This window comes from Stenotrophomonas sp. YJH_SMC_29, from assembly GCF_059371235.1.
This window is the reverse complement of sequence record NZ_JCAFUK010000021.1, coordinates 1-56,127: the sequence shown is the minus strand read 5'-3', so window position 1 is coordinate 56,127 and position 56,127 is coordinate 1. Positions and strand designations below refer to the sequence as shown.

The window sequence follows — 56,127 nt, the reverse complement described above, 5'->3', positions numbered from 1 at the left end:
TGGTGTCCTGCTTCACCCAGCCGCCCATCTTGGCGTCCTGCGAATCTTCCAGCAGGCGGTTGGCCACGGCCACCGGGAACTGCTTGGTCTTGGCACTGTAGGCCGGCGACCAGATCTCGCGGATGTTGTGGCTGCCGAAGTCTTCCACCGCCGAGCGCACGTAGACCATCTGGGTGCGGTCACCCTCGACGTCGAAGACCATGCGGTAGTCGCCATCCTCGTCGACCTCGTAGGTGTAACCCAGCTTGTCCAGGTGGCGGGCCACGGACTTGTCGGCCTGGGGTGCGGCGGTGGCAGCACCGGCAGCGGCCAGGGTGATCAGCAGGGCGGGCAGAAGGGTCCTTTTCATGAAGATCCTGTGAAGCAGTGTTGAAAGAAGCTGCAATTGTGACGTTGGGCGTGCGTGCCGTCCAATCCGCGGCGGGCCGACGCAGGCGCGGTGCAACCTCTATAATGGGTGGATGCCCCATGAGTCCTCCCCCGATTCCCATCACGAGCACGGCGTTGCCGTGGAGCCCGCGCGCCCGGAAGTGGCGCCGCCGCCGTTCTACCAGGTGATGCTGCTCAACGACGACTACACCCCGATGGATTTCGTGGTGGATGTACTGCAGCAGTTCTTCAGCATGGACCTGGACAAGGCCACGCAGGTGATGCTGCACGTCCATACCCGCGGCCGCGGCGTCTGCGGCGTGTTCACCCGCGAGGTCGCCGAGACCAAGGTTGCCCAGGTCAACGAGTATTCGCGGATGAACCAGCACCCGCTGCTGTGCACGATGGAAAAGGCCTGACCGGCTGCCGATTCTCGTCCGGGCACATCGATCCCGGATGGGTGTGCCCACCAAGGTGGGCACCTGCCAAGCGCGGGTCTCACCTCTCCGCCAGCGCCTCCAGTGCCATCCGCGCCACCGCCTCGTCGATGTCGGCGGGGTCGCCATCGTCCCGGAACCACACGGCCGACAGTGCCGCGCTGGCGGCGATCCAGCGCAGCAGGCGCGCCCGTTCCAGCCCAGCCAGCGCGCTGACCTGTTCCAGCCGGGCGGCAAACCGCTCCGGCCGCGTGGCCACGTGGATGCCCGGGCCGCACAGATCCGGATTGCTGAACAACGTCGTGTAGTCGAACGCGCGGTCACCCAGCAGCCGTTTCGGATCGATCGCCAGCCAGCCGCGCGCACCAAAATCCAGCACGTTGTCATGGTGCAGGTCGCCGTGCAGCGGCCGGATCTCCTGTTCTTCCTGCAACACCCTTCCTGCCAGTGATCTGCACTGTTCCAGCAGTGGCGGCAGCGCGGCCCTTGGCTGCAGCAGGTCGGCGAACCATCTACGCAGGCAGACCAGGTCTGCAGGCGGCGCGCTCCGTGGCCGGTGCAACCGCTGCAGGACCTGGCACAGGATCGTGGTACAGGCGTCATCGGCGCCATCGATCGAGCGTTGCCGCAGCGACTGACCGCTGGCGCGCTCGATCAGGATCGCCGGCCCCTCGTGGGCCAGCAGGCGGGCAGCGCCATCGCCGTCCCACCAGCGCAGCAGGCGATGGCTGTTCTGCTCCTCGGTTTCGCCGGCAATCTTCAGCATCGCCGGCTCGCCGGCGGCGGTCAGCACCGGCCAGAGCCGGGCGTGGGGCGTACGGATGGCCGGGCCGTCACGCCGCAATCGCCAGCGGCTCAGGTAGGGTTCGCTCATGCCGGTTGTACGATCCTGGAGTGAATGAAGATCAAGCGATCTGCAGTGCTAACGCCATCTGAACGCAGCAATCCGCTAGGGTGATGGAAATCGCGTAGTCAGGCCGCATATTGTTCCCATCTGCCGCCGGAGTAATCCATGTTCAGCAAAGACCTCGAACACACCATCGGCCAGTGCTACAAGCGCGCCCGTGAGGCCCGGCATGAGTTCATGACGGTCGAACACCTGCTGTTGGCACTGCTCGACAACCCGTCTGCCCAGGCCGTACTGAAGGCCTGTGGTGCCGACGCCGAACGCCTGCGCCAGGAGCTGGAGCAGGCCATCGAGGCCTCCGTGTCCCGCCTGGCCGAAGATGACGGCCGCGATACCCAGCCGACGCTGGGTTTCCAGCGGGTGCTGCAGCGGGCCGTTTACCACGTGCAGTCCTCGGGCAAGAAGGAGGTCACCGGCGCCAACGTGCTGGTCGCCATCTTCGGCGAAAAGGACTCCCATGCCGTCTATTACCTCAACCAGCAGGATGTGACCCGGCTGGATGTGGTCAATTACCTGTCCCACGGCATCGCCAAGCTGGGCGAGGAAGGCGAGCAGCCGTCCTCCTCCTCCGAGGGCGAGGGCCGCATGGAGGGCGGGGAGGGCGAGCCGAAGGGCGATGCACTGACCGAATTTGCCAGCAACCTCAACGAACAGGCGCGGTCCGGCCGCATCGATCCGCTGGTCGGCCGCGCCGACGAGATCGAGCGCACGATCCAGGTCCTGTGCCGCCGTCGCAAGAACAACCCGCTGTACGTGGGTGAGGCCGGCGTGGGCAAGACCGCCATCGCCGAGGGCCTGGCCCGCCGCATCGTCGAGGGCTCGGTACCTGAAGTGCTGGCCGACGCGGTGATCTACTCGCTCGATCTGGGCGCGCTGGTGGCCGGCACCAAGTACCGTGGCGACTTCGAGAAGCGCCTGAAGAGCGTGCTGACCGCACTGAAGAAGGTGCCCAACGCGGTGCTGTTCATCGACGAGATCCACACCATCATCGGTGCCGGCTCGGCCTCGGGCGGCACCATGGATGCGTCCAACCTGATCAAGCCGGCGCTGGCCTCCGGCGAGCTGCGCTGCATCGGCTCGACCACCTTCCAGGAATACCGCGGCATCTTCGAGAAAGACCGGGCGCTCGCCCGCCGCTTCCAGAAGATCGACATCGTCGAGCCGACCGTGGGCGAGACCTACGAGATCCTGCAGGGTCTGAAGTCCAAGTACGAGCTGCACCACGGCGTGACCTATTCGGACGAAGCGCTGCAGGCGGCGGTGGACCTGTCGGTGAAGCACATCGGCGACCGCCTGCTGCCGGACAAGGCCATCGACGTGATCGACGAGGCCGGTGCCCGCCAGCGCCTGCTGCCGGAAGGCCAGCGCAAGGAGCTGATCGACGTCGAGGAAGTGGAAGCGATCGTGGCCAAGATGGCGCGCATCCCGACCAAGCAGGTCAGTGCCACCGACAAGGACGTGCTGCAGCACCTGGAGCGCAACCTGAAGATGGTGATCTTCGGCCAGGACCCGGCCATCGAGACGCTGTCCTCGGCGATCAAGCTGGCCCGCTCGGGCCTGGGCAATCCGGAAAAGCCGATCGGCAACTTCCTGTTCGCCGGGCCGACCGGTGTCGGCAAGACCGAGGTGACCAAGCAGCTGGCGCTGCAGCTGGGCATCGAGCTGGTCCGCTTCGACATGTCCGAGTACATGGAGCCGCATTCGATCAGCCGCCTGATCGGTGCCCCTCCGGGCTATGTCGGCTTCGACCAGGGCGGCCTGCTGACCGAGAAGATCGTCAAGACGCCGCACTGCGTGCTGCTGCTGGACGAGATCGAGAAGGCGCATCCGGACATCTTCAACATCCTGTTGCAGGTGATGGACCGCGGCGTGTTGACCGATACCAACGGTCGCGAGGCCAACTTCAAGAACGTTGTACTGGTGATGACTACCAATGCTGGCGCGGCGCAGGCCTCGCGGCGTTCGATCGGCTTCACCAAGCAGGACCATGCCACCGACGCGATGGAGACCATCCGCCGCAGCTTCACCCCGGAGTTCCGCAACCGCCTCGATGCGGTGGTGCAGTTCCAGGCGCTGGGCTTCGAGCACATCCTGCGCGTGGTCGACAAGTTCCTGATCGAGCTGGAGATGCTGCTGCAGGACAAGCACGTCAGCCTGTCGGCCACGCCGACCGCGCGCGACTGGCTGGCCCACCACGGCTTCGACCCGCTGATGGGTGCCCGTCCGATGGCCCGCGTGATCCAGGACAAGATCAAGCGGCCGCTGGCCGACGAGCTGCTGTTCGGCAAGCTGGTCAATGGCGGCAAGGTGAGCATCGATGTGCGCGACGACGAACTGGTGGTCGAGACCCAGGCCGAACCGGAGCGCTTGCTGCCGGTCACGGTGGAATGAACTGACCTCCGTCCGGTTTCGACGGACCTGACATGACAAGGGCGGCTTCGGCCGCCCTTGTTGTGCTGGGCCTGTCGCCTGCGGCCTTGCTGGAAGGGTGCGAAGGCATCAATGCTGTTTCGTGAGCGCGATGGGGATTACTTCATTTGTATCGCGCAACGATACGGGATACAGTGATGATCATCGGCTTTCGCCACAAAGGCCTCGAGCGGCTCTACCGCTCCGGTATCAGCAGCGGGATCCGACACAGTCACACCAGCAGGGTATTGATGATCCTGTCGATCCTGGACGTGGCATCGGGTCCCGAGGATCTCGCCATGCCCGGATTGCGCCTGCACAAGCTGCGGGGCGACCGGAGGGGGCATTGGTCTGTGTGGGTCAATGGCAACTGGCGGATCACCTTTCGTTTCACCGGTGGCGATGTGGAGCTGCTGGACTACCTGGACTATCACTGAGGTTGCGCATGATTCATCACCACCCACATCCAGGGCAGACGATCAAGGCGATGGTCTTCGATCCGATGGATCTCTCTGTGACCGAAGCGGCCGAGCGCTTGGCCATGTCGCGGGTGGCATTGTCGCGGGTCTTGAACGGAAAGGCGGGCATCAGTCCTGATCTGGCCATCCGCCTGGAAATGGCCGGGGTCAGTACGGCGGCTTTCTGGATGGGGCTGCAATCCAATTACGACCTCTGGCTGGCGCGGCAGCACGAGCAGCCGCGGGTGCTGCCACTGGTTGCGCCTGTGCGGTGACAACCCTTCCTGACAAGGGCGGCTTCGGCCGCCCTTGTTGTACGCGACGTCAGCGGCTGCGCTGGCGGGCTTTCTTCTTGAAGGTGGCCTCGTCGATGGGTTCGACCTGCGCCACGGTGCAGCGGTTGGCGTCGGTGCGCAGCTGGCTGCGCCCGGCGGCGCACAGCAGGCCCTGCTGGCCATCGGTGAAGAAGCTCAGCTTGCGCGAATGGGCCGCAGCGGAGCAGTCGTCCTGGAAATGCACGACATAGTGGTCCTGGCCATTGCGCAGCAGGATGTTGCGCGAGGCGCCGGCGCGCACCAGCTGCTGGTCGCCGCCCAGTTGGATGCAGTCAGCGGCGTTCGCCGCAGCGGGGGTATCGGCGGCGCGCGCAGGCAGCGCGCTGGCGGACGCGACGAGGGCGATGAGCAGGGCGGTCAGCGAGGGCATGTTCATGGCGGGGCAGGGGATGGCGATCCGGACTGGATCGGTTCCTACGATGCCGCCGCGGATGCAGATGCGAATCTGCCGCAAGCAGGGCTGACCGACGTCACGGTGAGTTCGGTCACGATGACCTCCGGCAGGGCCGGATGGCAGGCATGACAAAAGGCCAGCAACCAGGGCTGGCCTTGTCGACGTGGCGCCAGGCGCCGACCGCTTACTTCATGCGGTAGGTGATACGGCCCTTGGTCAGGTCGTACGGGGTCATTTCAACCTTGACCCGGTCACCGGTGAGGATGCGGATGTAGTTCTTGCGCATGCGGCCGGAGATATGGGCAATGATCTCGTGCCCATTTTCCAGACGAACGCGGAAAGTGGTGTTCGGCAGCGTCTCGCTGACGGTGCCCTCGAACTCGATGGAATCGTCTTTCGACATGTAGTCCTGTGCGGTTCAGAAAACGGCCACGCTGGGCCTAAGGCGCAGTATTTTACGCGTGACCGGCCCAGCTTGCAAAGTTTGTGTTAACCCCCGGCCAAACGCCGAGCCGACAGGCGTCCCACCGCCTGCGTCCACGGGCCTTCACGGCCCTTGTCGCGCACCGCCAGGCGCACGTGATCCAGAAACGCCGCGCGCGGCAGATGCGTGGCGCCCATCCGCAGCAGGTGTGGATTCTCCACCTGGGCATCGATCAGCGGCCAGCCCCAGCCGCCAAGCGTGGCCGCCAACGCGGCCAGCGCGATCTTGGAGCCCCCGCTGGCACCGCTGAACATGCTCTCGCCGAAAAACACGGTACCGATCGCCACGCCGTAGATGCCGCCGACCAGCGTCTGCCGGTCCCAGACCTCGAACGAGTGGGCAAACCCGAGGTCGTGCAGCTGGCTGTAGGCCTCGATCATGGCCGGGCTGATCCAGGTGCCGTCCTGGCCGGGCCGCGGCGCGGCGGCGCAGGCGCGCATCACCTGGCCAAACGCGGTGTCGGCAGTGACCTCCCAGTCGCAGCCACGCAGCTGGCGGCGGAAGCGGCTGGACAGATGCACGCCATCGGTGCGGAACACCATGCGCGGGTCAGGCGACCACCACAGGATCGGTTCGCCCTCGCTGAACCACGGAAAGATGCCGCCCGCATACGCGTTGAGCAGGCGCGCCGGGTGCAGGTCGCCGCCCACGGCGAGCAGGCCGTCGGGCTGGCGCAGGGCGGTCTCGGCTGGGGGAAAGGGCGCGTCCGGCGCGTCGGCCAGGCGCCAGGGCAGCTGGCGGGTCATGCCGGCATTGTATTCGTCGCGGCCCCGCGCGAATGCCGCGGCAGATGCCCACCTTGGTTGGCAGGTCACCCGTCCGCGCGAAATGGGCTGTGCCCCAGCAGCTCCTGCCGGTACCGCCGCACATCCCGTCGCTCCTGCCGGCACCAGTCCTGCAGCGCTTCGGCAAAATCCGCGTCCGCCACCCAGTGCCGGCTGCGCACCAGGGTCGGCAGGAAGCCGCGCGCCAGCTTGTGCTCGCCCTGCGCGCCCGGCTCGAAACGGCTCAGGCCTTCGCGCAGGCAGTACTCGATGCCCTGGTAGTAACAGGCTTCGAAATGCAGGCCGGGCAGGGTGGCCCCGCCCCAGTAGCGGCCATACAGAGTGCTGCCGCCCCGCAGGCAAAGTGCGCCGGCAATCGGCTGGCCTTCCTGCTCGGCCAGGAACAGCACCAGCCCACGCCCGAGCGAGATCGCCAGATGGCGCAGGAAGGGCTCGGTCAGCGCCGGGGCATTGCCGTATTCCAGGAAGGTCTGCAGGTAGAAGCGGTACATCGCCTGCAGGTCGGCGCGGCTGGCCTCGTCGCCGTGCACCACGCGGAAAGTGATGCCCTGGCGGGTGACCTTGGCCCGTTCCTGGCGGATGTTCTTGCGGTGCTTGTGGTCCATCGCGGCGAGGAACTGCTCGAACGTTGCCCACTCGCCGGGGTTCTGCCACTGGAACTGCACATCCTCGCGCAGCAGCCAGTCCTCGCCGAACAGCGCTTCGTCCGCTGCGGTGTGGAAGTTGACATGGGCCGATGACACCTCCAGTGCCGACAGCGCATCACGCAACACCGACAGCAACGCGGCGCGATCTGAATCGTGACGGGCCAGCAGGCGCGGCCCGGTGACCGGCGAGTACGGTACCGCGCCCAGCCACTTCGGGTAGTAGTCGCGGCCATGCCGGGCATAGGCGTTGGCCCAGGCATGGTCGAACACGAATTCGCCGTGGGAGTTGGTCTTCAGGTAGCCCGGAATGGCGCCGATCAGGGTGTCGCCTTCCCAGAGCGTGAAGTGCCGGGGCTGCCAGCCCCAGTCCTCGCGGAGGCAGCCGTGCTGTTCCAGGCCTGAAAGGAAGGCATGGCTGACGAACGGGTTCTGGCCGTCGTGCAGGGCATCCCAATCGGTGGCGGGAATGGACTGAAGGGAGTGGAGGAAGCGGGTGGAGGGCATGGTTGGCAAGGATAGGCCAGGTGGATCGCGAACGGTGTTGGCGGAGCTGGGTTGGTTTGTTTCGGTTGGAGGTGAGGAGAATTTGAATTGTCCATCCGTGTGCGCTGGGTGCGGAATCGCCGGCGCACGGGTCGGCAGGGTGGCGGGGCGCTGCATGAGCGGCGCGCATCCCACCACATGGAGAAATCAACGATGAAGGGATTGAAGCTTGCAACTGCCGCGGTCGCGTGCGGCCTGATCTTTGCGCCGCCCGTGTTGGCTTCTGGAGATCAGCCGGCAAAAGTGCTTGAGGATCCAGGTGCCTACGCGGAGGTGGTTGCGCTGTTGGAGCGTGAAGCTGCGAACCAGCTGACGCGTCATTTGCAGGAGAGGGGTGAGCTGCGACAAATCAGCGTCAGCATCCGTCTGGATGTGAAGGCAAGATCGATGGTGATCAGCTTTGGGCCTGGATACCTTCCCGGCCCGGATCGCGGTTATGACGAGCTCTTCCTGATTCCGATGGCGTCTACGTTGAGGCACTACGCCGAGAAGTCGGGACTGGATGTGAATGATATTGACTTCCTGTTTGACGGAAAAACCCTTGAGGAATACTACCCCGAGGATCTGGCCGTTCCGCCGAAGACGAAAGAGAAGTCGACGCATACATCAGCTTTGGTGTCAGCAAGCCATGGCTACATCAGCTTGCATCCCAGCAGAGAATGGAAGTTCCAGCGCCCAGCGCCTCTCGGCATCCAGGAAGACACGCTGAGTCCACTGTTTGGTGACGAACTGCAAGGATTGATCGAACAACGTAGCGGTTTGACGGTGCACCGGGCACGCAGCCGCTCCACGGAACTCCATCCGGAGTCCGGGAAGCCATGGGAGCACATGTCATCCCGCTACCACCTCAAGGCGCTTTTCCCCGAACGCACCGACATGTGGAATGAGTTTCCGAACAGCCCAGAGTCTGCTCGCGAAAAGGAAGAGGACATACGGGCTCGTCCCAACTACGCAAACCATCTGGGTGTGGATGTGATGCTGAGCCTGCACACCAATGGCAGCGATTCAGCCAGCCTGCGTGGAACCGAGGTCTACTATCATCAGGACAAACCGCAGGACAAGGCGCTGGCGGATAGCATTCTCTGTGGGATGCGTGAAATCATCCGAGCGCAACCGGGCTATCGGGATTTCCCGATTCGCGAGAGTTCGACCTCGGCCAGGCACGGCGAGAACCGCATCGGGAAGATGCCCTCGGTGATCGTCGAAACCGCCTACCACTCCAATCCTGACGATGTGGCTGCCTTGCAGGATCCCGTCTTCCGCTCGGCGTCGATGAAAGGGGTGGAAAAGGGCTATCGCCTGTGGGCTACGGGAAAGACGTGCGAGCCCTTGGCGCTGCATCCGATTCCAGACACCGATGTGCCCGTTCAATCGGCCCGGGATGTCGAAGTCCGTTATGCCGGGAACCCCCAATATCCGTTGTCGGTGGAGCTCTCGCTGACGACCTGTTCCGAGGTGGGTGCGTGCTCCTCGTCGACGAGGACCTTTGATGATCCGATGCAACCGGTGGTGATCAATCTTGCCTGCAATGGCGTCGGCACGGGCGTCGCGCGCTGGAGTGCGCTCCTGAGGGACGCGGACGGGGTTGCGTCGGCACCTGTCGAGTTCTCGCAGGCGTGCGTGCGGACGTGAGGGTGGGCATGGCCTGGCACTCCTGAAAGCACGAAGGCCGGCGCTTTCGCGCCGGCCTTTGGTCTCGGTCGAGCATCGCTCAACGCAACAGAAGCAGGTTCGCTTCTCAGCTGGCCTTGCCCTGCGCGTCCAGATAGCGCTCGGCGTCCAGAGCGGCCATGCAGCCGAAGCCGGCCGAGGTGATCGCCTGGCGGTAGTGCTGGTCGGCCACGTCGCCGGCGGCGAACACGCCTTCCACCGAGGTCTGGGTGGCGTTGCCGCCCAGGCCCGAACGGATTTCCAGGTAGCCGTTGTTCATCGCCAGCTGGCCGTCGAACAAGGTGGTGTTCGGGTGGTGGCCGATGGCCACGAAGAAGCCGTGGGCGTCGATGTCGCGGGTGCTGCCGTCCAGGGTGGACTTCACGCGAACGCCGGTCACGCCGGCGTCGTTGCCCAGCACTTCCTCCACCTGGTGGTGCCAGACGGTCTCGATCTTGCCTTCGGCAACCTTCCTGAACAGCTTGTCCTGCATGATCTTCTCCGCCTTCAGGGTGTCGCGGCGGTGGACCAGGTAGACCTTGCGGGCGATGTTGGACAGGTACAGCGCCTCTTCCACGGCGGTGTTGCCGCCACCGACCACGACCACGTCCTGGTCGCGGTAGAAGAAGCCGTCACAGGTGGCGCAGGCGGAGACGCCGCGGCCCTTGAAGGTCTCTTCGGTCGGGATGCCCAGGTACTTGGCGGTGGCGCCGGTGGCGATGATCAGCGCGTCGCAGGTGTACTCATGGCTGTCGCCGATCAGCTTGAATGGGCGCTGCGACAGGTCGGCGGTGTGGATATGGTCGAAGATGACCTCGGTCTCGAAGCGCTCGGCGTGGGCCTGCATGCGCGCCATCAGGTCCGGGCCCATCAGGCCGTGGGCGTCACCCGGCCAGTTGTCGACCTCGGTGGTGGTCATCAGCTGGCCACCCTGCTGCAGGCCGGTGATGACGACCGGCTTCAGGTTGGCACGGGCCGCGTAGACGGCGGCGGTCCAGCCGGCCGGTCCGGAACCGAGGATGACGAGGCGCTGGTGGCGGGAGGGCAGGCTGGTGCTCATGTAAACTCGCGAAAAGGTAGATGGGACAAGGCGCTGGCGATGTTTGCGCAGCATCCTCGGCAGGTCATAGAGTGGCGGCTGGGGCAGGGCGATTCAAGCCGATGAACAGAACGCCGTCATCCAGCGGTGGTTTCGGCCCTGTCCGGACCCGGCCAGATGTCGCATAACTGAAAACTGACGCCGTCTCATTTATTATCAATCACTAACAGCGCATTCCAAAGGTATGGTCTAAGGTGGCGAAGCAGGTCCCTGAACGCTCCAAGTCGGACGACAGCAAGGCGTCACGTCGCACGGCCGCGGCGGCGACGACCGACAATCCACGCCGCCAGCGCCTCTGGCGCGACCTGGGCCTGATCGCCATCGCGCCGGCCCTGCTCTATCTGGCGGCCAGTCTTTTCACCTATTCAGCGACCGATCCGGGCTGGTCGCACACCGGCAGCGTGGTCGCGCCGGTGCACAACCTGGGCGGCCGTGCCGGCGCCTGGATCGCCGACGTGCTGCTGCAGCTGTTTGGCTACATCGCCTTCCTGCTGCCCATCGTGCTGGGCGCGCTGGCCTGGATCGCCATGTTCGGCCTCAAGCGCGAGAGCAAGGGCGAGAACGACCTGGATCCGGCACTGCGCCTGGTCGGTCTGGTCGGGTTCCTGATTGCCGGCACCGGCTTCCTGCATGTGCGCCTGTTCAGTGGCGATGTCGCCAGTGCCGGTGGCATCCTCGGCAAGCTGGTAGGCAATTCGCTGACGGTGGGCTTCGGCGCGCTGGGGGCCAACCTGTTCGTACTGGTGCTGCTGCTGGCCTCGATCACCCTGGCGACGGGGCTGTCATGGTTCACGGTGATGGAGAAGATCGGTCGCGGCGTGATGTCGCTGGCGCCGTTGCTGGAACGCAAGAAGGAAGAAGTCACCGAGTGGAAGCAGACCCGGGTGATGCGCGAGGAGCGCCAGGAAGTGCGCAAGGCCGACGCCGAGGTGCGCGCCAAGCGCGAGCCGGTGAAGATCGAGCCGCGTCCGGAGCCGGTGATCGAGAAGAGTGATCGGGCCAAGCGCGACACCCAGATTCCGATGTTCCGTGGCGTCAATGGCGATGGTTCCGACCTGCCGCCGCTGGCGCTGCTGGATGATCCCAAGCCGCAGCCGAAGGGCTATGACGAAGAAACGCTGGAAACGCTGTCGCGGCAGATCGAGTTCAAGCTGAAGGATTTCCGCATCGATGCGCAGGTGGTCGGCGCCAACCCTGGCCCGGTCATCACCCGTTTCGAGATCGAGCCGGCACCGGGCATCAAGGTCAGCCAGATCAGTTCGCTGGACAAGGACATCGCGCGTGGCCTGTCGGTGAAGTCGGTGCGCGTGGTCGATGTCATTCCGGGCAAGTCCGTGATCGGCCTGGAGATCCCCAACGTCACCCGCGAGATGATCTTCCTGTCCGAGCTGCTGCGCTCGAAGGAATATGACAAGTCGGCCAGCGTGCTGACCCTGGCGCTGGGCAAGGACATCGCCGGCCGCCCGACGGTGGCCGACCTGGCGCGCATGCCGCACCTGCTGGTGGCCGGTACTACCGGTTCGGGCAAGTCGGTGGCGGTCAACGCGATGGTGCTGAGCCTGCTGTTCAAGGCTTCGCCCAAGGACCTGCGGATGCTGATGATCGACCCGAAGATGCTCGAACTGAGCGTCTACCAGGGCATTCCGCACCTGCTGGCACCGGTGGTCACCGACATGAAGGAGGCCGCCAACGGCCTGCGCTGGTGCGTGGCCGAGATGGAGCGCCGGTACAAGCTGATGAGCGCAGTGGGCGTGCGCAACCTGGCCGGCTTCAACAAGAAGGTGAAGGAAGCCCAGGACGCCGGCCAGCCGCTGATGGACCCGCTGTTCAAGCCGAACCCGGAACTGGGCGAGGCGCCGCGACCGCTGGAGACGCTGCCGTTCATCGTCATCTTCATCGACGAATTCGCCGACATGATGATGATCGTCGGCAAGAAGGTCGAAGAGCTGATCGCGCGCCTGGCGCAGAAGGCGCGTGCGGCCGGCATCCACCTGATCCTGGCCACGCAGCGCCCGTCGGTGGACGTGATCACCGGCCTGATCAAGGCCAACATCCCGACCCGTATCGCCTTCCAGGTCAGCTCCAAGATCGACTCGCGCACCATCCTCGACCAGTCCGGCGCGGAAACCCTGCTCGGCCACGGCGACATGCTGTACCTGCCGCCGGGCACCGCGCTGCCCGAGCGCGTGCATGGTGCGTTCGTGTCCGATGACGAAGTGCACCGCGTGGTCGAGCACCTCAAGGCGATGGGCCCGGCCGACTATGTCGACGGGGTGCTGGACGAGGTGCAGACGATGGGCGACGGCGTGGTTGTCGGTGCCACCGGCCTGCCCGAGACCAGTGCGGCCGGCGACGAGTCCGACCCGCTGTATGACGAAGCGCTGCGGGTGGTCACCGAGACCCGCCGCGCCTCCATTTCCGGCGTGCAGCGCCGGCTGAAGATCGGCTACAACCGTGCAGCGCGACTGATCGAGGCCATGGAAGCGGCCGGCGTGGTCAGCCCGCCCGAGCACAACGGCGACCGCACGGTGCTGGCACCGCCGCCGCCGAAGTAAGACCCGAGGTATCCCCCACGACGTCCAAGGAACCGACGCATGCTTCACCCCGTACCAAGCGCGCTGGCACTGGCGCTGGCAGCCTTGCTGGCTGCCAGTCCGGCACTGGCAGAAACCGCCACCTCCGCGCCCGCCACGGCGCCGCCTTCCACCAGCGGCGATACCGAAGCCAGCAATAATTTCAGCATTGTCCGTTACCGCGCCGACTACCAGGTCCGGCCGGATGCGGGCAATGTGCAGACCGAAACCTACGAAGTGCTGCTCAAGACCAAGGCCTCGGTCGAGCAGTTCAGCCAGGTGCGGCTGAGCTACAGCGAGAAGATGGAAACCCTGGAGGTGCTTGGCGCCTACACCATCACCGCCGACGGCCAGCGCCGCGACGTGCCGGCCGATCGCATCTACACCCAGGAAAGCTACTCCAGCGCCTCGGCGGCGATGTACGCCGACCGCAAGGTGCGGGTGATCGTGTTCCCGAACCTGGCGCCGGGCACGCGGCTGTACTACCAGGTGCGCCGGACCCAGCTGACGCCGTACTTCCCGGGCTATTTCGGCCTGTGGGAGACCTTCAATGTCTTCACCGAATACGAGGACGCCGAGGTCACCCTGAGTGCGCCGGCCAACCTGCCGATGTTCATCGACAGCCGCGGCGTGCAGGGCAGCGATCGCCCGACAGTGAAGAACGGCCAGGCGCAGTGGCGCTGGCGCTACCAGCGGCGTGAGGCGATGCCGGCGCAGAACTGGTCGGCCGCCGGGTGGGAGTTCGGCCCGAACATCATGGCCAGCACGTATCGTGACTGGGCGCAGATGGGCCGCGCCTACCAGCGCAAGGCCGGGCCGGCGGCGCAGGTCACGCCGGAACTGCAGGCGCTGGCCGACCAGATCACCGCCGGCATCAGCGACCGCCGCGGGCAGGCCGATGCGCTGTACCGCTGGGTGGCGCAGAACATCCGCTATGTGGCGGTGTACCTGGGCAATGGTGGCCTGGAGCCGAACAGCGCGCAGAGCATCCTCGACAACCACTATGGTGACTGCAAGGACCATGTGACGATCCTGGAAGCGCTGCTGGCGGCCAAGGGCATCGCCAGTTCGCCGGTGCTGATCGGTGCCGGGGGCGGTCCGACGCTGCCGAAGATTCCGGTGCTGGGCCGCTTCAACCACGCCATCACCTACATCCCCGAGTTCGATCTGTACCTGGATTCGACCACGGCATGGGCGCGCTTCGGACAGTTGCCGGAAGGCGATCTGGGGGCGCCGGTGGTGCGCACCCGCGACGCCACGCTGGCGCGCACCCCGGCCAACACGCCCGATCGCAACGCCACGTCCATGGAAGTGCGCTTCACCTTCGACGCCAATGGCGACCTGCGCGGCGAGACGATTCCGAAGCTGGGCGAGAACGCCGAGATCGGCATGCGCGCGCAGTTCTCACAGCTCAACGCGCAGAACCGTGCGCGCGCTGAGGAGCAGATCATGGCCGCGTCGGGTTTCGACGGGCGGGGGCAGTTGCAGATCCAGGGCGTGCCAGGCGACCTGACCCGGCCCTTCGGCTATCGCATGGCGTTCCAGGCCGAGGATTACGCCGATTTCAGCGTGGCCGGGGGCATGGCCGTGCCGGACCCGCCGGGCGGCGAGTCGGTGCGCGGCCTATACGCCACTGCCTCGGCGCCGGCCAACGAAACGCCGTTCTACTGCAATGCCAGCCTGCGCGAGGAAACCTATCGCCTGCAGTTCCCGGCCAATGCACCGATCATCGCCATCCCGGCCAGCCAGCGTTTCGCCAACGCCGCCGGCGAGTACCGCGTGGACTGGAGCCGCGAGGGCCAGGACGTGATCGTGCACCACCGCTTGCAGCAGAATGCGGTGCGTGGCCCGGAGGCGCTGTGCCAGCCGCAGGACTATCCGGCGTTCCGCGCGCTGTATCGCGAAGTGCGGCGCGGCTTCCGTGGCCAGGTGCTGTACGGCCGGCTGAAGTAGAACCGTGCCCTGCGTGGATGAAGCCGCCTTCGTGCGTGCATCGCCGTTCGACGATCAGGGCGGCATAATGTCGCCCTGATCGCCCATTCAGCTTGCACCGGGCACACTCACATCCAACTTTCCTGGCCTGCGTGCCCACAGGATTTCCGCATGAACGTCCGCTTCCGCCGTTTCCTTGCTTCCACCACCCTGGCCGTGGCCTGCGCCGCCGCCGGCAGTGCCTGGGCTGGCGCCCGCGATGACCTCAAGGCTTTCACCAGCGGCCTGAAGGGCCTGGATGGCCAGTTCAGCCAGCAGGTGTTCGACAGCCGCGGCAAGGTGAAGGAATCGACCAGCGGCCGCGTGGCCCTGTCGGCGCCGCGCCTGTTCCGCTGGGAATATGTGCGCCCGCACGAGCAGTTGATCGTGGCTGACGGCAAGAAAGTCTGGATGTACGAGCCGGACCTGGAGCAGGCCACCGTGCGCGAGCAGGGCAAGGAAGAGCAGAACAGCCCGCTGACCGCGCTGATCAATCCGGCGCTGCTGGAACAGCAGTACGACGTCAGCGAAGAGGCTGCGCAGCGCGATGGCCTGCAGTGGCTGTCGCTGTCGCCGAAGCGCGAGACCGAAGCCAGCTTCCAGTACGCGGCGCTGGGCTTCAACGCGCAGGGCCTGGCCAAGATGGAAATCACCGATGCGGTTGGCCAGCGTACCGTGATCAGCTTCAGTGGCTGGAAGCGCAACCCGGGCTTCGCCGCCGGCACCTTCAGCTTCACCCCGCCGAAGGGCACCGACGTCATCGGTGATTGATCAGGGGGCCGGGCATGGCCCGGCGCTACCGGATCCGGTGGGTGCCAACCGTTGGCTGGCACGCTTGGGATCTGCCGGCCAGCGGCCGGCTCATCCGTTGTCCGGATGAACGATCACCTGCCACGCGGTGCCATCAAATCGAATCAGGTCCCAGGGCGTCAGCACCCACAGCACGCTACCGACGGAACTGATATCAACAATCGTTGCATCTCTCAGTTCTTCGGGGATGCCTTCCAGCAACGGTTCAACTGCGCCAGTTTCTAGACTGTATACGTAGAGGCCGCCATTCTCCGAGCCGATGTAAACCTGTTGCTTGTACTGGCACGCAGAGTTGAAGTTGATGCCTTCGCTGACGTCGTGGTGCAAGCACTCGAATCCAGTGGAGATGTCGCCCGTAACGATGGTGCCGTCCATGCCTACAAAGACCAAGCGGCCCTGGTCGGTCCTGCAAGCATGAAACAGCTCCGCAGTAGTGACTTGTTCGGGCACGGTCCAGCTCGAGCCATCCCAGTGCGCAATCAGGCCTTGGGAGCCGATTGCGTAGAGGTCAGCAAAGCCCGTTCCGCAGAGGTCGTTCACGCTGCCCATGCGGAACTCAGCGAGTAGCTGGTTGAATCGCTCATCCTCCCGGACATGGGTCATGTGGGCGCGCCAATCGGCGAATCTTCGGCGAAGCTCTGCGTCGCGTTCCATCGGATCTCGAGGAAGTGCGGGAGCATCGCCCAGTTCGAGCAGGTGGCCGAAATCTTCGAGCCAACTGTCGAAGTCATCCAGATCCGACTCGTCTTCGTCCTCCTCGCAGAAGGCAGTCGCGAATTGGGTTGGAAGCTGCCGCCATCCGCCGTCGCCCCGATGATAGATCTGTCCTCTTGTGCCCGCGCAGAAAAGGGCGTCGCCCAGCAGTCGCAAACGGGTAAGACCTCCGGGGAAGTCGGCGCCTTCAGCCGAGACGTACTCGATCGTTGCCCCGGCACGGGAGTAATCTTCCAGCTGCCCATAGAAATCCAGCGCAAGCACACGACGGGGGCGACCGCCTTCTTCCTCTGGGACAAGCTCTGTGGACATGACCTGGAAGTCCTGCAGGTCATGGTAGAACCACTCCTCTTTGGGGGTGCGGCCAAAGACGAACATGCGGGTGGGTGGGCCGGGATCCGGGTCGTAGTAGTCATGCCCGGGGCCAAGGGCGGCAGCCAGGTAGTAGATGTCCTCGTCGACAGCGCAACCAGCAATGAACTCAAGGAGATTGGATTCGGGATCGCGCACGCTTGGGTCCTAGATGGCTGGGTCTCTCAAATTTTCAGTTGCTGGAAACAGTACGCGGAACTGCCCAGTATGGATTCCTGTTGAATCAGTGACTTATCGACGAGGTGGCTTGCGCAGCTGCGGCTCATTTCCGACAGATTCTGGGGCTGCCGGCCAGCGGCCGGCACTACCCGATCATGGTCTGGTGCGGTGGGTGCCAACCTTGGCCGTCACGCGCTCGCGGTACAATAACCGCGTGCCAAGACATCGCTCCACTTCCTTCCCCGGTCCCGATCTGCTGAGCGTCGATCGGGAGCACCTGCGCCCGCTGGCCGAGCGCATGCGCCCTCGCACCCTCGACGAAATGGTCGGGCAGAAGCGCCTGCTGGCGCCGGACAGCGCGCTGCGCCGCGCGGTCGAATCCGGTCGCGTGCATTCGATGATCCTGTGGGGGCCGCCGGGCTGCGGCAAGACCACGCTGGCGCTGCTGCTGGCCGAGTACGCCGATGCGGAATTCCGTGCCATCTCTGCCGTGCTGTCCGGGCTGCCGGAGGTGCGCCAGGTGCTGGCCGAAGCCGCGCAACGCTTCGCGGAGGGCCGGCGCACCGTGCTGTTCGTGGACGAAGTGCATCGTTTCAACAAGGCGCAGCAGGACGCATTCCTGCCGCACATCGAGCGCGGCACGATCCTGTTCGTCGGCGCCACCACCGAGAATCCGTCGTTCGAGCTGAACTCGGCGCTGCTGTCGCGTTGCCGCGTGCATGTGCTGGAAGGTGTTTCGCCGACCGATATCGTCGAAGCGCTGGAACGTGCGCTGGGGGATCGCGAGCGCGGCCTGGGCGAAGAGCGCATCGAGGTCGCGCCCGAACTGCTGCTGGAGATCGCCACCGCCGCCGATGGCGACGTGCGCCGTGCGTTGACCCTGCTGGAGATCGCCGCCGAACTGGCGGGCGGGGAGGGGGGGCGCATCACGCCGCAGACCCTGACCCAGGTGCTGGCCGATCGCACCCGTCGCTTCGACAAGGGCGGCGAGCAGTTCTACGACCAGATCTCGGCACTGCACAAGTCGGTACGCAGTTCCAACCCGGACGCCGCACTGTACTGGCTGACCCGCATGCTCGATGGCGGCTGCGATCCGTCCTACCTGGCGCGCCGGCTGACCCGCATGGCCATCGAGGACATCGGCCTGGCCGATCCGCGCGCGCAGAGCATGGCGCTGGAAGCCTGGGACATCTACGAGCGGCTCGGCAGCCCGGAAGGCGAACTCGCCTTCGCGCAGCTGGTGCTGTACCTGGCCAGCACTGCCAAGTCGAACGCCGGCTATGCGGCCTTCAACCAGGCCAAGGCCGACGTGCGTCAGAGCGGTACCGAAGAGGTGCCGCTGCACCTGCGCAATGCGCCGACCACGCTGATGAAGGAGCTGGGCTATGGCGCCGAATATCAGTACGACCACGATGCCGAAGGTGGCATCGCGCTGGACCAGACCGGTTTCCCGGACGCGATGGGCGAACGGGTGTACTACAACCCGGTGCCGCGCGGCCTGGAAATCAAGCTGAAGGAAAAGCTGGACCGGCTGCGTGCCGAGCGCGAAGCGGCGCGGGCCGCGAAGGGCCGTTGAGCCGGCTTATGTGGGGTCGAGCCATGCTCGACGCTGCATTGTTCCCGCCGCCGGTCTTTGGCACACTGCGCGGCCACTTTTTCAAGGATCGATGCCGTGCAGGAAATGATTCTGCCGTTGAAGCGTTACGCCCAGTTCGAGGGTCGTGCCAACCGTCGCGAGTACTGGATGTTCCAGCTGTTCCTGTTGATCGTATCGGCCGTACTGATGGTGCCGCTCGTTGCCGGGCTGGTGATGCAGTCCGACGTCCTCGGCATTGCGTCGATCATCCTGTTCGTCGTGTTCTGGCTGGCCACCGTGCTGCCGGTCATCGCGGTGACCGTCCGTCGCCTGCATGACTGCAACCAGTCGGGTTGGATGTACCTGCTGGCCTTCATTCCGTTCGGTGGCCTGGTGATCTTCGTATTCGCGCTGCTGCCGGGCACGCCGCAGGAGAATGCATACGGTCCGGTGCCTTCGGGACCGTGACACGGCGCGAGTCGAGCGCGCCTCGACGCTACAGGGCAGCAGAATGAAGCCGGCATTTCGCCGGCTTCGTCCTTACTTGATGGTGCAGTCGCCGAAGGACAGGTAGTCGGTGCCCGAGCTGAACTGCAGCGTGCAGCTGGCGGTGAACGTCGCGCCTTCTTCCAGCGCGCCCAGCTTGGCCGCCTGCTGTTCGTCGTCGCTGGTCAGCCGGGCCAGCACATTGCCCTGGTCGTCGCCGGCCTCGATCAGCGGCTCGCCCGCCAGGTTGCTGGAAACGCTCAGGGCTACGGCAGTGAAGGTCACCGTCTGGTTGAGCTGGTCCATGCCCAGAGACGAATTGCCGGCTTCTTCAAAGGCCTGGTAGAGCGTTGGCAGGTCCTGTGCGGCATGGGCAGCCAGCGGTGCAAGCAGGCCGAGGGAAAGGGCGATCAGGGCGGTGCGCTTCAAGGTGTTCTCGCAGTCACGGGATCCATTCCCGTGGGTGGTGGTGACCTCCGCGTCATGCGCGGAGGATGGTCGGCAGATCCACGCCACGCGTGGAGGCGGGCAGCCATGGACAGGGCGCGGCCGATGGCTCGATCACCCATCCATCCGCAGCCCTGCGAGGGCGGGGCGCTCCTGCGCCCCGGCGCCTGGGAAAATAGTGGATCCGGTGTTTCCAGCGCAACCGGGAAAATGAACACATCGCGCGCGTGATACACAGCGTGACGTTTGATCTATGTGATAATCATTCGCGTTTAAGGTAGACTGCGGTCCCCTGTGAACCGGCGGCCCCGTGCCGCGTCTGCCGCCGCTGATGAAGCATTTCGTCCCGCCTTCGCGCCGTGGTCCGCTGGCCCGCGGCCTGGCCGCCCTGATGATGGCTCTGCTCCTGGTCACCTCGTACGCCCATGCCCAGCAGCGCAATCCGCTGCAGACGATCGGCCATACCGTGCTCGACGAGCCGGCGATCAGCTATCGCTTCGAACATTTCGTGGTGGACAGCCCGGACCAGCAGCGCCGTTGGCGGGTGAATCTCGCGATCCCGGTCAAGCCTGGCAAGGCGCCCTCGCCGGTGCTGTACGCACTGGATGGCAATGCGGTGGCCATGGTGCTGGACCAGCCGTTGCTGGCCGAACTGGCCGCGCGCAAGGCGCCACCGGTGCTGGTGCTGATCGGCTACGACAACGACCTGCGCATCGATTCCAAGGCGCGCACCCGCGACTACACCGCGTGGATCGACCGTGCCGACGACGAGGGCGGCACAACCCAGGCGGTCGGCGGTGGCGCCGCGGCCTTCCTGGATGTGATCGAACGCCGCATCAAGCCCGAGGTCGAGCGTCGCGCACGCATCGATACGCAGCAGCAAGCGCTGTGGGGGCACTCGCTGGGCGGGTTGTTCGTGCTCCATGCGCTGTACACGCGTCCCGCCGCCTTCCAGTCGTATCTGGCGGCCAGCCCCTCGCTGTGGTGGAGCCAGGGTGCGGCCCTGGGTGATCCGGAACAGCAGTTCGTGCAGAACGTGCACGGCCAGCAGGCCAGCCTGTGGCTGATGCTGGGCGGCGCCGAGCGCGTCGGCGATCGCGGCAAGCGTGACATGACCAATCCGCGCGTGGTGGCGCACCTGCGCCGTATCGGTGGCGCCACGCCGGACGCGGCAATGCAGTTGGCCGAGCGCTTGGGCAAAGTGCCGGGCCTGAGCGTGCGCTACCGGGAATTTCCTGGCCTGGGCCATGGCCCGATGCTGCCCGCCTCGTTCCACGCGGCGCTGCACGAGCTGTACGGCGTAACCGACCGTAGTACCCGCGATGGCGCACCCAATGGCGGTGACAACGCCGCCGAGTGAGCCGACCCGCACGCGATGCCGTGCGATCCCACCACCCAGGCGAGGCTGCCGGCGTGCAGCGGCCCAGGCAACCGATGAATCCCGCGCCACGTGGCGCGGCCTACGTGTGCAAGGAGCCTGCCATGTCGTTCCGTCCGTCTTTCCGTCTTACCACTCTTGCTGCCGGCCTGCTGCTGGCGGTGACCGCCACCGCGCAGCCGGTGTTCGACCAGCCGGCCAACGCCACCTTCAAGGGTGAGGTCGTCTCACGCGGTGAGAACGTGGTTCCCGGCAGCACTGCCGACGTGGTCGGCCGTGGCTTCGTGCCGGGCCAGAAGGTCAGCCTGCTGCGTGGCGACAGCGTGCTCAACGCGCAGCCGCTGGTGGTCGATGCCGATGGCAACTTCAAGACCCAGCTGAGCATCCCGACCGACGCGGTGCCGGGCACCCACCCGGTGGTGGTGCGCGCCAGTCAGCCGGCCGCAGCCACGGTGCTGAAGCTGCGCGTGTCGCCGCAGCTGCCGCTGTCCGGCCAGGCGCAGTTCGCCACCCAGTCCAGCAAGCTGGTGCCCGGCCTGTACCAGTCCGCCTACAGCGCCGCCAGCAATGCGGTGTTCGTGACCTCGGCGGTGGGGCGCCCGCCGGTGACCCAGTCGCAGCTGCTGAAGCTGGACCCGACGTCGCTGAAGGTGACCCAGGCGATCACCCCGGCGCAGGTGCCGGGCAACACCCATGGTGCGGTCTACGCGGTTTACGGTGTGGGCGTGGATGACACCCACGGCAACGTCTGGGTGACCAACACCCGCCAGAACTCGATCGCGGTCTATCGCCAGAAGGACCTGTCGCTGGTCCACCAGTTCCCGGCCGACACTGTGCCGCACGCGCGCGACGTGGTGGTCGATGGCACCCGCGGCAAGGTGTTCGCCTCGGCCACGGGTGAAGACCACCTGTCGGTGTTCGATGCCAGGACTTTCAAGGAACTGCCGCCGGTGACGCTCGAATCCGGCGTCGATGACGGGAAGTTCACCCCGATGAGCCTGGTGCTGGATGAGAAGGGCGGCAAGCTGTTCACCGTCAGCATCGGCACCCCGGAAGCGGCGGTGATCGATGTGGCCAGCGGCAAGGTCGAGAAGGTCATCGACCTCGGCAATTCGATCAGTGCCTCGGGCGTGGCCTTCGACGCGGCACGCAACCGCCTCTACGTGGCCTCGCAGGGCACCGACAACCTGCTGATCGTCGATGTGGCCGCAGGCAAGGTGCTGCACGACGTGCCGGTCGGCGCCGGCGCGCTGAACGTCGCCTTCGATGATGCCTCCGGCCTGGCCTACGTCAGCAACCGGGGCGCCGGCACGGTCACCGTGGTGAATGGTGACGGCAAGGTGGTTGCCAACCTCGATGGCGGCACGCTGCCGAACCATGTCCGCGCCGATGGCAAGGGCAACGTGTTCGCGGTGAACAAGTCGCGTGGCGCCGAAGATCCGAAGGGTGACCGCATCACCCGCATTACCCCGAAGCAGTAAGTCACAGGGCGGGGCGGCCTGCACGTCGCCCTGCCAGCAAGGAGAACGAGCATGAACATCGCGTCCCGTCTGCGCCTGTGTGCGCTTCCGTTGGCTGTTTCGCTGGCGCTGGCCGCCTGTAGCGGTTCGTCGACACCGCCTGATGGCCACAAGGCCGCCGAGCCGCCCGCCGCAACCGCCGCTGCGGACACCGCGTTGCCGGCAGGCTGGCAGCGCGTGGCCGGTGCCGAGATGCCGGCGGTGCATGACCAGAAGGCGGTGCTGCCGGCCAAAGTGCATTCCGATGACGGCGCCGATATCGAGGTGATCGATACCCGCCGGATCATTGCCGGCGGCGACGACGTCATCGCGGTGATCGAGGCGCTGGGCCTGGGCACGCAGGTGTTCGCGGCACCGACCAACACCACCACCCAGGCCGGCCTGGCCGCGCCGCACCAGTTCCTGTTCAACCGCACCACCGGCGTGGAGGGCGTGCTGAGCCTGCAGGGCTCGCTGTTCCTCGGCAACAGCCTGCGCCGCCACACCGAGCTGGCCAAAAAGCTGCGCGAGGTGGGCGAGCCAGCGGTGGTCATCGATGATCTGCAGCCGGCGCCGGACAAGGTGCGCAAGGTCGCCGCCGCACTAGGGCTGGCCGAAGCGGGGCAAACACTGGCCACGCAGGTGCAGCGCCAGCTCGACGAGGCTGCAGCGATTGGCAAGGGCCTGGGCCATGCGCCACGACTGATCCACGTCTCGGCCACCGGCGCTGGCGGCTCGCCCACTGTTGCAGGTGCCGACAGCGCGTCGGCGCAGCTGATCGCGCTGGCCGGCGGCATCAACATCGGTACCGAGGCCGGGGTGAAGAACTACTCGCAGCTGAGCAATGAGGGCGTGGTCGCGGCGGCGCCGGAAGTGATCCTGGTGACCGAGCATGACCTGCAGCTGTTCGGCGGTGCCGAAGGCCTGTGGAAGGCGTACCCGACGCTGAAGCAGACCCCGGCCGGGCAGGCCAATCGGGTCTGGGTGATGCCGGATGTGCAGCTGAAGTACACCAGCGTGGGTTCTGGTGCGGGCGCGCTGGCGCTGGCCAAGGCCCTGGCGGCGTTGCCCAAGGCATGAGTCCGGCGGATCGGCGCCGCCGTCGCGGGCGGGCGATGTTGATGGTGGCGTTGCTGGCACTGCTGGGGGCAGTGCTGGCGTCGTTCGCCGTGGGTCCGTTGCGGTTGCCGCCGCTGGAGGTGATGCAGGCGCTGGCGGTGAAGCTGGGCCTGCTTGACCCAGAGGCGGTCAGCAGTCGCGACCTGGCCGTGGTCTGGCAGCTGCGCATTCCGCGTGCCCTGTTGGGCGCAATGGTGGGTGCGTCGCTGGCGATGGCCGGTGCCAGCCTGCAGGGCCTGTTCGGCAATCCGCTGGCGGACCCCGGCATCGTCGGTGTCAGCCAGGGTGCTGCGCTGGGGGCGGTGGCCGCCATCGTGCTCGGCGCTGCCGGTGCGGCCGGCTGGCTGGTGCCGGTGGCGGCGTTCGCCGGCGGTGCGCTGGCGATCGGCCTCACCTACGCACTGGCCCGGCCCGGCAAAGGTTCGGGCAACGCGACGCTGTTGCTGGTCGGCATCGCGATGGCTGCATTCTGCTCGGCGCTGATCGGTTTCCTTACTTACATCGCCAGCGAAAGCGAGCTGCAGTCGCTGGTGTTCTGGCAGATGGGCTCGCTGGCGCGCGCCAACTGGGCCGATGTGGCAGCCGTGGTGCCGTTGTTTGCGATTGGCGTGTTTGCGCTGCAGCGGCTGGCCACGCCGCTGGACATGCTGGCACTGGGCGAACGCCAGGCACAGCACCTTGGGCTGGATGTCACCCGCACGCGACGTCGGCTGGTGGCGTTCAGTGCGCTGCTGGTGGGCGCAGCGGTGGCGTTTGCCGGCTCGATCAGTTTCGTTGGCCTGGTGGTGCCGCACGTCGCGCGCCTGCTGGTCGGCCCCGGGCATCGCTGGTTGCTGCCGTTGTCCGGCCTGCTGGGTGCGCTGCTGATCGTGGTGGCCGACACCGCTGCACGCACGCTCGACCCGCCGGCAGAGATTCCGCTGGGCCTGTTCTCGGCCGCGCTGGGCGCACCGTTCTTCCTCTGGCTGGTGCTGCAGCAGCGCCGCAAGGCGGCGCCATGAGCGTGCTTCTGAAACTGCACGAGGTGGTGGTGCGCCGCCAGCAGCGCGAGATCCTGCATGGCATCTCGCTCGCGTTCGAGCCGGGCACGGTGACCGCATTGGTTGGGCCGAACGGCGCAGGCAAGTCAACGCTGTTGGCGGTGGCTGCCGGTGACCTGCGTGCCGACGTGGGTGAGGTGAGCCTGCTGGGCAAGCCGTTGGCCAGTTACAAGGCGGGGCCGCTGGCACGCGAGCGCGCGGTGATGCCGCAGGAGCATGGCGTGCGCTTCGCCTTCAGCGTGGAAGAAGTGGTGGCGATGGGACGGTTGCCGCATCCGCCGGATCCGCGTGTGGACGATGCTCAGGTGGAAGCTGCCATCGATGCCGCCGAACTGCAGGCGCTGCGCCTGCGCGAGGTGCAGCAGCTGTCCGGTGGCGAGTCTGCGCGGACAACGTTTGCGCGCGTGCTGGCGCAGGACACGCCGCTGCTGTTGCTTGATGAGCCGACCGCCGCGCTGGATCTGCGCCACCAGGAGCGCACGCTGCGCAGTGTGCGTGCCTGTGCCGAAGCCGGTGCGTGCGTGATTGTGGTGCTGCACGACCTCAACCTGGCCGCCGGCTATGCCGACCGCATCGTGCTGCTGGAGCAGGGCAGGGTGGCGGCCGATGGCACGCCGCTGCAGGTGCTGACCGAAGACAACCTGCAGCGGGTTTACCAGCAGGATGTGGTGGTGCTGGAGCATCCGCGGCGCGGGGTACCGCTGGTGGTGGTGACATAGGCCGGATCTGCCGCCGTCGCCGCGTATCATGTCCGGCCGGTATTCCCTCAATGGACTGATGCAATGATCTGTAGCATTTCGCGCGGCACTGTGCTGGCCGTGTTGGCTGGCTTCGCAGGCGCTGCGACTGCGGCTTCCACCTCGCCGGTTTCGCTGACCGATGCGGCGGAGAATGCCTCGCTGATCGAGATCCGGCATTCCGCTGGCGCGGGCTCCCCTGTTGCGTCCATCCGGACGCAGTACTTCGCCAACGAGGAAATGTCCGTGAGCTGGGACGACCAGCAGGTGCTGGTGCTTTGCAAGGAGGCGGCGTACCTGCAGATTCCCCCTGCCAAGCTCAAGGCCGCTGCGTTGAGCACCGAGCAGCGGCAGATGATCGTCTACCAGGCGCTGATGTCCGGCCTGGGCGCTGTCGCGGGCGTGGTCGGCCCGGCGGGCGAGGTGGTGGCGGTGGCGGATGACGGAAGCGAGACCCGCAGCGTTGGCGAAAATCCTTGGGCGTACGGTATCGAGCGCTACGACATCACCACCCAGCGCATGCCGGGCGGCGCGCTGCGCGTGCATTCCCGCAAGACCGCGACCGTGAACACAACGCCCCCCGCGAGCCCGGACGACACGTTCAGCACCGAGGATGACCAGGCGGCACGCCTGTCCGAACTGGCCCCGGTCGGTAGCTGGACCGAGGTGGTGATCCATGGCGGCCCACGGCTGCCGCACATGGACCCGGCGACGTCGCTGAAGGGGTGGATGTCGATGGGAGATGACCAGGCGGCGACCGTGGCCGAGGCGCGCACGCTGCACGGCTGCAAGTAAAGGCTGAGAGGGGTCAGATCCCTTTGCCGTCGCAAAGGGATCCGCCCCTGACGCCCGCCGGCCTCATCGTTCCATTTGTGTGTGCAATATTCACTTGCGCGCCAGATTGGCAGGCCTACAATGCGCGCCATGAACCGGATGCCGCTCCTGAAGTTTTTCACCCTGACCCGCGCAAGCGCGGAACGGGCGTGTCTGCCTGCAGCCCCACGAGGCCGTTGAAGCGGCCATCGCTGGACCTTCGACAGAGCGCCCTCCGGGGCGCTCTTTTCGTTTTTGATTCTTGTACTCGACTAATTTCCCGCGAGTCGACTAACAGTCGACTCTACCCAGCCGACGCTTCCCAGTACCGCAAAGGAGAACGTGCCATGCACCAGATCGCCGAGACCGAACGCTAGCCGCGCACCCTGTCGCCAACCGGGGTGCGCGGCCCCCGAAGTTGGCTTTGCAGGAACCTTTCTCATGAACACCCAAGTCCTTTCCCGCCGTCGCAACCTTGGCATCATTGCCCACATCGACGCCGGCAAGACCACGCTGACCGAACGCCTGCTGTGGAAAAGCGGCGAGATCCACCGCGTCGGCGAAGTACACGACGGCAACGCGACCACCGACTTCTCGGCGATCGAGCGCGAACGTGGCATCACCATTGGCGCGGCTGCCGTGCAGGCGCAGTGGGCGCCGCGCGACCTGCCGCCGCATCGGCTGACCCTGATCGACACCCCCGGCCACATCGACTTCGCCATCGAGGTCGAGCGTTCGCTGCGGGTGCTCGACGGTGCCGTGGCCGTGTTCTCGGCCGTGGATGGCGTGCAACCGCAGTCCGAAACCGTGTGGCGCCAGGCGCGTCGCCATCGCGTGCCGCTGATCGCTTTCGTCAACAAGATGGACCGCGTCGGCGCCTCGTTCGAGCGCGTGCTGGAGCAGCTGCAGGACAAGCTGCAGGCACGACCCTGGGCGCTCGGCGTTCCGCTGGGCAGCGAAAGCGGCTTCAACGGCTGGGTCGACCTGGTCGACGAGCGCGTGCTGCAGTGGCAGGACGGTGCGGCCGCGTCCATCACCGCGTGGGACGACGCGGCGCGTGCGCAGTGGCAGCCGCAGCGCGATGCGCTGGTCGAAGCCGTGGCCGATCACGATGAACAGCTGGCCGATGCCTGGCTGGAAGGTCGCGTGATCGATGCCGGGGCGCTGCGCGCGGCGATCCGCCGGGCGACGCTCGCCGGTGCGGGCGTGCCCGTGCTGGCCGGTGCCGCGTTCAAGGACAAGGGTATCGAGACGCTGCTGGACGCTGTGGTCAATTACCTGCCGTCGCCGCTGGATCGCCCTGCCGTCAGCGCCGAAAGCGATGACGGCGAGGTGGTACTGCCGCCGGACCCGGATGGTCCGCTGGCCGGCCTGCTGTTCAAGATCACCCACCAGCAGCACGGCGCGCTGAGCTTCGTGCGGCTGTACTCGGGCAGCTTGAAGGTGGGCGACGCGGTAGCCAGTTCGCAGCATCCGCAGGGTCGGCGGGTCAGCCGGCTGGTGCGGGTGCAGGCCGACCAGACCCACGACATCGACCAGGCCGTGGCCGGGGACATCGTCGCGGTGCTGGGCTGGAAGGATGCGGTCAGCGGTGAAACGCTGAGCAGTCGTGCACGCCCGCTGCGCCTGGAGAACATCCAGGCCCAGGCGCCGGTGCTGGCCTGGCGCCTGGAGCCGGCGCGTGCGGCGGACCTGATCCGGATGGCGCAGGGCCTGGCCAGCCTGGCCCAGGAAGACCCCTCGTTCCGTGTGGAAACGGACCGGGAAACGGGTGAAACCCTGGTCTGGGGCATGGGCGAGCTGCACCTGGAAGTGATGGTCGAGCGCCTGCGCAGCGAGTGGAAGGTCGATGTGGGCGTAGGTGCGCCACGCGTGGCCTACCAGGAGACGCCGATGCGCCCGATGACCGGTGTCGTCGGGCGGCTGGTCAAGCAGACCGGTGGCCAGGGCCAGTTCGCGCACGTGGTGCTGGACGTATCGCCGCGCGAGGACGACCAGGTGGTGTTCAATGACCGCATCGTCGGTGGCGTGGTGCCGCGCAGCTTCATCGCGGCGGTGGAGAAGGGCGTGCGGGCTGCGCTGTCGGAAGGCCCGCACGGGCATCCGGTGGTGGGTATCGAGGTCACGCTTGTGGATGGCCAGACCCATGCGAAGGACTCGTCGGAGATGGCGTTCCATCGTGCGGGTGCCGAGGCGATCAAGGCGGCGCTGGCCGAGGGTGGCACGCAGCTGCTGGAGCCGGTGATGGCGGTGACGGTGCATTCGCCGTCGGCGTCGGTGGGTGACGTGGTCGGCGACCTCAACCGTCGCCATGGCCGCATCGCCCGCATCGAGGACCAGGACGGGCGCGCCGAGGTCAGCGGCTTCGCACCGCTGGCGCAGCTGGTCGGATATACGACTTCGCTGCGCTCGCTCAGCCAGGGACGCGCGAGCAGCGAGGCGCACCTGCATGGCTACGAGCCGGTACGCGCGGCATGAGCAAAGTGAGGGGAGCCCGTTCGCGGGCTCCCTTTTTTCTGTGCGTCCGGATTTCCGTATCCACGCATGGCGTGGATCTGCCATGTGCTGGCGGGTTTCCGCATCCACGCATGGCGTGGCGCTGCCGGGTGACCGGGTCGCGAACTCTGCAGTAGATTCACGCCATGCCTGGAGGGAGTGCTGGCGGCGCGATTTTTGCACTGCATCGCAACAAAAGTGCAGAAAACGCTGGATTAAAGTGATGCCTCACGATAAATTGCGCACCCCCCGTTGCTCGCCGCCGCCCGCACCCTGCCCATGCGTGATGACAAAGACCCCGGAACCCTGGAGCTGACCCTGCCGCGCAAGCGCGGTCGTCCGCCCAAGTTCGGGTACGCGATGAGCGACGCGCAACGGGCCGCGCGCTACCGTGCGCGCAGGGCAGGGCAGGCGAACCACGCCGACGTCCGCTCCTGCAGCGACATGGTGCTGCTGGACAAGATCCGCGCCGCAGTGAGCGCGCGCGACACCGAGCTGGCCGGATTCCTGGTCCACGTGCTCTGGCAGCGCTATCCGTTGCAGCTGAAATAGTTTGCCGGCGGGGTGGCCGTTGTCATCGTGCTTGTTGATAATGCGGGATTCAGGTTGTTCCCGCTGGCGTGCCCGGGATGGCAGGCGCGCATGATCGAACGGTTCCCAAGATGACCACCACCAGCGACACCACCACCGAAGCGGCGCCGAGCGGCGCTCCCCTGTTCTATACCCGTCCGGTGCCGCTGCAGGCCGATGTGCACGCCGACTTGCGCATCCTGCCGGGCAAGCTCGAGTTCGCCGCCGGCAACAACGCCATTCCGCTGGTGCTGGGCGAGTTCTCGCTGGCGCTGCACCACTTCCCGATCCTGTTCGCCGGCCCGGGTGCGGTCCCGATGGCTGCGGTGGGCGTGTCCGACCAGAACCTGTTCATCAAGGACGGGCTGTGGGAAGACGAGGCCTATATCCCGGCCTATCTGCGCCGCCACCCCTTCATCTTCATCGACACCGGCGCGGACAATGACTTCCTGCTGGGCATCGACGAGGAAAGCCCGCGCGTGGTCAAGGGCGGCGAAGAAGGCCAGCCGCTGTTCGTTGACGGCAAGGCCACCGAGATGGTGCAGCAGGCGCTGGAGTTCTGCGGCCAGTACACCCGCGAACACGAACAGACCCTGGCCTTCTCCAAGGCCCTGACCGACAACGGCCTGCTGGTCGAGCGCAACGCCACCGTGCGGACCCCGGATGGCCGCGAGTTCAACCTCAATGGTTTCCTGGTCGTGGACGTCGAGAAGTTCGTTGCGCTGCCGGAAGCGACCGTGGTCGAGTGGCACCGCAGCGGCTGGCTGGCGCTGATCCACCAGCACCTGATGTCGCTGGGTCGCTTCAATGACCTGACCCGTCGCCAGGTCGAGCGCCTGGCGGCCTGATCACGGCGCCTGCAGGGTTCCCGCACCGCGGGAACCCTGTCCGGCCTGCAACAGGTCCAGCAGACGACGTGCGCCGGCCCAGTCCGGCGCTGCGTCATGTGCCAGATCGACCAGCTGCGCAGCGAGGGGCGCCTGCGCGTGTCGCCCCAGCATCTGCAGCGTGCCCTGCAGGCGATGCGCGTGGTGGCCCAAGCAGGGTGCGTCGGCGCGGCCGATGGCCTGCGCGATCTTCTTCAGCTCTTCGCGGATATCCGCGTCATAGGCCGCATCCATTGCAGCCACCGGTGGCACTGCATCCAGCCCCTCCGGCGCCGCAATACCGAGCGCAGCCAGCAGTTGGGCAGCGCGCAGTGGCTTGGTCAGCACCGCGTCGAAGCCCGAGCGGCGGCAGCGTGCGCGGTGACGGCGGCCGGTGCGCGCCGACAGCGCGATCAGGCGCAGCGGCTGCCCACCCTGGCGGCGCAGTTCGCGCGCCAGCGCATGGCCATCGACGCCACGCAGGCCGATATCGATCAGTGCGGCAGCGCGGGGCTGGCGCATCTGTTCGGCCAGGGCACTGGCCGCATCCTCCAGTGCACATACCTCTGCGCCCCAGCGCTGCAGTTGCGTGGCAAGCACGTGGCGATTGAGCGCATGGTCCTCGACCAGCAGCAGCCGCACGCCGGCCAGCGGCGTGCCGCCGACGGGCATGTCCTCGACGTCCTCACCGCTGTCCGCCGGACCGGTCGGCAGGCGCAGGATGAAGCGGCTGCCGCGCCCCAGCACGCTGTGCACGGTCAGGTCGCCTCCCATCGCACGGGCCAGCTCGCGCGCGATGGAGAGCCCCAGGCCCGTTCCGCCGCGCTGGTGGCCGCCGCTGCCCTGCTGGAATGGCTGGAACAGCGTGGCGACCTGGGCTGGCTCGATGCCGATGCCGCTGTCGATCACCTCCAGCAGCAGTTCCCGCGGCCGCGCGGCGGGCGTGAGCTGCAGGCGCAGCTCGATGCCGCCGACGTCACTGAATTTGACCGCGTTGGCCAGCAGGTTGCTGGCGATCTGGCGCACGGCATCGGCATCCAGCAGGATGAGGGTCGTCGCGGTGGACGGCGCATCCAGATGCAGCGTCAGGCCCTTGCGCTGCGCCTGCGGCCGGATCGACTCCAGCGCCTGCCGGCAGACCTGGGCAATATCACAGGGATGCGCATGTGGCTTGAACGCTCCGCTGGCCAGGCGCGAAAAATCGAGTGCGCGGTTCAGCAGGCCGCGCAGTGATTGGCTGGCATGGCTGGCAGCCGCAAGCAGATCGCGCTCGCCTTTGCGCAGGGGCGATTGTCCCAGCAGCTCGATCGAGGTCAGCACGGCCTGCGCCGAATTGCGCATCTCGTGGCTGATGACCCCGATGGCCTGCGCGCTGCGGCGGTCGCCGCTTGCCTGCCGTTGCCGGAACATGCGCCACAGCAACGGCAGGGCGATCAGCATGGGCGCCAGCAACAGCCAGCCGCGCGGGGGCGCTGACCACATCCAGTCCAGGGCGTTCCCGGCCGCCGCAGGCAGCGTCTGTCCGGCCCAGAGATGGAGCAGTCCGGCATGCTCCTCCAGCGTGATCTGCCGCAATGCCTGGTCGATGCGCTGGAGAAGCTGCTGGTCTTCCTGGCGGACGAGCAGGTACAGGTCGGTGGAAAATCCGCTGTCGAATGGCTGCAGGCGCAGGCGTCCGTTGAAGTGGCGACGGACCAGCGGGCGCAGTGTCGACTCGATGCCGATCGCCATGTCCGCCAGCCCGGATTCGACGGCCGCCAGCGCTGCGTGCCGGTCAGGCATCTGCTTCAGCCGGATCTGCGGATGATGCGCGCTCAGCCAACCGGCGTAAGGCCCGCCTTCAACGACCGCGATGACCTGCCCGTCGAGCTCGCCCATCTGCCGCGGCAACCACTCGCCAGCGCGCCCGGCCACCAGCGTGGCGCCGCCGCGGAAACGGCCGGAGGCGGCGAGGCCGGGGCAGGCCAGCGACAGGTGTCGCGCGCCGTCGAACACCATGACCAGGTCGGCGTCGTGGTGGCACACGGCGAGGATCGAGGCGGCGGTCGTCGGATAGGGATGCTCCAGGAAGCGGAGCTGGGCGTGCCGGGCGACGAGGTTGGCGTAGCCATGGGCGAGCGTGGGCGGCGCTGTCGCATCGATCAGTGTCGACGGCACCGGTCGCAGCGAGGGAGCGGTGGCCACCCGCACGCTGCTGCCCGGCAGCCAGCGCGGCGAGCGGATGTCTTCGGCCGACGCTGCGGGCAGAAGCAGCAGCGCCAGCAGGCCGATCGACAGCAGGCGCCGGCGCAACGGTGCCTGGCGGGTCACGGCGATTCCATCCGTTCGCGCAGCGCATAGATTTCCACATCGCTGCGCAATCCCAGCTTGCGCAGTACGGCGACCTTCTGGGTACTGACGGTCTTGATGCTGCGGTGCCGGCGCAGCGCGATCTCGGACACGGTCAGGCCCTGCAGCAGCAGGCCCAGTACTTCGCGCTCGTTGCGGCTGAGCTCGCCGCGATCGCCGGCCAGCCGGACGTCCGGAGGCACCCGCAGCAACCCCTGCGACACGCGTACAATGGCATCCGACAGGGCGGTAAGCGGTTCGGCCTTGCTGACGAATCCGTGGAGCCCGGCATCGATCAGGCTGTTGAGGTTGGTGGTGGGCGAGAGCGTAGCGAACGCCAGCAGCGACGTGCGCGGGAAGTCCCGGCACAGCAGCGATACCAGCTCGATGCTGCACAGATCGCCGCGGGCGAGCGTGAGGTCGATGACCGCCACGTCCACCGGCGTGCAGCGCAGGCTGTGGATCAGGTCGCTGCTGCAGCCATGGCTGGCGACGATGTCGAATCGCAGGTCACCGGAGAGGTGCAGGGCGGTACCGCGGCGGACGACTTCATGGTCGTCCAGAAGCGCCAGCCTAAGCCGACGCGGTGCAGGAAATCCATTCATGCGCGGGAGGTGGTCGGCGCCCGTAGGCGTGGCCGCCATTCTGGCGCCGCTGTCGCGTCGAACATCGAATTCGTTGCGTTTTTACGACTATTCCTAAAGATCGATGGCTCTGATCCATCGATCCTTGTTCATTCATGAGCGCTACCTATCGTCAGGGCGGCGCAACACGCGTGAAACGCGACCTAGCGCACCGACTGCGGCACGCGCCGCAGCTTCCCGGTGTCGTAACCCATGGCCGCAATACGCTGCACCGCCTGCTGGTAGTCGCGCTCTGACACCTGTGGTGTCCGTGCCATGAACCAGACATAGTCACGCTTGCTGCGCGCGACGATGGTCTGGCCATAGTCATCGTCCAGCCAGGCGATCACATACTCGGCCTGGATCGGCCAGATGAACTGCATGCCCCAGATCGCGCCGTTGCCCTCCTTCTCGACCCGTCCGATGGGGTGCATCGACTTCTGCGGGGCATCGAAACTGCCCTTGCGATAGGTGAACGTGGTCTGGATGCGTCCATCCGGTTTCAGCGCATAGCTTTCCACGGCGTCGAAGGCCTCGCGCTCGGGCCATGATGGAATGTGGGCAATGACATACCAGTCGCCCATGAAGCGCGGCACCTCCACCGAGGGCGGGCGGGGCAGGGGGCGGGTCTCGCTGGAACTGCAGCCGGAACCGAACAGGCTCAATGCCAACAGGGGAAGCAGCGAACGGATGTGCATGTCACACCTCAGCGGGGACGGAACAGGTAATGGGCAACCAGCCATTGCTGGCCGTCGTCGTAGCCGAACAGCTCGGCACAGGCCATCCAGAACATGCGCCAGCGCTGCCACCAGATCTTCGCGGCGGCCTGGCCGTAGGTCGCGACCAGCACCGGCATCACCGCCTCGCGGGATGCATCCTGGTTGGCCAGCCAATGGTCGGCCGTGCGCTGGTAGTGGGTGCCGTCCAGCAACCAGCGCTGGTCAAGCCGCAGGTCACGCTGGAAATGCAGCAGCGTGTCGGCCGCCGGCATCAGGCCGCCGGTGAAGAAATGGCGGCCCATCCAGTTGTCGCCGCCCTCGGTCTCGAACGGGTACATCAGCGTGCGGTGGGCGAAGATGTGCACGAACAGGGCGCCGTCGGGCTTCAGCCACTGGCCGATGCGCGCCAGCAGGCGCTCGTAGTTGCGCACATGTTCGAACATTTCCACCGAGACGCAGCGGTCGAAGCGTGCGGCGGGCAGTTCAAGCTGGTTGACGTCGCGGGTGATCACCTCGACGTTGTGCAGTCCCCTGGCCTGGCACTGCGCCATGATGTGCTGGCGCTGGCTGTGCGAGTTGGACACGGCGGTGATTGCTGCGTTGGGATAGCGCTCGGCCATCCACAGGGTCAGCGAACCCCAGCCACAGCCCAGTTCGAGGATCTGCTGGCCATCGGCCAGTTCGGCGCGCTGGCCGTACAGCGCAAGCATGGCCTCCTCGGCCTGGTCCAGCGTCTCGCGCCCGGTGGGGTAGTAGCAGCTGCTGTACTTCAGGCGCCTGCCCAGGCAGGCCTGGAAGAACGCCGCCGGAACTTCGTAGTGCTGGCGGTTGGCTGCCTCGGTATGCAGCGCCAGCGGGCTGTCGGCCAGCTCGGCGATGCGATGGCTGAAGCGCGCGGACTGGGCCTCGATGCCGCCCGCCAATTCCTCATGCAGGCGCTGCGCGCACAGGCGACGGATGCCGGCACGCAGCGCCGCATCGGGAACCAGTCCGCGTTCGGCCCAGGCGATCAGCCCGGTTTCCGCATCGTCGGCCGGGTTCAGTGACGGGATCGCGTTCATGCGGAATGCTCCTTGGAAGAATGGGGAAACCAGGGAAAGAACATCGGGGTGCTGCGCTGGTAGGCGCGATAGTCGTCGCCACGGCTGCGAAGGGCCTGCTTTTCAGTGAACGGAATACCGCTGAGGTAGCGCAGGAACACGTACATCAGCAGCGGGCCGGTCCACGCCAGCCACCACAGCGGTGAGCCGACGGCGAGCAGGACGTAGCTGAACCAGTGCAGCCACTCAAAGAAGTAGTTGGGGTGCCGCGAATAGCGCCACAGTCCCTCACGGCAGGTGCGGCCCTTGTTTGCCGGGTCCGCGCGGAAGCGGGCAAGCTGGCGGTCGGCCAGGGCCTCGCCGCCGACGCTCAGCAGCCACACCAGGCCTGCGCCCACGATCCACCCGGTCACGCCGGCCTGCGGGTTGGATGCCACGGCGACGAAGGGCAGGGCGAACAGCAGCACCAGCAGCGCCTGCGCCATGAAGAAGCCGAAGATCTTGCCCTGATGGCCCTGCCAGTGTTCGCGCAGGTAGCGGTAGCGGCCGTCTTCCGGTTCGCTGCGCACCCGGTGCCACAGGTGCAGGGCCAGCCGGCTGCCCCACAGGCCACCGAGCACGCTCAGCGCAACCCGCGGCACCAGCGCGCCTTCGCCGAGCAGCGCCAGCAGCACGGCCGACACCGCCACGCCCTTGGCCCAGAGCACGTCGACCACGCCGATGTTCTGCCGGCGGCGCTGCCAGGCCCAGCCCCAGCTCATCATCAGCACGGAGTACAGCAGGACCCACAACAGATGACTCATGACGGTGCTCCGGCCAGCGGGGGTGAGGGGGTGCGTGAACCGCGACGGGCGCACTGGCACAGCAGCGACAGCGCAATGCTCCAGCCTGCGCCCAGCACCAGCAGGCCCTGCCAGGCCGGCGCCGTGAACTGCACCGCATCGAACCCGCGCGCCGCAGACAGATAGGCCAGCGGCGCCAGCAGCAGGCCGAACAGGGCCGGCAGGACCGGGTGGCGCTGCAGGAAGCGCATCGAGGTGGTCAGCGTCATGGCAAAGGCAGCCCACAGCGCCAGGATCCACGGTGGCGGCGCCCAGCCGAGCGGCGCGGCGGCATAGCGCACGGTGCCGCTGGCGGCGGCGCTGGCATCCACCAGCCAGGCGCAGGCCAGCGCGAGCACCATCAGCCGCAGGTCCAGCCGCGGATGCGGCGAGGTCAGCAGCTGGCTGCCGATGTAGAGCGACGCCGCCAGCAGCGCCGGCCACTGCCAGCCGCGTCCTGCTCCCGCCACGGCACACAGCCAGACCAGCTGGTTGCCAAGCAGATTTGCCCAGAACCGGCGCATGTCAGCCGGCCCGGCCCGCTGAGAGGGCTGGCCGATGCGAAGGGCGAGCGAGCAGCAGGTGCGAGACGCCGATCGAACGCTCGAGGAACCCGCCTTCGCAGTAAGCCAGGTAGAACTCCCACATCCGGCAGAAGCGGGCGTCGAAGCCCTGCGCCTGCACGCTCGGCAGCTGCGCCAGGAAACGCTGCCTCCAGGCCCGCAGCGTCAGTGCGTAGGAGTGCCCGAAGTCCTGCTGCGCGATCAGCTGCAGGTCGCTGGCACGGGTCTTGGCCGCCAGGATCGCATTGATCGACGGAATGAAGCTGCCTGGGAACACATAGCGCTTGATGTAGTCGACGCTGCGCCGGGCCTGCTCGTAGCGATGGTCCTCGATGGTGATGGCCTGCAGCAGGGCCACGCCGTCCGGCTTCAGCAGCCGCTGCAGCGTGGCCATGTAGGTGTGCAGGTACTCCGCGCCGATGGCTTCGATCATCTCGATGGAGACCAGCTTGTCGTACTGGCCCTGCAGGTCGCGGTAGTCCTGCATCAACAGCGTGACGCGGTCCTGCAGGCCGGCGGCGCGCACGCGCTCGGCGGCCAGTGCATGCTGTTCGGCAGAAATCGTGGTGGTGGTGACATGGCAGCCGTAGTGCTGCGCCGCATGCACGGCAAAGCCTCCCCAGCCGGTGCCGATCTCGACCACGCGGTCGCCGGGCTTCAGCGCCAGCTGTTGGCAGATGCGGTCCAGCTTGCGCCGCGACGCCACCTCCAGCGGTTCGTCTCCATCGTCGAACAGGGCCGAGGAATACATCAGGTCCGGCGACAGGAACAGCGCGAAGAAATCGTTGCCGAGGTCGTAGTGCGCGGCGATGTTGCGGCGGCTGCCTTCCCGGCTGTTGCGGCGCAGGCGGTTCCAGCCGCGCAGCAGCCAGCCTCCCACGCGCGCCGGCCCGTGTTCCATGCCGTCGAGCAGATCGCGGTTGCGCACCAGCAGGCGGATCAATGCCACCAGATCGTCGCAGTGCCACTCACCCTGGATGTAGCTTTCACCTGCGCCGACGCTGCCCTGCGCGGCGACCTTGCGGTAGAACGCCGGGTCATCGATGGTGACCGTGACCTGCAGTTCGCCGCGCGCATCGCCCAGCCAGACTTCGCCGAGCGCGTCGCGCACGCACAGGCGGCCGTCGCGCAGCGGCGCAAGCTGGGCCAGCAGGCGGCGTCGCAGGAATGCATCCAGCGCGCCGGGGCGCGGCAGCGCGACCGAAGGAGTGATCGAATTCATCGCGGTTTCTCGGCAAGGGTGGGGTGGTCGTGCACGGGATTGCGCTTCAGCCACAGGCGCAGTGCGTGCCAGTGGATGGCGGCCACCACCTGGGTGGTCATCAATGGATAGCAGGCCAGGACACGGGCCAGCCCGCGACCGTCGATGGCGTGCCGCTGCATGGTCTGGGTGGCGTCGAACTGGCGCACGCCGTCGCGCCAGACCTGCATGTGCACGCGCAGGTCCGCATCGGGACGGTTGAACCGCCAGTCGTAGTGGCAGTCCATGGGCATGAACGGTGACACGTGGAAGCGCTTGTCGAACTGCCAGCGCAGGGAGCTGCCTTCGTCTGTGGCGGTGGTCGCCGGCAGCACATAGGCGTGCCGTTCCTTCCAGGGCGTATTGGTGATTTCGGCAACGATGCAGTCCAGCGTGCTGCCATCGGCCTGGTAGCAGTAGTAGAAGCTGACCGGGTTGAACACGTGGCCGGCAAAGCGCAGATGGGTAAGCAGGCGTACCGGGCCGGCGGGCCGGTAGCCCAGGGTCACCGCGGCATGGTCGCGCACCGCATCGGCCAGCGGCTGAGCGGGATCGCCGAAGTAGTCGCTGCGCCGGAACTCGGCCAGGTTGCGGCGGTTGACCGACCACAACCAGCGCCCGGCGAACACCGTATCGAGTTCATCCAGATCGAGCAGCAGCTGCGCGATCGGGTAACGGAACGCATGCGGGTGCGGGTGATGCCGGCGGTGCATCACCTGCCCGAAGTAGAGGGCGCTGGCGCTCATGCGGCGACCTCGTCCGCGGCCGACGCCTGCCGGTGCGGTACGCAGGCCCGCAGCGCGTCCACCACCCGGCGGGCGCTGCGGATGCCGTCCTCGTGGAAGCCCCAGCCCCAGTAGGCGCCTGCGAACCAGGTATGGCGGCGACCCTGCACCTCCGCCCAGCGCTGTTGCGCGCGGACTGCGGCGTGGTCGTGGACCGGGTGCGCGTAGTGGAGGGTGCGCAGCACCCTGGCCGGATCGATTGCCTCGGTACGGTTGAGCGTCACCACCAGCGGCGTGTTGCCGGGCAGGCCCTGCAGCAGGTTCATGCAGTAGCTGACCGTGCAGGGTGAGGTGGGGTCCTCCGGCACGTGCGCGTTCCACGCCGCCCATGCCTTGCGGTTGCGCGGCAGCAGCGATGCATCGGTATGCAGCACGGCTTCGTTGGATTGGTAGCGGATCGCGCCCAGCACCTCGCGCTCGCCGGCGTCAGCATCGGCCAGCAGGGCCAGCGCCTGGTCGCTGTGGCAGGCCAGGATCACCTCGTCGAACGCTTCCACCCCGGCCGCGCTGTGCACGCGCGCGCCCCAGGGCATGCGTTCGACCGCCGTGACCGGGCACTGCAGCCGCTCATGCACCCGCCAGCGTCGGCGCAGCGCATCCACATAGCGTGCGGAGCCGCCCTTGACCACGCGCCAGCTCGGGCGCCCGGTCATCTGCAGCATCTGGTGGTTGGCCATGAACTGGGCCAGGTAGCGGGCCGGGAAGTCCCGCACGGTGGCCGCGGGCGAGGACCACAGTGCCGAGGCCATCGGCAGCAGGTGCTCTTCGACGAAGGCCTCGCCATAACGCTGGCGGTGCAGGTACTCGCCGAGCGTCGGGCCTTCAGGTTCGGCCAGCAGCAAGGGCGCGTCCCGATAGAACCGGCGCAGATCGGCCAGCATGCCCCAGAAGCGCGGCGAGACCAGATTGCGGCGCTGGCAGAACAGGCCGTCCAGCGACGTCGCGTTGTATTCCACGCCGCTGCGCTCGCTGTGCATGGAGAAGCTCATCGTGGTCGGCTGCGAGGCCACGCCCAGATCTTCAAACAGCGCCGTCAACAACGGATAGTGCTGCGGATTGAAGACGATGAAGCCGGTGTCCACCGCCATGGCGGTGCCATCCACCTGCACGTCGTGGGTGTGGGTGTGCCCGCCCAGGTAGTCGCTGGCCTCGAACAGGGTGACGTCGTGCTGGCCATCCAGCCACCAGGCGCTGGCCAGGCCGGCGATGCCCGAACCGATGACGGCGATGCGCATGTCAATACCTCGCCTTGGCCAGCACCCAGTCGGGGATCGGCTTGAGTCCTTTGACCAGGCCCAGCGCCGCCATCGCACGCAGGCCGTACCAGGTCAGGTCGATTTCCCACCAGCGGAAGCCCTGGCGGACCGTGCCTGGGAAGAAGTGATGGTTGTTGTGCCAGCCCTCGCCGAAGGTCAGCAGCGCCAGCCAGAGGTTGTTGCGGCTGTCGTCGCGGGTTTCGAAACGGCGGCGGCCGAAGCGGTGCGCCAGCGAGTTGATGGTGACGGTGGCGTGGAAGAGCACCACGGTGGAAATGAAGAAGCCCCACACCAACAACTGCGGGCCGGAGGTGTGCAGGCCCGGGGCCCAACGTTCCAGTCCCGCGCCCAGCGCGTACAGCGCTGCAGCCAGTACGACCGGCACGGCGGTGTCGAAGCGGTCCAGCCAGCGCAGCTCCGGGTAGCGCGCCAGGTCGGGTACCCGCGACAGGTCGGTGGCAAAGGCCTCGCGCGTCAGGAACCAGCCCATGTGGCTGCGCCAGAAGCCGCCCTCGCGCGGCGAATGCGGATCAAGCGGCTGATCGGCGTGCCGATGGTGATGGCGATGATGGGCGGCCCACCACAGCGGCCCGCGCTGCACGCTGGAAGCACCGATCACCGCGAACACGAACTGCACCGGCCGCGATGCCTGGAACGTGCGGTGCGAGAAGTAGCGGTGATAGAACGCGGTGATGGCGAACATGCGCACCGCGTAGAGAGCGGCTGCGACGATCACCGCGGTCCAGGAAATACCCACCCAGATCACCGCGATGCACGCCAGGTGCATCAGTGCGAACGGTACCGCGCGCACCCAGTCGATCCGCCCGGGGCGTTCATCCGTGACCTCCGCAGCGTTGCCGGTATCGATCCAGCGCTGCAGGGTGCGCAGCAGGCGCCAGCGTCGACGGGGAAGGGGCGCTACAGAGGCCATGGCGGATCTCGGCGGGTTTCGTGTCTTCCTCTACGCGGCAGAAGGCGCACTGGATGCGGAGTACGGCAGGAAATTTCGATTTCACCTGGCCGTAACGGCGCAGCGATCTGTCAGCGGCTGTGCCCAGGCCTGCTGCCAGTCGCTGGCGGGGCGACCCGCCGCTGCGGCGATGAAGCGCACCGTCACCTGTGGGTAGGCGCCGCGTTGATCGCGCAGGTTGCTGGTGCCACGGAACTCCAGCAGGCGCTGGTCGGCGCTGGCATACACCAGCGCAAGGCGTGGCGCGATGCCGCCGTACCAGGTGTCCAGGCTGACCTCGATCGACTGCGCATCGATCCCCTGCCAGCGCTGCGGGCCGGTGCGCCTTACCTGTACCGGGAAGTAGCGCTGCCGGGCTGGGACCAGGAAGGGCAGGGTCACACGCTCGCCACGCATGAGCGCCTGCCAATGCAGGCGCACCGCCGCGTCGAACCCTGCGTCGATGACCGCGCCCGTCGGCAGGTCGAGCTCGCGCTGCACCGGCGGGCTGCCGGCATCCTCCTTCCACGCGATCGAGACCCTGCCGCTGGCGGCCTCGACTTCGGCCTTCTGGCCGCTGCGCCGGTCCTCGAGGGTGTAACCGCGCGCCTGTGGGTTCGCGCTGGCCGGCAGGTGCTTGCGGGCGAAGGGCCGCCCGTCCGCGCACTGGTACAGCACCCAGCGCTCGGCCCCCTCGGCCGCATCGCGTCGCCAGTGCACCTCGCGGTAGAGCAGGTCGCCGCGCGCCGACGTTGCTACCCCCTCGCTTCGCAGCCAAGGCGCGGCCAGCGCGACATGGGGCAGGCACAGCAGCAGCCAGGCGGTACGCATCGCGTTCATCCGGAAAAGGAGGGCTCAGGTCATACGGCGGGGATGGGCGGTTGGATGCGCCTGCAGCGGCTGCATCCAATCACGGCCCCCGCGCGTACAGAGGACAGACCTTCACCCGCCCGCCGCGAACGCCGATGTACCCTGACGCCGCCAGCCACCCCCTCAACTTCGATACCGCACGCATCGTGTCCAGTTCCCAGCAGCCGAGCAGCGAGCCGACGAACTGGGCCGGTGACATGGACGGCGTGGCGCGTCTTCGCGACCGCGACTGTTTCATGCGCATCTATGATTACTTCATGCCGCGGCTGTGCGTGTACCTGCGTGGCCTGGGCGTGCCCGATGCGGTAGCCGAGGAGCTGGCGCAGGAAAGCCTGTTGCGCCTGTGGCTGCGGGCGGCCGATTTCGATCCGGCGCAGGGCGCGCTGAGCACATGGCTGTATCGCATCGCCCGTAACCTGCACATTGACCGCATCCGCCGCGAGCGCAGCTGGATGCAGGTGCAGGCAGCCGTTGAGGACGCAGCAACCCTGGACGTGATCGAACGCAGCAGCGCCGAACAGTTTGCCGACCAGGCCCGGCTGCGCCAGCGCATCAACGAACTGCCCGCCGTGCAGGCGCGCCTGGTGCGCATGTCCTATTTCGAGGCCAAGAGCCACAGCGAGATCGCCGAGGCGATCGGCATGCCCTTGGGCACGGTCAAGTCGCATCTGCGGCGCGCGTTCCTGCAGCTGCAGGCCAAGGTGGGAGGTGCGCTGTGAACCCGCATCACCACCTGCACGAATCGACATTGATGAGCTATGCCGCAGGCGCGCTGCCCGCGCCACTGAGCGTGGTCGCGGGTGCGCATCTGGAGCAGTGCCCGCACTGCCGCCAGCGCCTGCGCGAGGCCGAGGCGATCGGCTCGGTGCTGCTTGAGCAGACCCAGCCGCCCGCGCCTGATCCGCGCCGCGAACAGCTGCGCGAGGCCATGCTGATGCGACTGGCCACGGAAACGCCGATCACCCTGGCGGCAGCTGCTCGCCCGGCGCCGAGCGAGCGGCCCGAGGCCGATCCGGACCACCTGCCTGCCTCGCTGCACCCCTATTTCGGTGCGTCGCTCAGCGGGCTGCGCTGGCGCTGGATGGCGCCGGGCGTGCATTGCATCCGTGCCGAGCAGATGCCTTCGCTGATCATGCTGAAGATCGCCCCGGGCAAATGCCTGCCGATGCACAGCCACGGGCGCAGCGAGCTGACCCAGATCCTGCGTGGCTCCTACAACGACGCGCTGGGACTGTTCGCACCCGGCGACGTGGCAGACCTGGATGAAGACGTGGAGCATCAGCCGGTGACCGCGCCGGGGGTGCCGTGCATCTGCGTGTCGGCGCTGGATGCTCCGCTGGTGTTCAGCGGGTGGCTGGCGCGCAAGATCCAGCGGTTCGTGAAACTCTAGCGCGGCCCTGGCCATGGCTCAGGCACGGACATTGCGGATTCTCCTGACCGGCGCTGCAGGCCTGGTGGGGCAGGGCGTTGCCCTGGCCTGCCAGCGCTCGCCGCAGGTTGCCGGCCTGACCGCGCTGGTGCGGCGCCCGGGCAGCCTGCGCGGGCCCGGCAGCGAACGGGTCGTCCCGGATTTCCTGCACATCGACGCGCAGCGTGATGAACTGGCCGGGTACGACGCATGCTTCTACTGTGCCGGTGCGCCACCGGTCGGCACTGCCGAGGCCGAGTACCGGCGCGTGACCCTGGACACCACACTGGCAGTGGCCCGCGCCTGGGCTGCGGTGAATCCGCAGGGGTGCTTCCTGTATGTCTCCGGCGTAGGCGCGGACCCGCAGAGCCGGCTGATGCCGCTGCGGGTCAAGGGCGAGACCGAGGTGGCGTTGCAGGCGCTGCCGCTGCGCGCGGTGATGCTGCGTCCGGGTGGAGTCAGGCCGGTGCCGGGGACCGGTACCCGGCATGCCGTGCTGAAACCCCTGTACTGGGGCGGCGCACCGTTGATGAAACTGGCCGGTGTGCTCGCGCCCTCGCTGATGACCAGCAACCTGGCGCTGGGCATGGCCATGATCGCCCTGGCCGGAAGAGAAAACCCGCCGGCCACCATCGAGTGCGCGGATATCAACCGGATCGCGGCGGGCGTGCGCGATCCGTCCGCCTGACCTCAGCGCGGCGCAGCCTCCAGCGCGGTGCGCACTGCCAGCGCCAGGTCACTGCGGGTAAACGGCTTCGGCAGCAGGGCGGCTGCACGCCCCTGCGCGCCAACCGCATCATGGTCGCGTGGATAGCCTGACGTGAACAGGACCGCGATTGCCGGCCAGCGCTCACGCACTTCACGCACCAGCTCCCAGCCGGACATGCCCGGCATCACCACGTCCGAGAACAGCAGATCGACCTTGGTGTCCGGCCGTTCCAGCAGCCGCAACGCCGAGGGGCCGTCGTGCGCTTCCAGCACGCGGTACCCCAGCAGGCGCAGCGCATCGACCGTATGCGCACGGACATCGTCGTTGTCCTCGGCCACCAGCACGGTTTCCTCGCGTGGCGAGTAGCCGGCCAGGCCCGTCTGCGGGACGCGAGCCTCGCTAGGCAGCGCCAACGGCGAGCGCGGGAACATCATGGTGATGCTGGTACCGCCGCCTTCCACCGAATCGATCAGCACGTGGCCGCCGGACTGCTTGACGAAGCCGTGCACCATCGACAGGCCGAGCCCGGTGCCGCGGCCGACCTGCTTGGTGGTGAAGAACGGCTCGAACACGCGCGCCAGGGTGGCCGCGTCCATGCCGTGGCCGTTGTCGCGCACCCGCAGCATCACGTACTCGCCGGGGGACGCATCCGGGAACAATGCGGCGTAGTCGTGGTCGAGGTGGCTGTTGTCGACTTCGATCACCAGGCGGCCGCCGTGCGGCATCGCGTCGCGCGCATTGACCGCCAGGTTCAGCACCGAGGCTTCCAGTTGGCTGATGTCGATCTCCACGCACCAGATGTCCTCGGCGGTGCGGATGTCCAGTTGCACCAGTTCGCCCAGTGCCCGCTGCAGCATGTCCTGCATGTCCAGCAGGCACTCGTTGAGGTTGGCTGCCTGGCTGCGCAGCGGCTGGCGCCGGGCAAAGGCGAGCAGGCGCTGGGTGAGGCTGGCGGCACGGCCAACCCCCTTCAGGGCATTGTCCAGGGCGCGGCTGGCCATCGCGCCGGGTTCGCCGGCCCGTTCGCTGAGCAGCATGGCGTGCTCGATGTTGCCGGAGATCACCGTCAGGATGTTGTTGAAATCATGCGCGATGCCGCCGGTGAGCTGGCCGACCGCCTCGATCTTCTGCGACTGGCGAAGCGCATGCTCGGCCTGCCGCCGCGCAGTGGTTTCCACCGCCTCCGATACCACGGCGGTGGCCACGCCGTCGGCGTCCAGCAGCGGGCGCAGCGAGACGTCGAAGCTGCGCCGGCCGGTGGGCAGCTCCAGCTCGAGGGAATGCAGCGAGCTGCGACCCTGCGCCGCCGCGGCGACGGCCTGGTCAACCACCGCGCCGACGCCGTCGGTGTTGGCGAACCACAGGGATTCGCCGAAGCGCTGGCCGACAATGTCCTTCTTGTCCGCCAGCACGGCGGCCAATGAGGCGTCATTGGCATCGACCACGCGCCCGGACAGATCCAGCAGCACCTGATGCTGGAAGCTGGATTCGAAGATCGCCTGCAGCCGCCGCTTGCTGGCCCGCAGTTCGGCGGTGCGCGCCTGCACCTGCTGCTCCAGGGCCTGGTTGTCCTCACGCAGGGCCAGTTCGGCCTGCTTCAACACCGATACGTCGCTGCCCATGCAGATGTAGCCGACCACGCTGCCATCGGCGGCATGCTCCGGCACGCAGTCCATCTGCACGAATCGTGACTCGCCGCTGCGATGCACGAGCTCGACCTGGAAGCTGGTGCGCTCGCCCTGCAGCACGCGTTCCAGGCTGGGGAGGGCATGTTCGAAGGCGCTGATGCCGCTGACATCGCGGGCAAGGCGGCCCAGCAGTTCGGCCTGGCTCACGCCATGCCAATCCAGGAACGCCTTGTTCGCGAAGCGGTAGCGGTGGTCCTTGTCGAGCCGGGCGATCAGTGCCGGAACGGCGTCGGTCACCTGCTGCAGCTGCGCCTGGCTTTCATTCAGCGCAGCCTGCGCCTGCACCAGCTGGTTGCGCTCGTGGGCCTCCTGCCGCGCGCGACGGATGGCATCCGGCAAGCGCTGCAGGCGCTGCTTCACCACATAGTCGCGTGCACCGCGGGTCAAGGCCTGCACGGCCAGCTCTTCGGTCAGGGTGCCGGAGACGAAGATGAAAGGCGTGTGCGGGATGCGCTCGCGCGCCAGCGCAAGGGCGGCATCGCCATCGAATCCGGGCAGCACGTGGTCGGCCAGGATGATGTCGAAGGGGCGATTGTCGATCGCCTCGATGAACGCATTGCGGGTCCACAGCCGCTCGGCCTCGAAGTCGAGGCCTGCACGCTGCAGCTGTGCGCTGATCAGCTCCGCGTCAAGCGCGCTGTCCTCCAGCATGAGGATGCGCAGGCGCTCGCTGCGGCGCGATCCATCACGCATGGTGCTGCCCCGAACCGTTGGGCCGGTGCGGCGGTGGCTGGTTGGTGATGCCCCAGAACATGCCCAGCCCCTGGATGGCATCGAAGAATTCCTTGAAATCGACCGGCTTGACCACGAATGCATTGACGCCCAGTTCGTAGCTCCGCACCAGGTCCTGCTCCTCGCGCGAGGAGGTCAGCATCACGATCGGGGTGCTGCTCAGCTGCGCGTCGCCACGGACCTGCTCGAGCACCTCCAGGCCGTTGACCTTGGGCAGCTTCAGGTCCAGCAGCACCACGACCGGGCCGCCGTGCATGGCGCCGGCGAACTTGCCTTCGCAGCGCAGGTAGTCCAGCGCCTCGGCGCCATCGCGCACGTGGACGACGTCGTTCAGCAGCTGGCAGCGTGACAACGCGGCCATCGTCAGCTCGGCGTCTTTGGGGCTGTCCTCGACCAGGAGGATCGGCCGCAGGTCCCTCATGGGTGATCTCCTGTGGAACGGGGTAGGGTGAAATGGATCGTGGCGCCCTTGCCGGGCTCGCCCTCGGCCCAGGTGCGGCCGCCGTGGCGGCCGATGATGCGGCGCACATTGGCCAGGCCGATGCCGGTGCCTTCGAATTCCTCGACGTGATGCAGGCGCTGGAATACGCCGAACAGCTTGTCCACGTAGCGCATGTCGAAGCCGCAGCCATTGTCGCGCACGAAGAAGTGGTCTTCGTCGTCGTTGCGCTCGTGGCCGATCTCGATGACCGCCTGCTCGCGCTCGCGGGTGAACTTGATCGCGTTGCCCAGCAGGTTCTGCCAGACCAGGCGCAGCATGGGCGGATCGGCCTCGACTTCCGGCAGCGGCGCCAGCGTCCACTGCACGTCGCGGCCGGCGTAGTCCAAGGCGAAGGACCTGCGCACGTCCTCGGCCAGCGCAGCCATGTCCAGCCGCACCCGGCCCACCGTCGAGCGGCCCATCTGCGAGAAGCTCAGCAGGTCATCCACCAACGTGCCGGCCGATTTCGCCGATTCCACGATGGTGTCGAGGAAGCGCCGTTCGGTGTCGTTGAGACGCTCGCCCGCAGAGCTGCCCAGCAGCTCCGAGTAGCCGACGATGTGGCGGAAGGGAGCGCGCAGGTCGTGGCTGACCGAATAGGAGAACGCTTCCAGTTCCTTGTTGCTGCGCACCAGCTGTTCGTTCAGCTCCGCCATTTCCTCGGCCTTGCGCAGCACGATGTCGACAATGGCGGTGCGCATTTCGTGCGCGGCATCGCAGTCGGCATCACTCCACGGCAGGCTGCGCTGCTGCACGGTCTCCTTCCACGCCTCGAACGAGTTGCGCGGCGACAGGGCCACGCCGGGTGCCTCGGTCTTGCGCGGGTCGCCTCCCCAGCGCACGGTGCGCACGACCTCCGGCCGGAACCACATCAGGTAGCTGTGATGGAGCTGCGAGATCGACACCGCCAGCAGGCCACTGGCCACGTCGGTCAGGCGCGCGGCAGGCGGCCAGTCGGCGGCGAGATGATCGGTGCAGTACATCTCCTGCCCGGCGTGCTGGTTGGCCAGCCAGTCAGCCAGGGCCAGCACCTCGCTGGTGGGCGGGCACTGCCCCACGCGCATGCAGTCCCCCTTGTGCACGATGGCCGCGCCAGCCGCGCCGGTCAGGGACAGCAGGCTGGCCTCATCGTGGCGCAGCGCAGCCATGAACTCTTCGTCCCCGGCCATCCGTGCCAGCAGCTTGACCAGCACCGAGCGACGGGCCACGCGTTCCTCGATCGCGCGCGCGCGCTCCTTCAGCGCGATCTGCAGCGACAGGATCTGGCCCATGAACTCACAGGCCGTACGCACGTGGTACGGCAGGCGGCGCGGCTGCACCGTGTGGCAGGACACCAGGCCCCACAGCCGCCCTTCGTGCACCAGCGACACCGACATTGATGCCCCGGTGCCCATGTTGCGCATGTACTGCAGGTGCACCGGCGAGACGCTGCGCAGCACGGCCAGGCTCAGGTCGGTGGGAGGCGCGTCGCGATGCGCTTCCGCGCGCAGCAGCGGCGCAGGGGTGTAATCGTTGTCTGCGATCAGCCGCACCCGGTTGCGGCGGTACAGCTCACGCGCCTGGGCGGGGATGTCCGATTCGGGGAAGCGCAGGTCCAGATAGGAGGGCAGCAGGCCGTTGCCATCCTCGGCCACCACCGTGCCATTCCAGCCCGCATCGAACTGGTAGACCAGAGTGCGGTCGAAGCCGGTGAGGCGTCGCACGTGCGCGGCGGCCAGCCTGCACAGGTCTTCCACCGTCGCGGCGGCTTCGATGCCGGACATCAGCTCGCGGATCGCCGGGTACAGCTCTTCCAGCGAACCGGGCTGGCCTGGAACCGGTGCTTCCAGTTCAACCAGAAGGTCGGTCGCAGACCGGTGCACGAGCAGCTGGTGGCGGCCATGGCCATCCAGATGCACCGCGCCCACGTGCGCGCTGCTGCCAACCGTGGCCTGCTGCAACACCGCCTGGAAGGGCGCCAGCACGCCACCCAGCACCTCGGCGACGTGGTGCATCAACGGCTCGCCGAACTGCTGCAGCAGGCCGGGGTGGCTGATGGCGCGCTCACGCACCTGCAGCGAGTGCGGTTCCACCACCAGAAGCACACCGTACGGCTGGATCGCGCCGGGGGTATGGATCGGTTCGCGCGCGCAACGCGACAGGGCAGCGTCGTGCGTGGGCTCAGCAGAAGGCATCAAGGGCGGGACTCATGATTCGTGAAGGGCAGGAACGACCCAGCGGTGTATCCGGTAACCATGGATGGTGAAGCAAAAGAGCGTATCCGCCTACCTCCCTGTGCATGTGGCGCGTCCTCCCTCTGAAACTGAATTCTTCATACAAGCAGCGATGCACGTGCGGCAGGCGCCTTTGCCGGCTTCGCGGCCAGTGCATCTGCGCTGCACGCCAGCTCGACAGCGGCTGCCCTAGGGTGGCTCGACTTCCGTCGGATACCACGCCCGTGAACCTGCAGACCCTGCCTTCTACGCCGTACCGCATGCTGGCTGACAGCTGCCAGTTCGAACTGCTGGATGTGGATGCACTGCAGGACCCCGCCAGTGGCCGGTTGCTGCACCTGTATTCGCTGGTGGCTCGCTGCCTGTCCTGCGAGACGGTGTTCAAGGCCGAAGAAGGACAAGGCCTGGTCAGCCATTCGTCGGCGCGCGTGGTGCGTTGCCCCACCGGCTGCGGGCAGCAGGCGTTCAAGCCGGCGCTGCTGAGGAACTGGCGCCCCCAGGTCGTGGCCCAGGCGTAAGCGATGCGACGCGCTGTCACAGCAGCCCGGGGTTGGCACGCCAGACTGCGAAGTTGAGCGCCGAGGCGAACGTAATCCAGGCCAGGTAGGGCAGCAGCAGTACGGCTGCCATTGGGCGGGCGCGCACGAACGCGAGCATCGTCGCGCACACCAGCGCCACCAGCACCAGGATGTCGACGAAGGCCAGGGCGCCCTGCTTCCAGCCGAAGAACAGCCAGCTCCACAGTGCATTGACGGCCAGCTGCACCAGATAGAGCCACAGCGCAGGCCGCGCGCCGCGCCAGCCGCGCTCCCGCCAGACCAGCCACGCCGCAAGCGCCATCATGGCGTACAGCAGGGTCCATACCGGGCCAAACAGACGGGCAGGCGGCGCCCATGCCGGCAGGACGAGCGTGGCATAGAAGCTGGCGGCGGACGTCGAGGCCCACGCGCCCAGTGCGGCGGCGGCGAAGGTGATCGCCCCCCATCCCAGAAGGCCATAGGCCTGTGTGCGCTTGTTCATTGCGTGCAACTCGTCGATTGGGGCGTCGGTGTATACGCACCGGGGCCGCCAATGGATGCAGGCGATTGCCTTCAGTCCGAAGAGCCGACGGCGCCCGTGCCCTGGCCCGCGGGCAGCAGGGAAGGCTGCTGGTCAAACCACTCGCGTGCCTTGGCCAGATGCCATTGGCGCCGGTCGCCGTCCAGCTCGATCCCTGCGCCCAGCAGCCCCCAGCGCAGGTAGAGATCGCCGCGCTTGCGCTGGTCCAGCAGATCCAGCCGCGCGCGCACCGAAAGGCGATCGTTCTCGGCCTGCAGCCCGTCGATGACCAGATGGCCCGGACGCCAGCGCAGCGTCGCCTGGGCCTGTACCTGTCCGGAATCCAGCAGGGACAAGGTCCAGCGCGGGTAGTCGGTGCGCTCTGCGAACAGCGCCAGCAACGGTCGCGCATCGCTGAGATCCAGGTCCGTGGTGGCATCCACCTGGAACGGCGACTGCGCATCGATGCGCCCACGCCTGAAGTCCACGCGGCCTTTCCATGCCGTCGAGCCCTGCGTGCCCGCCACCTGCACGTTGCGCAGCTCGACCGTGGTGCCGGATAGATCGAAATGACGCTGGCTGAAGTCACCGCGGCGCAGGGTTGCGTTGACGTCGATATCGCCGCCCATGTCCAGCCCTGCCACCTTTGCACTGGCATTGCGCCCCAACAGCCGGGCCGTGCCATGGCCGACACGCCCGTCGGTATCGAGGGTCGCGTCACCGCTGACGGTGCCGGTTCCACGGAGCAGTCGCACCTGGGGCGAACCCAGGTAGCGGTTGTAGGCGGTCAGATCCGGGATGGTGGCTTCACTGAAGCGTAGCTGCGCGCGGACGCGTTTGCGCAGTTCCTGCAGGCGGCCGTCGCCGGTCAGGTCGAGGGCCAGATCCCGGCCGTCGAACAGGCGCACGTCCTTGGCATCGGCTGGTCGCGCAGTGAAGCGGGGCAAGCGGACGGCCAGCCGCGCTTGGCTGGGCGTGCCGGCCTTCAGTTCGCCGTGCGCACTGGCCGTGCCCGCCAGGCGCACACCCGCCACCTCGGCCACGGCTTCGGCCGCAGGAATGTCCACGGTGCTGCCTTCGGTCAGTTCGCCGTTGCGAAGACGCAGGTCCGCCTTCAGCGTGCCGCCACCGTCCAGTTGCAGCCACGGCTTGCGCACGAACAGGGCAGGGATCCAGTTGAGCGAGGTGAACGCCCATTCGCCGCGCACGGTACCGGAGCTGCGCTCCAGCAGCTGGGCAGGTGCCTGGAACGGGATGTCGCGGCCGCGGATATGCAGGTCGGCATCCACTTCGCTGCCCGAGCCGGGGCGCGGGGGCAGGCGCGCCTGCAGGCGCAGGTCGTTGGCTACGTTGAGCTGCAGGGCCAACAGGCCGCGATCCGGGGCGCCATCGCCCAGATAGAGGGGCACCTGCCAGAGTGCATGGTCGCCGGGCTGCAACTGCCCATCGATCAGATGGAGTGCGGCCTGCAGCCTTCCGGGCACTGGTGCGCTGGAGATCCTGGGCGTTGTGGCATGGGTGTCCATGCGCAGGCCCTGGCTGCGGGCATCCACCTCGAGCTGGGCATGCAGCAGCTTCAACTTGGCCAGGCCCGGCGCCTGGTCCCGATAGTGGCGCGGGTAACTGAAACGCGCGGTGAGATCCATGGCGCCCAACAGCTGCACGCCGTCGAAACTGGTGTCGGCATCGCTGAATTTCACCTCGGATTCGAACAGTTCCGACGGACCGCCGCGCAACTGCTTGAGGAAGCCCACCGTGCCCTGGCCCTGGCCGATGATCAGCAGCTTGCCGAAGCGTGCGCTGCGAATGCTGTCGCTGTGGATGGCATCGAAGCGCAGGGTCCAGCCGCGGTCGCTGCGCGGCGGTGGCGGGATGGCGTCTTCCACGCGGCTGATCTCGGCCGAGACCCCGGTTGCCTGCAGCCGGGGCACCCGCACCTCGCGCCGGAACAGGGGCAGCGCCGCCAGACGAGCGCTGGCGCGGTCGGCATGCAGCACGTAGACCGTGCGGTTCACATGGCCGCGCATGTGCACGTTCCAGGCGATCACGTGGCCTGGCAGCACGGTAATGGCCGGGCCGGTGGTCATCACGAACTTGTGCGGCTTGCGGTTGGTGACCTGGTCGAACAGCGGTGTGTTGAGGAAGATGTTGCCGGCCAGCAGGTACAGCAGGTAGATGCCCAGCAGAACGTAGGCAGGGACCCTCCACCGTCGAAGCCGGTGCGGGATGTGCGCGGAAACAGGGGGCATCTACTGCTCTGAAGGCCGGGATATCTGCAACTATTGCGGAGCCGGTGGCGGTGGCGCGTGAAGCAGCTACGGGGCAGGGGCTGGATTCTGGTAGTGTCCGGCCTGGTCATGGCCACAGATCTGCAGGAGTCGCATGGATATCCGGCCCGCCCGTGCAGGCGATTTCGACGTGATGTGGGGCATGTTCAAGCACGCCATTGCGACGCAGGATGCGCTGCCTTTTGCTGGCACGTTTGAGGTCGAGACCTTTCGCGCGCATTGGTTCCAGGCCCAGACGCCCTATGTGGCCGTGCTGGAGGACCGGGTTGTGGGCATGTACAAGATGGGCCCGAATTTCCCTGACCTTGGGGCGCATGTGGCCAGCGCTACGTATGTGGTCGACGCTGCGGCACGGGGGCGAGGCGTGGGCCGGGCACTGGTGGAGCACAGCCTGGAGCGGGCGAGGGCGGAAGGATTCCTGGCCATGCAGTTCAATTACGTGGTCAGCACCAACGGCCCGGCGGTGGCGCTGTACCGGAAGCTGGGGTTTGCGGTGGTTGGGACGCTGCCAGAGGCCTTCCGGCACCGGGAATCGGGACTGGTGGATGTCTTTGTGATGCACCGGTTCCTGTAATGCGCACAGGACGGCGTCACTGAAGAGTGCGGTTGGCGTCGCCAACGTCGCGCGTTGAGGTTCAATGATCCGTCGCTGACGCCGGCATCACGTCAGGTGCCTCAATAATTCGGCCCTGCGCGACACGCGCTGGCAGCGCCAGCGACTTTCGAAGGGGGTGACTGCCTTCATCGAACGCTCATCATTCGGCCAGCATCAATCGAAGGAACGCAAAGATGAACAACGGTGCGCGCATGCCCCGTGGACATGTCCTGGGCATCCTGGTGGCTTTCACGTTGCTCGACTCCGGCATTGCACTGGGTTCCAGTACTGCTGCTTCGCAGCGCACCCCGCCAGCGAGCGCGAGCAGCGCTACCGAGGACCTCAACCGTCGCGTTCTCTCCGAGCTCGATTTCAGTGATCGTGCAGACTTCGACTCGGCCAATCGCGGATTGATTGCTCCGTTTGACGGGATCATCCGTGGCGACAAGGGCCAAGTCGTATGGGACATGCACTCCTACGCTTTCCTGCATGAAGAAGCAGCGCCGGGCACAGTGAACCCCAGCCTGTGGCGGCAGGAGCGCCTGAACCGCATTGCGGGTCTCTTCAAGGTGACAGATCACGTCTACCAGGTGCGCGGGCTGGACCTGTCGAACATGACCATTATTGAGACGCCCAACGGGCTGGTCATCATCGATCCCCTCGTCTCAACGGAAACGGCCAAGGCTGCGCTGGATCTCTATCGAGCCCATGTAGGGCAGCTGCCCGTAAAGGCGGTGATCTACTCGCACTCGCATGTTGATCACTACGGTGGCGTAAAGGGCATCGTCGACGAGCGTGACGTCCAGCGGGGAAGCGTTCGGATCTATGCGCCGGCAGGCTTCATGGAGCACGCGGTTTCCGAAAACGTCTATGCGGGCAATGCCATGACCCGTCGCGCACAGTACATGTACGGCGCGTTGCTGCCCAAGGGCGTACAAGGCCAGGTGGGTGCGGGGCTGGGCAAAACGACGTCGCGCGGGACTGTAAGTCTGATCGCGCCGACCGATATCATCGGCTCCGGCGGGCAAGCGGTGGAAAGCGTGAGCATTGATGGCCTGCAGCTCGAGTTCCAGCTGACGCCAGGTACGGAAGCGCCAGCGGAGATGAATGTCTATGTGCCGCAGTATCGCGCCCTTGGCATCGCAGAAAACGCAACGAGAACGCAGCACAACGTGCTGACCATTCGTGGCGCCCAGGTCCGGGACCCAAAGGTCTGGTCGGAGTATCTGGACCAGACCATCAGCCGCTATGCGGCACGTTCGGATGTGGTATTCGCGCAGCACCATTGGCCCACATGGGGTGGGGCGGAGATCACCACCTTCCTGTCCGACCAGCGGGACATGTACCGGTACATCCACGACCAGACATTGCGGCTGGCCAATCGTGGCATGACGCCACTGGAGATTGCCGACACTCTGAAAGAACTGCCCGAGCCGCTGCGGAAACGTTGGTACAGCCGCGGATACTACGGCACGCTGTCTCACAATGTGAGAGCGGTCTACCAGCGCTATCTCGGCTACTACGACGGCAACCCCGCCAATCTCAATCCGTTGCCACCTTCGGATGTCGCGCGGCGTTACGTTGATTTCATGGGGGGCGAATCGGCAGTGCTGGAGAAGGCACGGCGTTCTTTTGAACAGGGTGACTATCGCTGGGTCGCTGAAGTAGCCAAACACATTGTGTTCGCCAATCCAGATTCGCGCGAAGGACGCGCACTCCTGGCAGATGCGTTGGAGCAGATGGGATACCAGAGCGAGGCGGGCACATGGCGCAACGCCATGTTGATGGGAGCACTTGAGCTGCGCGATGGCGTACCGAAGGGCGGTGCCACCACCGCATCACCTGACGTGCTGAAGGCCATGACCGTCGGCATGCTGTTCGACTATCTTGCGATACGCCTGGACGGACCTGCGGCTGCAAGGGCAGGGAACGCAACCATTGCCTGGATCATTCCAGATTCCAAGGACCGCTACTTGATGACGCTGCGGTCGGGCGCGCTCTCCTATCGGCCGCTTGTTAACCAGGACCAGGCAGACGCGACCGTAGAGCTTCCCCGGAGCACACTCAACCAGCTTGTCATGGGAGCACAGCCGGCGCACGAGCTGCTCGCCGGGCCGGCCGTGAAGCTGCATGGCAAGCGATCCGCAGTCGAGAACCTGTTTGCGAACGTAGAAACATTCGACGTCATGTTCAACATCGTAACCCCATGAGCACCTGCCTCCGTCCCCTGGCCGCGCTCGCCGTTGCGCTTGCCGCAGTCGGGGCGCAGCCCGACGCGCGCGCCGATGGGGCGCGCGATTGGGAGAACGTTCCCATAGATACCAACCTGCTGTTCGTCTACTACACGTATGCGCGCAACGAAATCGCTTTCGACCCGTCGCTTCCGGTCGATGGCGCCCAGATTGAATCCCAGCTGGGAATCATTCGCTATGCGCGCACCTTCGCTTTGGGCGACCGCATCGCGGGCATCCAGGTCTTGGCGCCCTATGGCAAGGTAACCGGCAGTATCGGGGGCACACCGCTGCGCACATCCGCCTCCGGCATGGGCGATGCCACGGGGATCTTTCTGGTCAACGTGTTCGGGGCGCCCGCACTCACTCCGCAGGAATTCCGGGCCTGGGACGCGGGCGCCTACCTGACCGCGTCCGTCGCCGTGACCGCGCCCACGGGCAGCTATGACCGGGATTCCGTCCTGAATCTGGGAAAAAACCGCTGGTCCTACAAGCCCCAGTTGGCGTATGGGCTGCCTATGGGTGATGGGACACTGCTGGCCATCAACGGCAACGTTCAATTCTATGGTGATGCGGAAAAGCCCGGAGAGGCTGCGTTGGAGCAGAGACCGCTCTACGGGTTGGATCTGCATCTAAGCAGGGATGTGGGCGAACGGGTCTGGCTGTCGTTAGATGCCAATTACGCACACGGTGGCAGGACCGGCTCCGGCGGCGCATGGAAAGACAACGGCCAGCGGACCTTGAAGATGGGGGTGAGTGGCAATTACGCGTTTTCGACTCGAGTCGGGTTGAGCGTATCGGCCAATCGCACCGTTCTCAGGCGGGATGTCACACCGGCAGCGACGACTGTGTCGGTCAACTGCAGCTTCGTGTTCTGAGGCTGCACCGGACTCATCCTGCAGATACGGGGCGCAGGATCGTCGGTATTAACGTGACGCATCACGGCCATCAGGCGGCGATGGTCCCGGGGGCTCCCGAAATCCTTGGTCCTGAACGCAAGGGGCCAAGCGCATGCGCGACTGGAGCCCCCGAAGTCTCGGTATCAAGCCGCTGCAAGTTGCTATTCCGGACAGGCGCAGCTTTAGCGCGTACCGGCAGGCATGCTGAACGCGTTCTCGGGTGCTATGCGACCAGCCCAGCAGAGGCGCAGGAGCGGTAGAGTGAGGGGAACTTCGATCAAGAGCCGTAATCGCCAGGATCGGGGCGGGCACATGCCGCCGCAGGGCGGTGGCTGAGGCAAGCGAAGCTCACAATGGCTTTCTGGCCTGAACATAATATACAGAACGCGCCTGCACCTCCTCCGAAAAGCCTTTAAAATCAGATGCTTTCGCACCTCCCGCCCAGGGCAGGCTTGCGATTCCGATGGCAAGTGCAATGGACATCCCTTTCCCGACCTTTGCCACGATG

General features: G+C 66.7%; 51 protein-coding genes (1 of these 51 only partly in view). 26 read left to right on the top strand and 25 right to left on the bottom strand.

The genetic code is table 11. The annotated features are described in order from the left end of the window. On the bottom strand, positions 1-349 hold the 5' portion of the coding sequence (locus tag AC5P9I_RS18875) for a hypothetical protein (protein WP_049467743.1). 125 nt of this gene lie to the left of the window's left edge; only the first 349 of its 474 coding nucleotides appear in the window; its start codon is at positions 347-349; the stop codon falls past the left edge of the window. 112 nt (positions 350-461) lie between these two features. Between AC5P9I_RS18875 and clpS the strand changes: the two genes are divergently transcribed. Beyond that, on the top strand, positions 462-788 hold the full coding sequence (gene clpS, locus AC5P9I_RS18870) for an ATP-dependent Clp protease adapter ClpS (protein WP_006444529.1): 327 nt from the start codon (positions 462-464) through the stop codon (positions 786-788). A 79-nt stretch (positions 789-867) separates the two neighbouring features. On the opposite strand, the gene AC5P9I_RS18865 is transcribed toward clpS, so the two are convergent. Further along, positions 868-1,680 (bottom strand): APH(6) family putative aminoglycoside O-phosphotransferase, encoded by an 813-nt coding sequence (locus AC5P9I_RS18865; RefSeq protein WP_049467739.1) that lies wholly within the window; start codon positions 1,678-1,680, stop codon positions 868-870. Between the two features lie 138 nt (positions 1,681-1,818). Between AC5P9I_RS18865 and clpA the strand changes: the two genes are divergently transcribed. The 3 genes from clpA to AC5P9I_RS18850 all read left to right on the top strand — a co-directional run bounded on the left by clpA (position 1,819) and on the right by AC5P9I_RS18850 (position 4,855). Further along, positions 1,819-4,104, top strand: a complete 2,286-nt coding sequence (clpA, locus tag AC5P9I_RS18860; protein WP_049467738.1) for an ATP-dependent Clp protease ATP-binding subunit ClpA — start codon at positions 1,819-1,821, stop codon at positions 4,102-4,104. A gap of 176 nt (positions 4,105-4,280) precedes the next feature. Then, a complete protein-coding gene (locus AC5P9I_RS18855; protein WP_049467735.1) occupies positions 4,281-4,559 on the top strand; it encodes a type II toxin-antitoxin system RelE/ParE family toxin in 279 nt (92 codons plus the stop codon). Between the two features lie 8 nt (positions 4,560-4,567). Further along, positions 4,568-4,855, top strand: coding sequence for a HigA family addiction module antitoxin (locus AC5P9I_RS18850; protein ID WP_049412360.1), 288 nt, complete (start codon positions 4,568-4,570; stop codon positions 4,853-4,855). 49 nt (positions 4,856-4,904) lie between these two features. On the opposite strand, the gene AC5P9I_RS18845 is transcribed toward AC5P9I_RS18850, so the two are convergent. From AC5P9I_RS18845 to AC5P9I_RS18830, 4 genes are all read right to left on the bottom strand, one after another. After that, the gene (locus AC5P9I_RS18845; protein ID WP_049467732.1) at positions 4,905-5,291 is read right to left on the bottom strand and encodes a hypothetical protein; all 387 of its coding nucleotides are present in this window, start codon (positions 5,289-5,291) and stop codon (positions 4,905-4,907) included. Between the two features lie 202 nt (positions 5,292-5,493). Next, on the bottom strand, positions 5,494-5,712 hold the full coding sequence (gene infA / locus AC5P9I_RS18840) for a translation initiation factor IF-1 (RefSeq protein ID WP_005409596.1): 219 nt from the start codon (positions 5,710-5,712) through the stop codon (positions 5,494-5,496). Between the two features lie 86 nt (positions 5,713-5,798). After that, positions 5,799-6,539: a leucyl/phenylalanyl-tRNA--protein transferase gene (gene aat / locus AC5P9I_RS18835; protein ID WP_049467729.1), complete on the bottom strand. Its 741-nt coding sequence runs from the start codon at positions 6,537-6,539 to the stop codon at positions 5,799-5,801. A gap of 65 nt (positions 6,540-6,604) precedes the next feature. After that, positions 6,605-7,729: a GNAT family N-acetyltransferase gene (locus AC5P9I_RS18830; protein WP_049467726.1), complete on the bottom strand. Its 1,125-nt coding sequence runs from the start codon at positions 7,727-7,729 to the stop codon at positions 6,605-6,607. A 192-nt stretch (positions 7,730-7,921) separates the two neighbouring features. On the opposite strand from AC5P9I_RS18830, the gene AC5P9I_RS18825 reads away from it, so the two are divergent. After that, a complete protein-coding gene (locus tag AC5P9I_RS18825) occupies positions 7,922-9,400 on the top strand; it encodes an N-acetylmuramoyl-L-alanine amidase (protein WP_049467723.1) in 1,479 nt (492 codons plus the stop codon). A 106-nt stretch (positions 9,401-9,506) separates the two neighbouring features. Here the strand turns inward: AC5P9I_RS18825 and trxB are convergent, their stop codons facing one another. Next, entirely contained in the window at positions 9,507-10,478 is a 972-nt protein-coding gene (trxB, locus tag AC5P9I_RS18820) for a thioredoxin-disulfide reductase (RefSeq protein WP_005416486.1), read from the bottom strand. A gap of 233 nt (positions 10,479-10,711) precedes the next feature. On the opposite strand from trxB, the gene AC5P9I_RS18815 reads away from it, so the two are divergent. The 3 genes from AC5P9I_RS18815 to lolA all read left to right on the top strand — a co-directional run bounded on the left by AC5P9I_RS18815 (position 10,712) and on the right by lolA (position 15,832). Beyond that, entirely contained in the window at positions 10,712-13,072 is a 2,361-nt protein-coding gene (locus AC5P9I_RS18815) for a DNA translocase FtsK (RefSeq protein ID WP_064238502.1), read from the top strand. Between the two features lie 39 nt (positions 13,073-13,111). Continuing rightward, complete coding sequence (locus AC5P9I_RS18810; RefSeq protein ID WP_049467718.1) at positions 13,112-15,043, top strand: DUF3857 domain-containing protein; 1,932 nt, start codon at positions 13,112-13,114, stop codon at positions 15,041-15,043. A gap of 150 nt (positions 15,044-15,193) precedes the next feature. Then, entirely contained in the window at positions 15,194-15,832 is a 639-nt protein-coding gene (gene lolA, locus AC5P9I_RS18805) for an outer membrane lipoprotein periplasmic chaperone LolA (protein WP_049467715.1), read from the top strand. Between the two features lie 90 nt (positions 15,833-15,922). Here lolA and AC5P9I_RS18800 read toward each other — a convergent pair whose 3' ends face one another. Continuing rightward, the gene (locus AC5P9I_RS18800; protein WP_049467712.1) at positions 15,923-17,095 is read right to left on the bottom strand and encodes a hypothetical protein; all 1,173 of its coding nucleotides are present in this window, start codon (positions 17,093-17,095) and stop codon (positions 15,923-15,925) included. A gap of 319 nt (positions 17,096-17,414) precedes the next feature. On the opposite strand from AC5P9I_RS18800, the gene AC5P9I_RS18795 reads away from it, so the two are divergent. After that, positions 17,415-18,692 carry a replication-associated recombination protein A gene (locus tag AC5P9I_RS18795; protein WP_231353070.1) on the top strand — a complete coding sequence of 426 codons (1,278 nt, stop codon included), beginning with the start codon at positions 17,415-17,417 and terminating at the stop codon, positions 18,690-18,692. Positions 18,693-18,788: 96 nt separating this feature from the next. Next, positions 18,789-19,160, top strand: coding sequence for a DUF805 domain-containing protein (locus tag AC5P9I_RS18790; RefSeq protein WP_049467709.1), 372 nt, complete (start codon positions 18,789-18,791; stop codon positions 19,158-19,160). Positions 19,161-19,232: 72 nt separating this feature from the next. Here the strand turns inward: AC5P9I_RS18790 and AC5P9I_RS18785 are convergent, their stop codons facing one another. Further along, positions 19,233-19,607: a hypothetical protein gene (locus AC5P9I_RS18785; RefSeq protein ID WP_049467707.1), complete on the bottom strand. Its 375-nt coding sequence runs from the start codon at positions 19,605-19,607 to the stop codon at positions 19,233-19,235. Positions 19,608-19,956: 349 nt separating this feature from the next. Here AC5P9I_RS18785 and AC5P9I_RS18780 point away from each other — a divergent pair, with 349 nt between their 5' ends. The 9 genes from AC5P9I_RS18780 (at position 19,957) to AC5P9I_RS18740 (ending at position 30,125) form a co-directional block, all read left to right on the top strand. Next, entirely contained in the window at positions 19,957-20,985 is a 1,029-nt protein-coding gene (locus tag AC5P9I_RS18780) for an alpha/beta hydrolase (RefSeq protein ID WP_049467817.1), read from the top strand. A 122-nt stretch (positions 20,986-21,107) separates the two neighbouring features. Next, positions 21,108-22,484, top strand: coding sequence for a YncE family protein (locus AC5P9I_RS18775; protein ID WP_049467704.1), 1,377 nt, complete (start codon positions 21,108-21,110; stop codon positions 22,482-22,484). A 51-nt stretch (positions 22,485-22,535) separates the two neighbouring features. Beyond that, positions 22,536-23,582: a heme/hemin ABC transporter substrate-binding protein gene (locus AC5P9I_RS18770; protein ID WP_049467702.1), complete on the top strand. Its 1,047-nt coding sequence runs from the start codon at positions 22,536-22,538 to the stop codon at positions 23,580-23,582. Further along, positions 23,579-24,622, top strand: a complete 1,044-nt coding sequence (locus AC5P9I_RS18765; RefSeq protein ID WP_049467701.1) for a FecCD family ABC transporter permease — start codon at positions 23,579-23,581, stop codon at positions 24,620-24,622. The genes AC5P9I_RS18770 and AC5P9I_RS18765 overlap by 4 nt, the downstream gene beginning before the upstream one ends. Continuing rightward, positions 24,619-25,380, top strand: coding sequence for a heme ABC transporter ATP-binding protein (locus AC5P9I_RS18760; protein ID WP_049467698.1), 762 nt, complete (start codon positions 24,619-24,621; stop codon positions 25,378-25,380). Before AC5P9I_RS18765 ends, AC5P9I_RS18760 begins: the two co-directional genes overlap by 4 nt. Before the next feature lie 63 nt (positions 25,381-25,443). Then, complete coding sequence (locus AC5P9I_RS18755) at positions 25,444-26,193, top strand: hypothetical protein (RefSeq protein WP_049467696.1); 750 nt, start codon at positions 25,444-25,446, stop codon at positions 26,191-26,193. 459 nt (positions 26,194-26,652) lie between these two features. Continuing rightward, the gene (gene fusA / locus AC5P9I_RS18750) at positions 26,653-28,689 is read left to right on the top strand and encodes an elongation factor G (protein ID WP_049467693.1); all 2,037 of its coding nucleotides are present in this window, start codon (positions 26,653-26,655) and stop codon (positions 28,687-28,689) included. Between the two features lie 297 nt (positions 28,690-28,986). After that, positions 28,987-29,259, top strand: coding sequence for a hypothetical protein (locus AC5P9I_RS18745; protein WP_005409616.1), 273 nt, complete (start codon positions 28,987-28,989; stop codon positions 29,257-29,259). Between the two features lie 110 nt (positions 29,260-29,369). Continuing rightward, complete coding sequence (locus AC5P9I_RS18740) at positions 29,370-30,125, top strand: SapC family protein (protein WP_049467690.1); 756 nt, start codon at positions 29,370-29,372, stop codon at positions 30,123-30,125. Here AC5P9I_RS18740 and AC5P9I_RS18735 read toward each other — a convergent pair whose 3' ends face one another. The 11 genes from AC5P9I_RS18735 to AC5P9I_RS18685 all read right to left on the bottom strand — a co-directional run bounded on the left by AC5P9I_RS18735 (position 30,126) and on the right by AC5P9I_RS18685 (position 41,298). Then, the gene (locus tag AC5P9I_RS18735; protein WP_235645298.1) at positions 30,126-32,453 is read right to left on the bottom strand and encodes an ATP-binding protein; all 2,328 of its coding nucleotides are present in this window, start codon (positions 32,451-32,453) and stop codon (positions 30,126-30,128) included. After that, complete coding sequence (locus AC5P9I_RS18730) at positions 32,450-33,076, bottom strand: LuxR C-terminal-related transcriptional regulator (protein ID WP_049467688.1); 627 nt, start codon at positions 33,074-33,076, stop codon at positions 32,450-32,452. The genes AC5P9I_RS18735 and AC5P9I_RS18730 overlap by 4 nt, the downstream gene beginning before the upstream one ends. A 182-nt stretch (positions 33,077-33,258) precedes the next feature. Next, entirely contained in the window at positions 33,259-33,792 is a 534-nt protein-coding gene (locus AC5P9I_RS18725) for a lipocalin family protein (protein WP_049467685.1), read from the bottom strand. Between the two features lie 8 nt (positions 33,793-33,800). Continuing rightward, positions 33,801-34,874: an SAM-dependent methyltransferase gene (locus tag AC5P9I_RS18720; protein ID WP_049467684.1), complete on the bottom strand. Its 1,074-nt coding sequence runs from the start codon at positions 34,872-34,874 to the stop codon at positions 33,801-33,803. Beyond that, positions 34,871-35,656 carry a DUF1295 domain-containing protein gene (locus tag AC5P9I_RS18715; protein WP_187756638.1) on the bottom strand — a complete coding sequence of 262 codons (786 nt, stop codon included), beginning with the start codon at positions 35,654-35,656 and terminating at the stop codon, positions 34,871-34,873. The genes AC5P9I_RS18720 and AC5P9I_RS18715 overlap by 4 nt, the downstream gene beginning before the upstream one ends. Then, complete coding sequence (locus AC5P9I_RS18710) at positions 35,653-36,198, bottom strand: DUF2878 domain-containing protein (RefSeq protein WP_049467680.1); 546 nt, start codon at positions 36,196-36,198, stop codon at positions 35,653-35,655. Before AC5P9I_RS18710 ends, AC5P9I_RS18715 begins: the two co-directional genes overlap by 4 nt. Position 36,199: 1 nt before the next feature. Beyond that, complete coding sequence (locus AC5P9I_RS18705) at positions 36,200-37,459, bottom strand: SAM-dependent methyltransferase (RefSeq protein ID WP_049467678.1); 1,260 nt, start codon at positions 37,457-37,459, stop codon at positions 36,200-36,202. Then, positions 37,456-38,223, bottom strand: a complete 768-nt coding sequence (locus tag AC5P9I_RS18700) for a DUF1365 domain-containing protein (RefSeq protein ID WP_049467677.1) — start codon at positions 38,221-38,223, stop codon at positions 37,456-37,458. Before AC5P9I_RS18700 ends, AC5P9I_RS18705 begins: the two co-directional genes overlap by 4 nt. Further along, entirely contained in the window at positions 38,220-39,497 is a 1,278-nt protein-coding gene (locus AC5P9I_RS18695; RefSeq protein WP_057495038.1) for an NAD(P)/FAD-dependent oxidoreductase, read from the bottom strand. The genes AC5P9I_RS18700 and AC5P9I_RS18695 overlap by 4 nt, the downstream gene beginning before the upstream one ends. 1 nt (position 39,498) lies before the next feature. After that, complete coding sequence (locus AC5P9I_RS18690) at positions 39,499-40,449, bottom strand: acyl-CoA desaturase (RefSeq protein ID WP_049467673.1); 951 nt, start codon at positions 40,447-40,449, stop codon at positions 39,499-39,501. Positions 40,450-40,530: 81 nt separating this feature from the next. Then, positions 40,531-41,298 carry a hypothetical protein gene (locus tag AC5P9I_RS18685; RefSeq protein WP_057495044.1) on the bottom strand — a complete coding sequence of 256 codons (768 nt, stop codon included), beginning with the start codon at positions 41,296-41,298 and terminating at the stop codon, positions 40,531-40,533. Positions 41,299-41,432: 134 nt separating this feature from the next. Here AC5P9I_RS18685 and AC5P9I_RS18680 point away from each other — a divergent pair, with 134 nt between their 5' ends. Genes AC5P9I_RS18680 through AC5P9I_RS18670 form a run of 3 tightly spaced genes read left to right on the top strand, consistent with a single transcriptional unit; the run spans position 41,433 to position 43,433 of the window. Next, positions 41,433-42,056, top strand: coding sequence for a sigma-70 family RNA polymerase sigma factor (locus AC5P9I_RS18680; RefSeq protein ID WP_049467672.1), 624 nt, complete (start codon positions 41,433-41,435; stop codon positions 42,054-42,056). Continuing rightward, entirely contained in the window at positions 42,053-42,727 is a 675-nt protein-coding gene (locus AC5P9I_RS18675) for a ChrR family anti-sigma-E factor (RefSeq protein WP_049467670.1), read from the top strand. Before AC5P9I_RS18680 ends, AC5P9I_RS18675 begins: the two co-directional genes overlap by 4 nt. A gap of 13 nt (positions 42,728-42,740) precedes the next feature. Beyond that, entirely contained in the window at positions 42,741-43,433 is a 693-nt protein-coding gene (locus AC5P9I_RS18670) for a Rossmann-fold NAD(P)-binding domain-containing protein (protein ID WP_049467668.1), read from the top strand. A gap of 2 nt (positions 43,434-43,435) precedes the next feature. On the opposite strand, the gene AC5P9I_RS18665 is transcribed toward AC5P9I_RS18670, so the two are convergent. From AC5P9I_RS18665 to AC5P9I_RS18655, 3 genes are read right to left on the bottom strand one after another with little or no spacing between them, the layout of a single operon-like run. Further along, on the bottom strand, positions 43,436-45,835 hold the full coding sequence (locus tag AC5P9I_RS18665; RefSeq protein WP_049467666.1) for a response regulator: 2,400 nt from the start codon (positions 45,833-45,835) through the stop codon (positions 43,436-43,438). Beyond that, positions 45,828-46,295 (bottom strand): response regulator, encoded by a 468-nt coding sequence (locus AC5P9I_RS18660; RefSeq protein WP_049467664.1) that lies wholly within the window; start codon positions 46,293-46,295, stop codon positions 45,828-45,830. The genes AC5P9I_RS18665 and AC5P9I_RS18660 overlap by 8 nt, the downstream gene beginning before the upstream one ends. After that, positions 46,292-48,529, bottom strand: coding sequence for an ATP-binding protein (locus AC5P9I_RS18655; RefSeq protein WP_495217371.1), 2,238 nt, complete (start codon positions 48,527-48,529; stop codon positions 46,292-46,294). The genes AC5P9I_RS18660 and AC5P9I_RS18655 overlap by 4 nt, the downstream gene beginning before the upstream one ends. A 263-nt stretch (positions 48,530-48,792) precedes the next feature. Between AC5P9I_RS18655 and AC5P9I_RS18650 the strand changes: the two genes are divergently transcribed. Next, positions 48,793-49,086, top strand: coding sequence for a hypothetical protein (locus AC5P9I_RS18650; protein ID WP_014647137.1), 294 nt, complete (start codon positions 48,793-48,795; stop codon positions 49,084-49,086). Between the two features lie 16 nt (positions 49,087-49,102). Here the strand turns inward: AC5P9I_RS18650 and AC5P9I_RS18645 are convergent, their stop codons facing one another. Continuing rightward, on the bottom strand, positions 49,103-49,588 hold the full coding sequence (locus tag AC5P9I_RS18645; protein ID WP_130768089.1) for a TspO/MBR family protein: 486 nt from the start codon (positions 49,586-49,588) through the stop codon (positions 49,103-49,105). 71 nt (positions 49,589-49,659) lie between these two features. Next, positions 49,660-51,855, bottom strand: a complete 2,196-nt coding sequence (locus AC5P9I_RS18640; RefSeq protein WP_130768088.1) for a translocation/assembly module TamB domain-containing protein — start codon at positions 51,853-51,855, stop codon at positions 49,660-49,662. 133 nt (positions 51,856-51,988) lie between these two features. Between AC5P9I_RS18640 and AC5P9I_RS18635 the strand changes: the two genes are divergently transcribed. The 3 genes from AC5P9I_RS18635 (at position 51,989) to AC5P9I_RS18625 (ending at position 55,598) form a co-directional block, all read left to right on the top strand. After that, positions 51,989-52,468, top strand: coding sequence for a GNAT family N-acetyltransferase (locus AC5P9I_RS18635; RefSeq protein ID WP_057495033.1), 480 nt, complete (start codon positions 51,989-51,991; stop codon positions 52,466-52,468). Positions 52,469-52,683: 215 nt separating this feature from the next. Next, a complete protein-coding gene (locus AC5P9I_RS18630) occupies positions 52,684-54,699 on the top strand; it encodes an alkyl/aryl-sulfatase (protein ID WP_187756641.1) in 2,016 nt (671 codons plus the stop codon). After that, positions 54,696-55,598: a transporter gene (locus AC5P9I_RS18625; protein WP_130768085.1), complete on the top strand. Its 903-nt coding sequence runs from the start codon at positions 54,696-54,698 to the stop codon at positions 55,596-55,598. Before AC5P9I_RS18630 ends, AC5P9I_RS18625 begins: the two co-directional genes overlap by 4 nt. Positions 55,599-56,127 lie beyond the last annotated feature (529 nt).

Coding starts and splice junctions, on each gene's coding strand:
- clpS (WP_006444529.1), top strand. CDS start 462: ATGCCCCATGAGTCCTCCCCCGATTCCCATCACGAGCACGGCGTTGCC.
- AC5P9I_RS18865 (WP_049467739.1), bottom strand. CDS start 1,680: ATGAGCGAACCCTACCTGAGCCGCTGGCGATTGCGGCGTGACGGCCCG.
- clpA (WP_049467738.1), top strand. CDS start 1,819: ATGTTCAGCAAAGACCTCGAACACACCATCGGCCAGTGCTACAAGCGC.
- AC5P9I_RS18855 (WP_049467735.1), top strand. CDS start 4,281: ATGATCATCGGCTTTCGCCACAAAGGCCTCGAGCGGCTCTACCGCTCC.
- AC5P9I_RS18850 (WP_049412360.1), top strand. CDS start 4,568: ATGATTCATCACCACCCACATCCAGGGCAGACGATCAAGGCGATGGTC.
- AC5P9I_RS18845 (WP_049467732.1), bottom strand. CDS start 5,291: ATGAACATGCCCTCGCTGACCGCCCTGCTCATCGCCCTCGTCGCGTCC.
- infA (WP_005409596.1), bottom strand. CDS start 5,712: ATGTCGAAAGACGATTCCATCGAGTTCGAGGGCACCGTCAGCGAGACG.
- aat (WP_049467729.1), bottom strand. CDS start 6,539: ATGACCCGCCAGCTGCCCTGGCGCCTGGCCGACGCGCCGGACGCGCCC.
- AC5P9I_RS18830 (WP_049467726.1), bottom strand. CDS start 7,729: ATGCCCTCCACCCGCTTCCTCCACTCCCTTCAGTCCATTCCCGCCACC.
- AC5P9I_RS18825 (WP_049467723.1), top strand. CDS start 7,922: ATGAAGGGATTGAAGCTTGCAACTGCCGCGGTCGCGTGCGGCCTGATC.
- trxB (WP_005416486.1), bottom strand. CDS start 10,478: ATGAGCACCAGCCTGCCCTCCCGCCACCAGCGCCTCGTCATCCTCGGT.
- AC5P9I_RS18810 (WP_049467718.1), top strand. CDS start 13,112: ATGCTTCACCCCGTACCAAGCGCGCTGGCACTGGCGCTGGCAGCCTTG.
- lolA (WP_049467715.1), top strand. CDS start 15,194: ATGAACGTCCGCTTCCGCCGTTTCCTTGCTTCCACCACCCTGGCCGTG.
- AC5P9I_RS18795 (WP_231353070.1), top strand. CDS start 17,415: ATGCGCCCTCGCACCCTCGACGAAATGGTCGGGCAGAAGCGCCTGCTG.
- AC5P9I_RS18780 (WP_049467817.1), top strand. CDS start 19,957: ATGAAGCATTTCGTCCCGCCTTCGCGCCGTGGTCCGCTGGCCCGCGGC.
- AC5P9I_RS18775 (WP_049467704.1), top strand. CDS start 21,108: ATGTCGTTCCGTCCGTCTTTCCGTCTTACCACTCTTGCTGCCGGCCTG.
- AC5P9I_RS18770 (WP_049467702.1), top strand. CDS start 22,536: ATGAACATCGCGTCCCGTCTGCGCCTGTGTGCGCTTCCGTTGGCTGTT.
- AC5P9I_RS18765 (WP_049467701.1), top strand. CDS start 23,579: ATGAGTCCGGCGGATCGGCGCCGCCGTCGCGGGCGGGCGATGTTGATG.
- AC5P9I_RS18760 (WP_049467698.1), top strand. CDS start 24,619: ATGAGCGTGCTTCTGAAACTGCACGAGGTGGTGGTGCGCCGCCAGCAG.
- AC5P9I_RS18755 (WP_049467696.1), top strand. CDS start 25,444: ATGATCTGTAGCATTTCGCGCGGCACTGTGCTGGCCGTGTTGGCTGGC.
- fusA (WP_049467693.1), top strand. CDS start 26,653: ATGAACACCCAAGTCCTTTCCCGCCGTCGCAACCTTGGCATCATTGCC.
- AC5P9I_RS18745 (WP_005409616.1), top strand. CDS start 28,987: ATGCGTGATGACAAAGACCCCGGAACCCTGGAGCTGACCCTGCCGCGC.
- AC5P9I_RS18740 (WP_049467690.1), top strand. CDS start 29,370: ATGACCACCACCAGCGACACCACCACCGAAGCGGCGCCGAGCGGCGCT.
- AC5P9I_RS18730 (WP_049467688.1), bottom strand. CDS start 33,076: ATGAATGGATTTCCTGCACCGCGTCGGCTTAGGCTGGCGCTTCTGGAC.
- AC5P9I_RS18725 (WP_049467685.1), bottom strand. CDS start 33,792: ATGCACATCCGTTCGCTGCTTCCCCTGTTGGCATTGAGCCTGTTCGGT.
- AC5P9I_RS18720 (WP_049467684.1), bottom strand. CDS start 34,874: ATGAACGCGATCCCGTCACTGAACCCGGCCGACGATGCGGAAACCGGG.
- AC5P9I_RS18715 (WP_187756638.1), bottom strand. CDS start 35,656: ATGAGTCATCTGTTGTGGGTCCTGCTGTACTCCGTGCTGATGATGAGC.
- AC5P9I_RS18710 (WP_049467680.1), bottom strand. CDS start 36,198: ATGCGCCGGTTCTGGGCAAATCTGCTTGGCAACCAGCTGGTCTGGCTG.
- AC5P9I_RS18705 (WP_049467678.1), bottom strand. CDS start 37,459: ATGAATTCGATCACTCCTTCGGTCGCGCTGCCGCGCCCCGGCGCGCTG.
- AC5P9I_RS18700 (WP_049467677.1), bottom strand. CDS start 38,223: ATGAGCGCCAGCGCCCTCTACTTCGGGCAGGTGATGCACCGCCGGCAT.
- AC5P9I_RS18695 (WP_057495038.1), bottom strand. CDS start 39,497: ATGCGCATCGCCGTCATCGGTTCGGGCATCGCCGGCCTGGCCAGCGCC.
- AC5P9I_RS18690 (WP_049467673.1), bottom strand. CDS start 40,449: ATGGCCTCTGTAGCGCCCCTTCCCCGTCGACGCTGGCGCCTGCTGCGC.
- AC5P9I_RS18685 (WP_057495044.1), bottom strand. CDS start 41,298: ATGCGTACCGCCTGGCTGCTGCTGTGCCTGCCCCATGTCGCGCTGGCC.
- AC5P9I_RS18680 (WP_049467672.1), top strand. CDS start 41,433: ATGTACCCTGACGCCGCCAGCCACCCCCTCAACTTCGATACCGCACGC.
- AC5P9I_RS18670 (WP_049467668.1), top strand. CDS start 42,741: ATGGCTCAGGCACGGACATTGCGGATTCTCCTGACCGGCGCTGCAGGC.
- AC5P9I_RS18665 (WP_049467666.1), bottom strand. CDS start 45,835: ATGCGTGATGGATCGCGCCGCAGCGAGCGCCTGCGCATCCTCATGCTG.
- AC5P9I_RS18660 (WP_049467664.1), bottom strand. CDS start 46,295: ATGAGGGACCTGCGGCCGATCCTCCTGGTCGAGGACAGCCCCAAAGAC.
- AC5P9I_RS18655 (WP_495217371.1), bottom strand. CDS start 48,529: ATGCCTTCTGCTGAGCCCACGCACGACGCTGCCCTGTCGCGTTGCGCG.
- AC5P9I_RS18645 (WP_130768089.1), bottom strand. CDS start 49,588: ATGAACAAGCGCACACAGGCCTATGGCCTTCTGGGATGGGGGGCGATC.
- AC5P9I_RS18640 (WP_130768088.1), bottom strand. CDS start 51,855: ATGCCCCCTGTTTCCGCGCACATCCCGCACCGGCTTCGACGGTGGAGG.
- AC5P9I_RS18635 (WP_057495033.1), top strand. CDS start 51,989: ATGGATATCCGGCCCGCCCGTGCAGGCGATTTCGACGTGATGTGGGGC.
- AC5P9I_RS18630 (WP_187756641.1), top strand. CDS start 52,684: ATGAACAACGGTGCGCGCATGCCCCGTGGACATGTCCTGGGCATCCTG.
- AC5P9I_RS18625 (WP_130768085.1), top strand. CDS start 54,696: ATGAGCACCTGCCTCCGTCCCCTGGCCGCGCTCGCCGTTGCGCTTGCC.